This is a genomic window from Actinoplanes rectilineatus, from assembly GCF_000962825.1.
In the GTDB taxonomy this organism is placed as follows: domain Bacteria; phylum Actinomycetota; class Actinomycetes; order Mycobacteriales; family Micromonosporaceae; genus Actinoplanes; species Actinoplanes rectilineatus.
This window is the reverse complement of sequence record NZ_JZKF01000021.1, coordinates 57672-115342: the sequence shown is the minus strand read 5'-3', so window position 1 is coordinate 115342 and position 57671 is coordinate 57672. Positions and strand designations below refer to the sequence as shown.

General features: G+C 71.3%; 53 protein-coding genes and 1 pseudogene (2 of these 54 cut by a window edge). 33 read left to right on the top strand and 21 right to left on the bottom strand.

The window, feature by feature from the left end:
- The 4 genes in view from dxs to WH85_RS18210 are tightly spaced (at most 50 nt apart) and all read left to right on the top strand, a layout consistent with a single transcriptional unit that may run on beyond the window.
- On the top strand, positions 1-1292 hold the 3' portion of the coding sequence (gene dxs, locus WH85_RS18225; RefSeq protein WP_045743086.1) for a 1-deoxy-D-xylulose-5-phosphate synthase. It extends 631 nt beyond the left edge of the window; 1292 of the gene's 1923 nt are visible here — the last part of the coding sequence; its start codon lies off the left edge, out of view; the stop codon is at positions 1290-1292.
- A 47-nt stretch (positions 1293-1339) separates the two neighbouring features.
- Positions 1340-2665, top strand: coding sequence for an outer membrane protein assembly factor BamB family protein (locus WH85_RS18220; protein WP_045743085.1), 1326 nt, complete (start codon positions 1340-1342; stop codon positions 2663-2665).
- A 28-nt stretch (positions 2666-2693) separates the two neighbouring features.
- Positions 2694-4046: an outer membrane protein assembly factor BamB family protein gene (locus WH85_RS18215; RefSeq protein WP_045743084.1), complete on the top strand. Its 1353-nt coding sequence runs from the start codon at positions 2694-2696 to the stop codon at positions 4044-4046.
- A 50-nt stretch (positions 4047-4096) separates the two neighbouring features.
- The gene (locus WH85_RS18210; protein ID WP_045743083.1) at positions 4097-5383 is read left to right on the top strand and encodes an outer membrane protein assembly factor BamB family protein; all 1287 of its coding nucleotides are present in this window, start codon (positions 4097-4099) and stop codon (positions 5381-5383) included.
- 122 nt (positions 5384-5505) lie between these two features.
- Here the strand turns inward: WH85_RS18210 and WH85_RS18205 are convergent, their stop codons facing one another.
- Entirely contained in the window at positions 5506-5880 is a 375-nt protein-coding gene (locus WH85_RS18205) for a hypothetical protein (RefSeq protein ID WP_045743082.1), read from the bottom strand.
- A 295-nt stretch (positions 5881-6175) separates the two neighbouring features.
- Between WH85_RS18205 and WH85_RS18200 the strand changes: the two genes are divergently transcribed.
- Entirely contained in the window at positions 6176-6850 is a 675-nt protein-coding gene (locus tag WH85_RS18200; protein ID WP_045743081.1) for a response regulator transcription factor, read from the top strand.
- The gene (locus WH85_RS18195) at positions 6847-8064 is read left to right on the top strand and encodes a sensor histidine kinase (protein WP_083449077.1); all 1218 of its coding nucleotides are present in this window, start codon (positions 6847-6849) and stop codon (positions 8062-8064) included. Before WH85_RS18200 ends, WH85_RS18195 begins: the two co-directional genes overlap by 4 nt.
- A gap of 58 nt (positions 8065-8122) precedes the next feature.
- Here WH85_RS18195 and WH85_RS18190 read toward each other — a convergent pair whose 3' ends face one another.
- The 4 genes from WH85_RS18190 to WH85_RS18175 form a co-directional block, all read right to left on the bottom strand.
- Complete coding sequence (locus WH85_RS18190; protein WP_045743080.1) at positions 8123-9121, bottom strand: hypothetical protein; 999 nt, start codon at positions 9119-9121, stop codon at positions 8123-8125.
- 152 nt (positions 9122-9273) lie between these two features.
- On the bottom strand, positions 9274-11334 hold the full coding sequence (locus WH85_RS18185) for a 3-hydroxyacyl-CoA dehydrogenase NAD-binding domain-containing protein (protein WP_045743079.1): 2061 nt from the start codon (positions 11332-11334) through the stop codon (positions 9274-9276).
- Positions 11331-12527, bottom strand: coding sequence for a thiolase family protein (locus WH85_RS18180; RefSeq protein WP_045743078.1), 1197 nt, complete (start codon positions 12525-12527; stop codon positions 11331-11333). Before WH85_RS18180 ends, WH85_RS18185 begins: the two co-directional genes overlap by 4 nt.
- A gap of 244 nt (positions 12528-12771) precedes the next feature.
- A complete protein-coding gene (locus WH85_RS18175) occupies positions 12772-14085 on the bottom strand; it encodes an HRDC domain-containing protein (RefSeq protein ID WP_083449076.1) in 1314 nt (437 codons plus the stop codon).
- A gap of 161 nt (positions 14086-14246) precedes the next feature.
- Between WH85_RS18175 and WH85_RS18170 the strand changes: the two genes are divergently transcribed.
- Entirely contained in the window at positions 14247-15350 is a 1104-nt protein-coding gene (locus WH85_RS18170) for a S1C family serine protease (protein ID WP_045743076.1), read from the top strand.
- Positions 15351-15620: 270 nt separating this feature from the next.
- Here WH85_RS18170 and WH85_RS18165 read toward each other — a convergent pair whose 3' ends face one another.
- Positions 15621-16193 carry a DUF3000 domain-containing protein gene (locus tag WH85_RS18165; RefSeq protein ID WP_045743075.1) on the bottom strand — a complete coding sequence of 191 codons (573 nt, stop codon included), beginning with the start codon at positions 16191-16193 and terminating at the stop codon, positions 15621-15623.
- Between the two features lie 82 nt (positions 16194-16275).
- Between WH85_RS18165 and hemE the strand changes: the two genes are divergently transcribed.
- From hemE to hemQ, 3 genes are all read left to right on the top strand, one after another.
- A complete protein-coding gene (gene hemE / locus WH85_RS18160; RefSeq protein ID WP_045743074.1) occupies positions 16276-17310 on the top strand; it encodes a uroporphyrinogen decarboxylase in 1035 nt (344 codons plus the stop codon).
- Positions 17311-17403: 93 nt separating this feature from the next.
- A complete protein-coding gene (hemG, locus tag WH85_RS18155) occupies positions 17404-18795 on the top strand; it encodes a protoporphyrinogen oxidase (RefSeq protein WP_045743073.1) in 1392 nt (463 codons plus the stop codon).
- Entirely contained in the window at positions 18792-19493 is a 702-nt protein-coding gene (gene hemQ / locus WH85_RS18150) for a hydrogen peroxide-dependent heme synthase (protein ID WP_045743072.1), read from the top strand. Before hemG ends, hemQ begins: the two co-directional genes overlap by 4 nt.
- On the opposite strand, the gene WH85_RS18145 is transcribed toward hemQ, so the two are convergent.
- Positions 19477-19932: a GNAT family N-acetyltransferase gene (locus WH85_RS18145; RefSeq protein WP_045743119.1), complete on the bottom strand. Its 456-nt coding sequence runs from the start codon at positions 19930-19932 to the stop codon at positions 19477-19479. The two genes, hemQ and WH85_RS18145, sit on opposite strands and share 17 nt — an antisense overlap.
- An 85-nt stretch (positions 19933-20017) precedes the next feature.
- On the opposite strand from WH85_RS18145, the gene WH85_RS18140 reads away from it, so the two are divergent.
- The 6 genes from WH85_RS18140 to WH85_RS18115 all read left to right on the top strand — a co-directional run bounded on the left by WH85_RS18140 (position 20018) and on the right by WH85_RS18115 (position 25584).
- Positions 20018-20293, top strand: a complete 276-nt coding sequence (locus WH85_RS18140) for an isoamylase early set domain-containing protein (RefSeq protein WP_045743071.1) — start codon at positions 20018-20020, stop codon at positions 20291-20293.
- 65 nt (positions 20294-20358) lie between these two features.
- Positions 20359-20964, top strand: coding sequence for an NAD(P)H:quinone oxidoreductase (gene wrbA, locus WH85_RS18135; RefSeq protein ID WP_045743070.1), 606 nt, complete (start codon positions 20359-20361; stop codon positions 20962-20964).
- A gap of 36 nt (positions 20965-21000) precedes the next feature.
- Positions 21001-21798, top strand: coding sequence for a thymidylate synthase (locus WH85_RS18130; protein ID WP_045743069.1), 798 nt, complete (start codon positions 21001-21003; stop codon positions 21796-21798).
- Between the two features lie 8 nt (positions 21799-21806).
- Positions 21807-22289, top strand: a complete 483-nt coding sequence (locus WH85_RS18125; protein WP_245673990.1) for a dihydrofolate reductase — start codon at positions 21807-21809, stop codon at positions 22287-22289.
- Positions 22290-22348: 59 nt separating this feature from the next.
- The gene (locus WH85_RS18120; RefSeq protein ID WP_045743067.1) at positions 22349-23362 is read left to right on the top strand and encodes a glycosyltransferase family 2 protein; all 1014 of its coding nucleotides are present in this window, start codon (positions 22349-22351) and stop codon (positions 23360-23362) included.
- Positions 23359-25584, top strand: coding sequence for a hypothetical protein (locus WH85_RS18115; protein ID WP_045743066.1), 2226 nt, complete (start codon positions 23359-23361; stop codon positions 25582-25584). Before WH85_RS18120 ends, WH85_RS18115 begins: the two co-directional genes overlap by 4 nt.
- Here the strand turns inward: WH85_RS18115 and msrB are convergent.
- Complete coding sequence (msrB, locus tag WH85_RS18110; RefSeq protein WP_045743065.1) at positions 25565-25969, bottom strand: peptide-methionine (R)-S-oxide reductase MsrB; 405 nt, start codon at positions 25967-25969, stop codon at positions 25565-25567. The genes WH85_RS18115 and msrB overlap by 20 nt on opposite strands.
- A 75-nt stretch (positions 25970-26044) precedes the next feature.
- On the opposite strand from msrB, the gene WH85_RS18105 reads away from it, so the two are divergent.
- From WH85_RS18105 to ligD, 3 genes are all read left to right on the top strand, one after another.
- Positions 26045-26521 (top strand): hypothetical protein, encoded by a 477-nt coding sequence (locus tag WH85_RS18105; RefSeq protein ID WP_045743118.1) that lies wholly within the window; start codon positions 26045-26047, stop codon positions 26519-26521.
- Positions 26522-26610: 89 nt separating this feature from the next.
- Entirely contained in the window at positions 26611-27168 is a 558-nt protein-coding gene (locus tag WH85_RS47055) for a hypothetical protein (RefSeq protein WP_052720523.1), read from the top strand.
- 68 nt (positions 27169-27236) lie between these two features.
- Entirely contained in the window at positions 27237-28265 is a 1029-nt protein-coding gene (gene ligD / locus WH85_RS18095) for a non-homologous end-joining DNA ligase (protein WP_045743064.1), read from the top strand.
- Here ligD and WH85_RS18090 read toward each other — a convergent pair.
- The 3 genes from WH85_RS18090 to WH85_RS18080 form a co-directional block, all read right to left on the bottom strand.
- Entirely contained in the window at positions 28246-28719 is a 474-nt protein-coding gene (locus WH85_RS18090) for a GNAT family N-acetyltransferase (RefSeq protein WP_045743063.1), read from the bottom strand. The genes ligD and WH85_RS18090 overlap by 20 nt on opposite strands.
- A complete protein-coding gene (locus tag WH85_RS18085; RefSeq protein ID WP_045743116.1) occupies positions 28716-30281 on the bottom strand; it encodes an alpha/beta hydrolase in 1566 nt (521 codons plus the stop codon). Before WH85_RS18085 ends, WH85_RS18090 begins: the two co-directional genes overlap by 4 nt.
- A gap of 205 nt (positions 30282-30486) precedes the next feature.
- Positions 30487-31554, bottom strand: a complete 1068-nt coding sequence (locus WH85_RS18080; RefSeq protein WP_045743062.1) for an ATP-dependent DNA ligase — start codon at positions 31552-31554, stop codon at positions 30487-30489.
- A gap of 110 nt (positions 31555-31664) precedes the next feature.
- Here WH85_RS18080 and WH85_RS18075 point away from each other — a divergent pair, with 110 nt between their 5' ends.
- Together WH85_RS18075 and WH85_RS18070 are read left to right on the top strand one after the other, a co-directional pair.
- A complete protein-coding gene (locus tag WH85_RS18075) occupies positions 31665-32474 on the top strand; it encodes a MerR family transcriptional regulator (RefSeq protein ID WP_245673989.1) in 810 nt (269 codons plus the stop codon).
- Between the two features lie 5 nt (positions 32475-32479).
- On the top strand, positions 32480-33409 hold the full coding sequence (locus WH85_RS18070) for a transglutaminase-like domain-containing protein (RefSeq protein WP_045743060.1): 930 nt from the start codon (positions 32480-32482) through the stop codon (positions 33407-33409).
- Between the two features lie 316 nt (positions 33410-33725).
- Here WH85_RS18070 and WH85_RS18065 read toward each other — a convergent pair whose 3' ends face one another.
- From WH85_RS18065 to WH85_RS18055, 3 genes are all read right to left on the bottom strand, one after another.
- The gene (locus tag WH85_RS18065; protein ID WP_045743115.1) at positions 33726-34103 is read right to left on the bottom strand and encodes a DUF3037 domain-containing protein; all 378 of its coding nucleotides are present in this window, start codon (positions 34101-34103) and stop codon (positions 33726-33728) included.
- Positions 34100-34822 (bottom strand): HipA family kinase, encoded by a 723-nt coding sequence (locus WH85_RS18060; protein ID WP_045743059.1) that lies wholly within the window; start codon positions 34820-34822, stop codon positions 34100-34102. Before WH85_RS18060 ends, WH85_RS18065 begins: the two co-directional genes overlap by 4 nt.
- Before the next feature lie 223 nt (positions 34823-35045).
- Positions 35046-35597, bottom strand: a complete 552-nt coding sequence (locus WH85_RS18055; RefSeq protein WP_045743058.1) for a hypothetical protein — start codon at positions 35595-35597, stop codon at positions 35046-35048.
- 678 nt (positions 35598-36275) lie between these two features.
- Here WH85_RS18055 and WH85_RS18050 point away from each other — a divergent pair.
- A complete protein-coding gene (locus WH85_RS18050) occupies positions 36276-36623 on the top strand; it encodes a histone-like nucleoid-structuring protein Lsr2 (protein WP_045743057.1) in 348 nt (115 codons plus the stop codon).
- A gap of 594 nt (positions 36624-37217) precedes the next feature.
- Here WH85_RS18050 and WH85_RS18045 read toward each other — a convergent pair.
- Complete coding sequence (locus WH85_RS18045) at positions 37218-40235, bottom strand: putative bifunctional diguanylate cyclase/phosphodiesterase (RefSeq protein WP_045743056.1); 3018 nt, start codon at positions 40233-40235, stop codon at positions 37218-37220.
- An 83-nt stretch (positions 40236-40318) separates the two neighbouring features.
- On the opposite strand from WH85_RS18045, the gene WH85_RS18040 reads away from it, so the two are divergent.
- On the top strand, positions 40319-40954 hold the full coding sequence (locus WH85_RS18040) for a class I SAM-dependent methyltransferase (protein WP_045743114.1): 636 nt from the start codon (positions 40319-40321) through the stop codon (positions 40952-40954).
- 115 nt (positions 40955-41069) lie between these two features.
- Here the strand turns inward: WH85_RS18040 and WH85_RS18035 are convergent, their stop codons facing one another.
- From WH85_RS18035 to WH85_RS18020, 4 genes are all read right to left on the bottom strand, one after another.
- Positions 41070-41807: an HAD family hydrolase gene (locus WH85_RS18035; protein WP_045743055.1), complete on the bottom strand. Its 738-nt coding sequence runs from the start codon at positions 41805-41807 to the stop codon at positions 41070-41072.
- Positions 41807-42559, bottom strand: a complete 753-nt coding sequence (locus tag WH85_RS18030; RefSeq protein ID WP_157411070.1) for an ROK family protein — start codon at positions 42557-42559, stop codon at positions 41807-41809. The genes WH85_RS18035 and WH85_RS18030 overlap by 1 nt, the downstream gene beginning before the upstream one ends.
- A gap of 19 nt (positions 42560-42578) precedes the next feature.
- Positions 42579-43286, bottom strand: coding sequence for a dethiobiotin synthase (gene bioD, locus WH85_RS18025; protein WP_045743113.1), 708 nt, complete (start codon positions 43284-43286; stop codon positions 42579-42581).
- Positions 43287-43504: 218 nt separating this feature from the next.
- Positions 43505-44638 (bottom strand): 8-amino-7-oxononanoate synthase, encoded by a 1134-nt coding sequence (locus WH85_RS18020; RefSeq protein WP_045743053.1) that lies wholly within the window; start codon positions 44636-44638, stop codon positions 43505-43507.
- Positions 44639-44722: 84 nt separating this feature from the next.
- On the opposite strand from WH85_RS18020, the gene bioB reads away from it, so the two are divergent.
- Both bioB and bsaP read left to right on the top strand, forming a co-directional pair.
- Positions 44723-45718 carry a biotin synthase BioB gene (gene bioB / locus WH85_RS18015; protein WP_045743052.1) on the top strand — a complete coding sequence of 332 codons (996 nt, stop codon included), beginning with the start codon at positions 44723-44725 and terminating at the stop codon, positions 45716-45718.
- Positions 45649-45894: pseudogene (gene bsaP / locus WH85_RS51625) on the top strand (biotin synthase auxiliary protein BsaP); the annotation flags it as partial. The gene bioB and the pseudogene bsaP, both read left to right, overlap by 70 nt.
- Positions 45895-45919: 25 nt before the next feature.
- Here bsaP and WH85_RS18010 read toward each other — a convergent pair.
- Together WH85_RS18010 and WH85_RS18005 are read right to left on the bottom strand one after the other, a co-directional pair.
- Positions 45920-46957 carry a GNAT family N-acetyltransferase gene (locus tag WH85_RS18010; protein WP_045743051.1) on the bottom strand — a complete coding sequence of 346 codons (1038 nt, stop codon included), beginning with the start codon at positions 46955-46957 and terminating at the stop codon, positions 45920-45922.
- Between the two features lie 70 nt (positions 46958-47027).
- Positions 47028-47738: an ACT domain-containing protein gene (locus WH85_RS18005; protein ID WP_045743050.1), complete on the bottom strand. Its 711-nt coding sequence runs from the start codon at positions 47736-47738 to the stop codon at positions 47028-47030.
- Positions 47739-47977: 239 nt separating this feature from the next.
- On the opposite strand from WH85_RS18005, the gene WH85_RS18000 reads away from it, so the two are divergent.
- The 8 genes from WH85_RS18000 to WH85_RS17965 form a co-directional block, all read left to right on the top strand.
- Complete coding sequence (locus tag WH85_RS18000; protein ID WP_169792459.1) at positions 47978-48781, top strand: pyrimidine reductase family protein; 804 nt, start codon at positions 47978-47980, stop codon at positions 48779-48781.
- Between the two features lie 88 nt (positions 48782-48869).
- Positions 48870-50615, top strand: a complete 1746-nt coding sequence (locus tag WH85_RS17995; protein WP_045743049.1) for an ATP-binding protein — start codon at positions 48870-48872, stop codon at positions 50613-50615.
- Between the two features lie 21 nt (positions 50616-50636).
- Positions 50637-51788: an exonuclease SbcCD subunit D gene (locus WH85_RS17990; protein WP_045743048.1), complete on the top strand. Its 1152-nt coding sequence runs from the start codon at positions 50637-50639 to the stop codon at positions 51786-51788.
- Positions 51785-54286: an AAA family ATPase gene (locus WH85_RS17985; protein WP_045743047.1), complete on the top strand. Its 2502-nt coding sequence runs from the start codon at positions 51785-51787 to the stop codon at positions 54284-54286. The genes WH85_RS17990 and WH85_RS17985 overlap by 4 nt, the downstream gene beginning before the upstream one ends.
- Complete coding sequence (locus WH85_RS17980; RefSeq protein WP_083449074.1) at positions 54283-55254, top strand: hypothetical protein; 972 nt, start codon at positions 54283-54285, stop codon at positions 55252-55254. The genes WH85_RS17985 and WH85_RS17980 overlap by 4 nt, the downstream gene beginning before the upstream one ends.
- Positions 55255-55861: 607 nt before the next feature.
- Positions 55862-56551 carry a sigma-70 family RNA polymerase sigma factor gene (locus tag WH85_RS17975; protein ID WP_045743045.1) on the top strand — a complete coding sequence of 230 codons (690 nt, stop codon included), beginning with the start codon at positions 55862-55864 and terminating at the stop codon, positions 56549-56551.
- Positions 56548-57336, top strand: coding sequence for a zf-HC2 domain-containing protein (locus WH85_RS17970; protein WP_045743044.1), 789 nt, complete (start codon positions 56548-56550; stop codon positions 57334-57336). Before WH85_RS17975 ends, WH85_RS17970 begins: the two co-directional genes overlap by 4 nt.
- A gap of 222 nt (positions 57337-57558) precedes the next feature.
- Positions 57559-57671: the start of a hypothetical protein gene (locus tag WH85_RS17965; RefSeq protein ID WP_245673988.1), read on the top strand. Its footprint extends 571 nt past the window's final position; only the first 113 of its 684 coding nucleotides appear in the window; its start codon is at positions 57559-57561; its stop codon lies beyond the right edge, outside the window.

Sequence of the window (57671 nt, the reverse complement as noted above, 5' to 3'; positions counted from 1 at the left end):
ACCTGGTCAAGGACGCGCTGGGGCAGACGCCGGTGGTGGGCAAGCCGGTGTTCGAGGTGCTGCACGCGGTCAAGAAGGGCATCAAGGACGCGGTCAGCCCGCAGCCGATGTTCGAGGACCTGGGCCTGAAGTACATCGGTCCGGTGGACGGCCACGACCAGCAGGCGATGGAGTCCGCGCTGCGCCGGGCCAAGGGCTTCGACGCCCCGGTGATCGTGCACGCGGTGACCCGCAAGGGCTACGGCTACAGCCCCGCCGAGCAGGACGAGGCGGACCGCTGGCACAGCCCCAGCGCGTTCGACGTGGAGACCGGCAAGATGGTGGCCTCGTCCACGCTGAAGTGGACGAAGGTGTTCGCCGAGGAGCTGGTGGAGATCGCCGACGAGCGCCCGGACGTGGTCGGGATCACCGCCGCGATGGCCGAGCCGACCGGGATCGCCGCGCTGGCCAAGAAATACCCCGAGCGGACGTACGACGTGGGCATCGCCGAGCAGCACGCGGCGACGTCCGCGGCCGGCCTGGCGATGGGCGGCCTGCACCCGGTCGTGGCGGTGTACGCGACCTTCCTGAACCGGGCGTTCGACCAGGTCCTGCTGGACGTGGCGATGCACAACCTGCCGGTGACGTTCGTGCTGGACCGGGCCGGCATCACCGGTCCGGACGGCCCGAGTCACTACGGCATGTGGGACATGAGCGTCTTCGGCGTGGTGCCGGGCCTGCGGATCGCCGCGCCCCGGGACGCGGCGACGTTGCGTGAGGAGCTGCGCGAGGCGGTCGCGGTCGACGACGGCCCGACCATCGTGCGGTTCCCGACCGGCGCGGTCGCCCCGGACACCCCGGCTCTGCGCCGGGTCGGCCAGGTCGACGTGCTGCGCGAGGACGAGGGCAAGGACATCCTGCTGGTCGCGGTGGGTTCCTTCGCGGGCCTGGGGCTGGACGTCGCGGAGCGGCTCGCCGAGCAGGGGTACGGCGTGACGGTCGTCGACCCGCGCTGGGTCCGTCCGGTGCCGATCGAGCTGACCGGCCTGATCGCCCAGCACCGTCTGGTGGTGACGATCGAGGACGGTGTCCGGGCCGGCGGTGTCGGTGACGCGGTGGCGAGTGCCCTGCGGGACGCGCGTGTCGCGGTGCCGCTGCGGGACTTCGGGGTGCCGGTCGGCTTCCACCCGCACGGCACCCGGGCCGAGATCCTCACCTCGCTGGGACTGACCGCGCAGGACATCGCCCGGGACGTCACCGGTTGGGTGTCGGGTCTGGACGTCGAGGCGCCGACTGAGAAGGCGTCGATCTGACATCACGCCACTGAGCGACTTCGTTATGTAACCGTTACCTTTGATGGATGGGTGCGGACATCGCGAGCGGGCCGGTCGTCGTCATCGAACTGGGGCTGGACCGCGGCGAACCGGAGACGTACTCCCGGCCGGGGCGGCGCACCACGCCGCTCTGGCTGGGACCGGCGCTGGTCGCGCTGGCCGTCCTGTTCGGGGCGGTGGCCTCGGCGCCGCCGCCCGGCCCGCCGATCCGCGAGGTGTTCCGGGTGCCGATCGGGCCCGGCGACCCCTACGCGCTCACCGACGACGGCCGGCTGCTGCTGCAGAGTGCCGGGATGCTCACGTCGTACCGGCTGGCCGACGGCGAACCCGTCTGGCGGGTCGGCCAGAACATCCCGGTCTACCGGCTGCGGACCGGCAACGACATGCTCCTGCTGCGGCCCCGGGCCGCCAACCGCGCCGCCGAACCCGGCACCACGGCCCTCTCGCTGCGCACCGGCGCCCGGGAATGGCGGCACGACCGTGAGGTGGTCAGCTTCCCGGGCATCCCGCTGATGTTCGCGGTGGACGCGGTCCGCAGCCTCTCCAGCAGCCGCCGGGTGCAGAACACCGTCGAGGCGATCGACCCGGACGCCGGCCTGCCCCGCTGGCGGGTGGAGGTGCCGTCCACCGCGGTGCTGATCCCGGTCCCGGGCGTCTCGGACAGCCTGTCCCGGATGCTGCTGATCCGTGACGACCGGACCGCCGACCTGTACGACATGCAGTCCGGGGCGCACCTGGCCGGCCGGGCACTGCCGGCCGCCGGCTACGACCCGGAGAACCCGGTGGTGGCCGGTGGCGTGGTGCTGCTGCGACACCCCGGACCGGACGGCATGGCGGTGACCGCGTACGACCCGGTGGACATGCGGCAGATCTGGAGCAGGCCGTTCCACCGGACCCGGGCGATCCGGGTGTGCGGGGACCTGGCCTGCCTGATCGGGGTGGACGGCGTCCGGGCGGTCGAGCCGTTCACCGGGGACGAGAAGTGGTCGCAGCCGGGTTGGACCGGGGTCGAGACGTACGGCTCGCGGCTGGTCGCGTACGGGTCGCCGGGCGGGGACGACCCGATCGCGGTGGCCGACACGGCGACCGGCCGTCCGGTCGTGGACCTGGGCGGATGGCGGCCGGTCAGCGGCGATCCGGGACACGGCGAGATGCTGCTGACCCGGATGGCCGGCGACGGGACGCGTACCATGGTCGCGGTCGTGGCCCCGGGGGCCGCGCGGCCCCGCCTGGTGGCCGAGCTCCCGCAGGGGACCGGTGAGTGCCGGGCGGCGCCGAGCCGGCTGATCTGCCGGTCGATGTACGGCGAGCTCGTGGTCGGGGAGTACCTGACGACGGCGGGCGCGGGCTGATCCGCGCGTACTGATTGAGGGTTGTCGCGTGACGCTGATCGAGCTGGACCTCGACGCGACGCCCGGCCCCGCGCCGGGCCGGCAACCCCCGCCGTGGCGCTACCGCCGGACCGGTCTGCTGGTGGCGGTGGTCCTGGTGATCGCCCTGGGCGGGGCGGCACCCGCGGCCGGCATGTTCTGGCGTCTGCTCGGCGAGGTGGCCGGCGGTAACGTCGCCGAGTCGCCGGCCCAGCTGGTCGGCGGGCGGATCTACACACTCTCGGCGACCTTTCCGGACCGGGAGCTGAGCGCCTGGGACCCGGCGGACGGCCTGCGGCGGCTGTGGACCGCGCGGATCGTCGCGCCGCGGGACGCGGTCCGCGGGCTCTTCCTCTCCCGGATCACGGTGAGCGCCGCCGGTGACGTGGTGCTGGTCGGCGACCGGCTGAACACCACGGCGCTGGACGCGGCGGACGGCCACACGCGGTGGACCAGGACCAGCCCGGTCACGCCGCTGGCCGCGGGCGGCACCGGGATCGTCACCGATGTGGTGTTCCGGGCCGGCACCGAGTACGACCAGGAGTCCGGCGATCCCGGCATGCTCTATTTCTCGGCCGACGGCGCGCCGCACACCGAGCCGCCGATCCGCACCGACGTCCGCGGCGTCGACCTTGTCACCGGTCAGGTGTTGTGGACCGCGCAGGCGCCGGGTTCGGTCAACGTCGAGCCGGCCGTGGCCGGGCAGCCGTCCGTGCTGATCACCTCGGCGACCGGTCTGGAGTTGCGGGACGGGCGCAGCGGGACGGTGGTGCGGGCGGCCGCGCTGCCCAAGGTGGCCGGATCCTGGCCGAGCAACGGTGCGATCCTCGGCGACGTGGTGCTGGTCCGGTACGACCAGGCGAGCCGTCAGGTGGGCTACGACCTGCGGACCCTGGAACAGCTCTGGAGCCGCGACATCCCGGACATGCAGGCCGAGCCGGCCGACTGCGACCAGGTGCTCTGCGCCGGGGACCGGGGCGACCTGAGTGTGCTGGATCCGCGCACCGCGCGACCGGTCTGGACCGTGGTGGACGCCGTCGACCTGAGCATGCGCGCCGGTCACGTGCTGGAGACCGACGCCGAGACGGGCGCCCCGCTGCGGCTGGCGGACGCGCACACCGGCCGGATCCGGCGGGAGCTGTCCGGATGGTCCGAGGCGCTGGACGGGCCGGCGGCCGGCCCGCTGGTGCTGCGGCGGACGGCCGGGGACGGCGAGGCGGCGTTCGGGGCGGTGCCGCCGGGGCACGCCGAGGTCCGGCTGCTCGGTGCGGCCCGGGTCGGCGACGGGGACTGCCAGGCCGACGACCGCTACGTGGTGTGCCCGAACGGGCAGGATCTGCGGATCTGGGCGTACCGGTTCTGAGACCGCCGGCGGCAGAATGAGGGGGATCGCCGCCGATCGGGGGGCCCGGTGTGAGCGAGAACCGGATCGACCTCGGCGAGATGCCGCGCGGTGCCGCACGGGCCGAGACACGGGAGCCGCCGGTGCCGCGGCGCTCGCTGCTTGCCGTCGTGTCGATGCTGCTGCTCCTGACCATGTCGGCGGCGGGCGCGACGGACCGGCCGGAGCCGCCCCTGCTGCTGCCCGCGGCCCGCGGCGACACCATGACGGTCGCCGGTGACCGGCTCTTCGTGATCAGCGGGCGGGCGACCAGCCGGCGGACCGTGCAGGCGTACGCCTTGCCGTCCGGCCGCCGGTTGTTCCGCAACACGTTCGCGGTCGGCGGCGAGGTGGTGAACATCGTGGACGCCGGTGACGACCGGATGCTGGTCACCGTGCAGAACCCTCAGAGCGGCGTGTTCAGCACGATCGCGCTGCGTGGCGGGGTGCCCGAGCCGCTGTGGGAACGCCCGGCGCTGTCCCACGGGGTGTCGGTGGCCGACGGCGTCGCGGTGATCCGTCAGGAGGAGGTGGTCGGCGCCGGGCTGACCGAGTGGCACGGCGTCGACCTGGAGACCGGCGAGTCCCGCTGGACGGTGCACGAGGGCCTCGGCGACGACGTGACCCTGTCCACCTGGACCTGTGGATATCCGCAGTGGCTGTACATGATGACCCGGGACGGCCGGCTGCAGGCGCGGGACACCCGGACCGGCCGGGTGACGGCCCAGGTGGACGTGCCGGAACGCCGCAGCGGGGGTGTGGTGCTGTGGGCGGCCGGCGAACTGGTCATGATCGGTGCCGGTGACCAGGGCACCACCGGATACGACGCGAGCGCCGGGCTCGCCCCGCGGTGGCGGAGCGGCCTGAACCTGACCTGGTACAGGGGGCCGACCGGGTGCGGGGAGCTGATCTGCGCGTACCTGCCGCAACGCGGGGTCGTGGTGATCGATGCGCGGACCGGCCTGGAACGGTGGTCGTCGGACCGGTGGGAGTCGGCGGAGCCGGTGGGGGACTACCTGCTGGCCGGGGCGCCGGACACCGCCGTCCCGGCGTTGCACGTGCTCGATCCGGCCACCGGCGACGTGCTCGGTCAGGTGGGGCCGTGGCGCAGCGGTGGCCCGGGCCCGGAGCCGCGGACCGCCTGGGTGTTCCGGGCCGCCGAGGGGGAGGGCCGGATCTTCTACGGGGTCCTCGACCTGCCCCGGGCGCGGGTGCGGATGCTGGGTGCGGCGGAGGAGGCCATCGGCGACTGCCGGTTCGCCGCCGGCACGCTGGTCTGCCGCCGTTCCGACTATCGGATCGGGGTGTGGCGTTCTTAGAATGCGAGAACGGGACCGGAGGAGAATTCCGGCCCCGTTCTCATGATTCCGCGGTCGACGCCGGGAGGTAACGCCCGGCACCCCCGTCGCCGCGGAATGACCAATCAGCCGATCGTTGCCGACTAGTAGTTCCGGATGTCGATGCGGTCGTACGCGTAGGCGCTGGGCAGCCGGCCCTTGTAAGTGCCGTAGAGGCCGGTGACGGTCCTGCTGGTCGAGCCCTTGCCCTGCGCGATGATGACGCCGGTGTTCACGTCCCACACCCGCCACGGGCTGTCGCTGCCCCGGGTCGAGACGCTGATGTACAGGGTGTGTGCGCTGGTCGTGCTGATCGTTCCGGTGTTGCAGCTCCGGCCGTTGAGCGGGTTGTAGAAGGACGGCGCCGAGCAGCCGACCCCGGTCTGGGCGACCGCGGCGGAGGCCGGCGCGGTGATGCCGGCCAGGATGGCGGTGGTCGCCGCGGTGATGGCCACGGCGCGCTTGGTCGTCGGATTCATCAATTCCCCGTTTCTCGTTCCGGTGGTGACCGCGGTGACGGTAGTAGAACGTTCTTATATTTTCCAGTCGATCTATGTAATCGGACTGTAACGGGCCGTGTGACGATTCAAAATGGACACTCGGCGTCGAATTCCGTCAATTATTTGTCGCGTTCGGCAAAATTGTGACGAGTGGCTATGGGCGGCTCGGGGCATCGCGGAATCCGAAGGGGTGTCATGCCTTCGGTAGCCTGCAGCTACGTCCCTCCCGTGCCGGTCCGTGCCGGGATCGACCGGACGGCTACGGAGGTCTGCGGTGCGGGTGCTGGTGGTGGAAGACGAGCGGAACATGGCCGACGCGATCGCGCGCGGACTGCGCCGCAAGGGGATGGCGGTGGACGTCGCCTACGACGGTCTGCAAGGACACGAGATGGCGTTCGTCACGCGGTACGACGTCCTCGTCCTCGACCGCGACCTGCCCGGCATGCACGGCGACGAGATCTGTGCTGACCTGGTCGCCTCCGGCACCCTGACCCGGGTGCTGATGCTCACCGCCAGCGGCACGGTGGCCGACCGGGTCGAGGGCCTCGAGCTCGGTGCCGACGACTACCTGGCCAAGCCGTTCGCCTTCGAGGAACTGGTGGCCCGGGTGCAGGCGCTCGGCAGACGGGCCACCCCCGCGGCGCCGCCGGTGCTCGTCGTCGGCACCCTGGTGCTGGACCAGACCCGCCGGGTGGTCACCCGCGGAGGCGCGCCGGTCGAGCTCACCAACAAGGAGTTCGGCGTCCTGGAGGAACTGCTCAAGGCCCGCGGCGGCGTGGTCTCCGCGGAGGAGCTGCTGGAACGGGTCTGGGACGCCAACACCGACCCGTTCACCACGACCGTCCGGGTGACCATCAACACCCTGCGCAAGAAGATCGGCGACCCGCCGCTGATCGAGACCGTGGTCGGCGCCGGTTACCGGGTCCCCGAACCGGTCGTGGCGTCGTGACGGTCTACCCCGGCCGGAAGACCCTCTGGCAGATCTGGACGCGGCCCACCCTGCGACTGCGGCTGACCCTGCTCAACGGCATCCTGCTGATCGGCGCCGGCGCGGTCCTGGTGGTGCTCGCCTGGCTGCTGGTCAGCGAATCGCTGCACCCGGTCGACGAACTGCTCGCCGGTTCCACCGTGTCCCTCGCCGACGGCACCACCCGGGACGCGCTCGACTGGCAGGCCGACATGGAGGCGCAGTCCTCCCAGGAGCTGCTGGTCAAGGGACTCAGCGCGCTGGTCGGCATCGGCGTCCTCGGGATCGCCTGCGCGTACGTGGTGGCCGGCCGGGCGCTGCGCCCGCTGCAGGCGGTCACCCAGGCCGCCCAGCGGCTCGGTGAGGAGACGCTCGACCAGCGGATCCGGTACTCCGGGGCGGACGACGAGGTGGCCGAGCTGGCCCGAACCTTCGACGCGATGCTCGACCGGCTGACGGCGGCGTTCGAGTCGCAGAAACGGTTCGTCGCCAACGCGTCGCACGAGCTCCGGACCCCGCTGGCGGTGATGCGCACCGAGATCGACGTCACGCTCAGCGACGACGAGGCGGACGTGGCGGAGTACCGCCGGATGGCGAAGGTGGTGCGCAACGCCTCCGAACGGGCCAACGGGCTGGTCGACGCGCTGCTCGTGCTCGCCCGGTCGGAGGCGCAGTCCGGCCGCCGGCTGGTCCGCAAGGTGCCGGCGGACCTGGCGACCAGCGTCTACAACGCGCTGTCCGCGGTGAAGGCGGAGGCCGGCCGGTTGAAACTGGACATCACCACCGACCTGGAGGCGGCGCCGGTGGTCGGCGACCCGAGCCTGCTCGACCGGCTGGCCGGCAACCTGATCGAGAACGCGATCCGGTACAACCACCTGCTGGGCCGCCTGTGGGTACGCACCGAGTCGTCGGACGGCCAGGTCCGGCTGATCGTCGGCAACACCGGATACGAGGTGGAGCCGGCCGACGTGCCGGGGCTGTTCGAGCCGTTCCGGCGGGGCGGCTGGGAGCGTACCGGCTCGCGGGGGTCCGGGCTGGGCCTGTCGATCGTCCGGGCGGTCTGCGACGCGCACGGCGGGACCGTCTCCGCGGTGGCGCAGGAGGGCGGTGGCCTGGAGGTCACGGTCGTCCTGCCGGGTGCGTCGGCCACCCCGGTCGTCTCCGCCACCGCGAGCGTCCCCAAGGTCAAGGCCTGAGACGGGACCGGGCCGGCACGCTCAGCGCGCCGGCCCGGAACGTACGAGCAAGAAGGGGTCAGCTCTTCTTCTCGATCTGCGCCCGCAGCTTCGGGAACTCGGCCTTCACCTTGGCGGCCTTCTTGAAATACCACATCACCATGCCGATGCTGCCCTCGTCGGCCCAGCTGCAGACCGCCACGTCGATGCCGGACGCGTCCGCGGTGCCGCACTGCGCCGCGCCACCGAGGTCACCGGTGCTCGCGTCGCCGAGGTCGTTCACCTTGAGGCCGCCCAGACCGATGCCGGCGAAGGTCTGCGACAGGGCGAGGTCGGGGTCCGGGATCGGCGCCTCGACGGCGATCGCGATCACGATGTTCTGCTTCTCCACGTCGCCGTAGAACGCGCCGAACGAGGTGCCCGCACCCGGGTAGCCGGTGGCCAGGCCGGACTCCATCTGCTCGGTGATGCCGGCGAACTGGCCGTCGGTCAGTTTCTCCCGGCCGCCGAGCGTCTTCGGCTCGGTGATGGTGACCGACGAGGTGTTCTCGGTCTCGGTCGCCTCCGGCAGGCCGGGCGCCGCCGAGGCGGTCGGCAGGGCGTCGAACGCCTCCTTGGCGTCCTCGACGGTGTTCTTGCCGATCAGGACCACGCTGGCGATGCCGCCGATGCACAGCACCAGGAAGATGGCGACCGAGGTCAGCACGATCGGCAGGACCTTGGACTTCTTCTGCGGCGGGCCCGGCGGGTAACCCGGCGGCACGCCGAAACCGGGCTGGCCGGGCTGGCCGGGAGCCGGGTATCCGGGCTGCTGGGCGTAACCGGGCTGGTCGGCGCCGGGCGGCGGGTAACCCGGCTGGCCGTAGCCGGGCTGACCGGGCTGGCCGGAGACCGGGTGACCCGGCGGCGGGGGATAACCGGGCTGACCCGAGACGGGCTGACCCGAGACGGGCTGACCGGAGGCAGGCGGGCCGAACTCGGGCCGGCCCGGCGCCGGCCACCCGGGCGGCGGGCCCGGTTGCGGCGGCACCGAGGTCGGGTAGTCGGGGTTGGGCGGGCCGAACGGCGGCTGCGACATCAAAGCTCCATGATCTGTACTCGTCGTCCGGGGAGCCTAGCCGCAGGGTGCGACACCCGCCGTCCGCTTTTCCGGCACCTAGACTCCGGCATCCGGACAACGGAAAGCCCCGCGCCGGACGACGCGGGGCTTTCCGGGGTAAAACGCCTCGATCAGGCGGGTACGCCGGCCACACCCTGTGGCAGGAATCGCTTACCTGTCACCCGTTCGGCGGTCCCACTCCGGTCCAGGTAGGGCGTCACACCACCGAGGTGGAACGGCCAGCCGGCCCCGAGCACCATGCACAGGTCGATGTCCTGCGCCTCGGCGACCACACCCTCGTCGAGCATGATCCGGATCTCCTCGGCCAGGGCGGCGAGGGTGTTCTCGCGTACCTCGTCGGCGGTGGACGGCGCGGAACCGCCCTCCACCAGCGCGAGCACCTCGGGGTTGAGTTCGTCGTCGACGAGCAGCGGCAGACCCGCGTCCACGATCCGCTTGAGGTTGGGGCTGTCGGTGAACCGGTCCGGGAAGGCCGCGTGCAGCGTCTCGCCCACGTGGTACGCCACCGCGGGCCCGACCAGCTGCAGCAGCGCGATCGGGCGCATCGGCAGGCCCAGCGGGTCGAACGCCTCGTTCACCACCGACAGCGGCGTGCCAGCGTCGACGGCCCGGAAGACCTCGTTGGTGAACCGGGTGAGCACCCGGTTCACCACGAACGCCGGGGCGTCCTTGACCAGCACCGACGACTTGCGCAGCTGCTTGCCGACGGCGAACGCGGTGGAGAGGGTGGCGTCGTCGGTCTTCTCGCCCTTGATGATCTCCAGCAGGGGCAGGACGGCGACCGGGTTGAAGAAGTGGAAGCCGACCAGCCGCTCCGGGTGCTCCAGGTCGGCCGCCATCGCGGTGACCGAGAGCGAGCTGGTGTTGGTGGCGAGGACCGCCTCCGGCGTGACGATCTTCTCCAGCTCGGCCCAGATCTGCTTCTTGAGATCGAGGTTCTCGAAGACCGCCTCGATCACGAAGTCGGCGTCGGCGAAGACCGCCTTGTCCACCGAGCCGCTGACCAGGCCGCGCAGCTTGGCCGCGGTGCCCTCGTCCATCCGGTGCTTGCCGACCAGCTTGTCGATCTGAGCGTGGACGTAGCCGACGCCCTTGTCCACCCGCGACTGGTCCAGGTCGGTGAGCACCACCGGCACCTGCAGGCGGCGCAGGAAGAGCAGGGCGAGCTGGGAGGCCATCAGGCCGGCGCCGATGATGCCGACCTTGGTGACCTTGCGGGCCAGTCCGGCGTCCGGCACCCCGACCGGGCGCTTGGCGCGACGCTGGACCAGGTCGAACGCGTACAGGCTGGACCGGGACTCGTCGCCCATGATCAGGTCGGCGAGCACCTGGGTCTCGGCGGCGGTGCCGTCGGCGAAGGACGCCTCCCTGGCCAGTGCGAGCAGCTCGAGCGCCTTGTTCGCGGACGGGACCGCGCCGTGCAGCTTCTCGTCGAGCTGCTGCTTGGCGAAGTACAGCACGCCGTCCCACATGTCCTTGTCGACCTCGGGGCGGATCACCTCGACCTCGCCCCGGACGACACCGGCAGCCCACGCGAGCGAACTCTCCAGGAAGTCGGCCGGCTCGAACAGCACGTCCGCGACACCCAGCTCGGCGGCCTGCTTCGGCCGTAGCGTCTTCTGGGTGAGCGGGTTCTGCAGGATCACCTGGGCCGCACCCGGGATGCCGATCAGGTTGGGCAGCAGCTGACTCCCGCCCCAGCCGGGCACCAGGCCGATGGCGACCTCGGGCAGGCCGAGCGCCGCCGCCCCGCCGGAGACCGTGCGGTAGTGGCAGTGCAGGGCGACCTCGAGGCCACCGCCGAGCGCCGCGCCGTTGATGAAGGCGAAGGTCGGGATCGCACTGTCCTTCAGCCGGGCGAACACCCGGTGGCCGAGCTCGCCGAGCTCGACGGCCTGGGCGCGGTCCTGCAGGAACGGGATGCCGGTGATGTCCGCGCCGACACAGAAGATGTACGGCTTACCGGTGACGGCGATGAAGGCGGGCGCCGCCGCGGTGGCCGTGGTGATCGCCTCGTCGAGCGAGGTCAGCCCGGCCGGGCCGAAACTGTTCGGCTTCTTGTGGTCGAAACCGTTGTCCAGGGTGATCAGCGCGGCCTGCTTGTCCAGCCCCGGCACGCTGACCAGACGGACGATGGCCCTGGTCACTACCTCTTTGGGGTGAGAGATCACTTCGCCGCGCCTTCCCAGTTCGGGTTCTCCCAGATCACGGTGCCGCCCATGCCGATGCCGATGCACATGGCGGTGAGGCCGTACCGCACCTCGGGGTGCTCGGCGAAGTGCCGGGCGAGCTGGGTCATCAGGCGCACGCCGGAGGACGCCAGCGGGTGACCGATGGCGATCGCACCGCCCCACGGGTTGACCCGCGGGTCGTCGTCGGCGATGCCGTAGTGGTCGAGGAAGGCGAGGACCTGGACCGCGAACGCCTCGTTCAGCTCGAACAGGCCGATGTCGTCGATGGTCAGGCCGGCCTTGGCCAGGGCCTTCTCGGTCGACGGGATCGGGCCGTACCCCATGATCTCCGGTTCGACGCCGACGTAGCCGAAGGACACCAGCCGCATCGCCACCGGCAGGCCCAGCTCGCGGGCGGTCGCCTCGTCGGCCAGGATCGCCGCGGTCGCGCCGTCGTTGAGACCGGCCGCGTTGCCCGCGGTGATCCGGCCGTGCGGGCGGAACGGGGTCTTCAGCGTGGCGAGCTTCTCCAGCGAGGTCTCGCGGGGCGCCTCGTCCACGGTGGCCAGGCCCCAGCCCTGCTCGGCGCTGCGCAACGCCACCGGGACCAGGTCGGGCTGGAGCTTGCCGTTCGCATAGGCCTTCGCGGTCTTGATCTGCGAGTTCAGGCCGTAGGCGTCGGTGCGCTCCTTGGTGATGTGCGGGAGCCGGTCGTGCAGGTTCTCCGCGGTCGCGCCCATCACCAGGGCGGACGGGTCGACCAGTTTCTCCGCCAGGATCCGCGGGTTGGGGTCGGCGCCCTCACCCATCGGGTGCCGGCCCATGTGCTCGACGCCGCCCGCGAACGCGATGTCGTATGCCCCCATGGCGATGCCGCCGGCGACGTTGGTGACCGCGGTCATCGCACCCGCGCACATCCGGTCGACGGCGTAGCCCGGGACGGTCTTCGGCAGGCCCGACAGCAGGGCCGCGGTGCGGCCGATGGTCAGGCCCTGGTCACCGGTCTGGGTGGTGGCCGCGATGGCGACCTCGTCCACCCGGTCCAGCGGGAGCTGGGGGTTCCGCTTGATCAGCTCTCGGATGCATCGGATCACCAGGTCGTCGGCGCGGGTCTCGGCATACATGCCGCCGGCCTTGCCGAACGGGGTGCGGACGCCGTCGACGAAGACGACCTCGCGTACTTCACGGGGCACAGCAAGCCTCCTTGCGGGCGTGAACCCAAATGTGTCGGCAATGCTACTCGCCGGTAACTAGAGGGTGCCATCCCCTTGAGAATCAACATCGAGATCAGGATGTCGTAGCGGGGTGGTGGGTGCGGACCGTCGCTCCCGCCGAGGGCCCCGAAGAACTTCACTGGCCGCTGACGCGTCCAAAACGTGAAGCCCTCCGAGGCGACCTGCGTGAGTGGTGGCGCTCAACCCCGCAAAACCCGGTCGGTCAGGTGGCGGACGGGTCGGGGAGGACCTCGGCGATGCGGTCGGCGATCAGGCCGACCTGCCAGTTACGGGCGCCGAAACCGCGCAGCGTGTCACCGACCGTCTGCGGGGACACCTCGTCCGGCGGCGACCAGGCCAGCCGCCGGATGAAGTCCGGGCTGATCAGGTTCTCCGGGGGCAGGTTGTGCTTCTCGGCGGTGCCCACCACGACCTGCCGGCACCGGGCCAGCCGGGCCGCGGCCACCGGGTCACGCTCGGCCCAGCGATGCGGCGGGGGCGGACCGTCCACCGGCTGGTTCACCGGCAGCGCGTCGTCCGGCAGGGCACGGGCCTGATCCAGCGCGTCCAGCCAGATCTTGGCGAGACGGCGGACCGAGCGTCCCCCGAAGCCGGCGATGGCGAGCAGGGTGCGCTCCTCCTTCGGATCCGACTCGGCGGCGGCGACGATCGCGGTGTCGGGCAGGACCCGGCCGGGGGCGGTGTCCCGGCGGGCGGCGACACCGTCCCGGGCGTACCAGAGGGCGCGGACCCGGGACTGGGCGCGGGCGCCGCGGACCCGGTGGATGCCGGAGGTGCGGCGCCACGGGTCGGGGCGGACCCGGGGCGGCCGGTCCGCGGAGGCCACCAGCGCCTCGAACTCCTCGGCGGCCCACGCGGTCTTGCCCTGCCGCTCCAACTCGGCGGCCAGCAGGTCACGCAGGTCGGTCAGCAGCTCGACGTCCAGGGCGGCGTACGTCAGCCAGGACTCCGGCAGCGGCCGGGTCGACCAGTCCGCCGCCGAATGGTGTTTCTCCAGCGAGTAGCCGAGCAGCTGCTCGGTGAGCGCGGCCAGGCCGACCCGCTCGAACCCGGCCAGCCGCGCGGCCAGCTCGGTGTCGAACAGCCGGCGCGGGCGCATGCCGATCTCGGCGAGACAGGGCAGGTCCTGGCTCGCGGCGTGCAGCACCCACTCGGTGTCGGCCAGGGCCTCGTCCAGGGTGTGCAGGTCGTCCAGCGGCAGCGGGTCCAGCAGGACGGTCCCGGCGCCGGCGCGGCGCAGCTGTACGAGGTAGGCCCGCTGGGTGTAGCGGTAGCCGGAGGCCCGTTCGGCGTCCACGGCCACCGGGCCGGTGCCCGCGGCCATACGCGCGACGACCTCGGCCAATGCGGCCGCGGTCTCCACGGGTCTCGGGGTCCCCTCACGGGGTGCGGTCAACGGTGTTGCGGATGGCTCTTGCTCGGAACCGCCAGAACTCGGGCCGGGCGGCACTTCGTGCGGTCCGTCCCCTGCTGTGTCCGGCGAGTCCCGACGGCGCAGGGGTGCTTCGTCGGTCACTCCGTAACCCTACGGGGGACGGTGGCCCTGTCGTGCGCAGCCGGGGTCCGGCGCGTCGATTCCCGATCTTCGTCATCCGATCTTCGCCCGGAACTCATCCGTTGGGCGTTCCGGTGCGTATCACCTGTCGGCAGCACCGAGACCACGGGAAGGCCGCGCCAGTGACCTCTTTCGAGCCCTTCACGCCCGCTTCCGGCGACGACCCCCGCCGGAGGCGCGAGGAGAGCTGGGCCCGGCCGAACGACGACTGGCGCACTGATCTCTCCTGGGAGCAGCAGCAGCCCTCCTGGGCGCAGCCGTCCCAGCAGCAGCCGCAACAACCGCAGCAGCACTGGGCGCCGCAGGACCCGTGGTCCCAGCAGGATTCCTGGACGCAGCCGTCCCAGCAACAGCCCCAGTACGCGCAGCCGCAGCCCGACCCCTGGGCCCAGTACCAGCAGGCACAGCAGCCGCAACACCCCCAGCAGCCGCAGTGGAGCACGGCTCCGGAGCCGGCGTACGCGCCGGGGCCCGCGCCCCGGGCCCGCCGTGGTTTCCCGGTCAAGACGCTCGGCATGGTGCTGGTCGGCGCGTTGATCGTGGTCTCGGCGTGGCAGGCCTTCCGGGTGGAGACCCTGATCAAGAGCAGCTCGGACCTGACCGAGGCGGTCGCGAGCGGCAGCGCCGGACTGGACCAGCAGCCCGCCGCGGCCTTCGACCCGGAGGGTGTCTCCGAGGCCGTGCTGCCCAGCGTCTTCCGGGTCCGGGCCGGTGACTTCACCGGGACCGCGTTCGCGGTCGGCACCACCAACGGCGGCGCTACCAGCCTCTTCACCAACTATCACGTGGTCGAGGAGGTCTTCGAGGACGGCGACCGGGACGTACAGCTGGAGCGGGGTGACCGGCAGATCGCGGCGACCATCGTCAAGGTCGCCCCGGACCGGGACCTGGCCCTGCTGCGGACCAGCACCGAGATCGAGCCGCTCGACGTGGAGTTCACCGCGGTCAAGGCCGGTCAGCCGGTGCTCGCCGTCGGCGCGCCGCTCGGCCTGGACGACTCGGTCACCTCCGGCGTGATCAGCGCGCTGCGCGACGACGACTCGGCCGGCCCGGCCATCCAGTTCGACGCGCCGATCAACCCGGGCAACTCCGGCGGCCCGGTGGTCAACGCGAACAAGAAGGTCGTCGGGATCGCCACCGCGAAGGCCCGCGACGCCGAGGGCATCGGCCTGGCCATCCGGATCGAGCTGGCCTGCACCGAGATGGGTGCTTGCGGCGAGGGCTGACCCCCACTCCCCAACCGCGTGTGTTGACTTTCGGCGTCCAGAGCGCCCAAAGTCACCACACCCCGGCAGGTGTGTTGAATTTCGGCGCTCTGGACGCCCAAAGTCACCACACCCCGGCAGATGTGGTGACTTTTGGCGCGCAGAGCGCCCAAATTCAACACACAGCCATGGGTGTGTTGAATTTGGGCGTCCAGGCCGCCTTAACTCTCCACACCGCTGTGGGTGTGTTGAGTTCGGGCGTTCAGAGCGCCCGAAGTCAACACACCGGGGTCAGGAGGCCGGGGCGTGGTGGCGGTCGGTGAGCGACGAGACACCGGGCGGCGGCAGGCCGGCCGTCGAGGCCAACATCGCGCACCAGCCGCGCAGGTGCGCACCGAAGTCGCCGGACGTCGGCGTCCAGGACGCGCGGACCTCCAGGTCGGCGGTGGGTTCCGGGCCGGCCAGCTCGCCGAACCGGGTGGACGCGGTCTGCGTGATCGTGCCGCCGATCGCGGTGTAGGCCGCCGCGTTCTGGTCCAGCGCGTCGGTCAGCCAGGTCCAGGCCACGTCGGGCAGCAGCGGATCGGTGGCGAGATCGGACTCGAGTTCCGCGGTGACCAGGGTGACCAGACGCAGGTCACCCTGCCAGGCGTCGTGCCCGGCCGGGTCGTGCAGCAGGATGAGCCGGCCGCTCGCGACCTCGTCGCCGCCGCGGAGGACGGTGGCGCTGAGGGCGAACGCGAAAGGCGCGAGACGCTGGGGCGGGGCGATCTCCTCGAGCAGGATCTCCGTCCACGGCGAATCCGCGCGTAACCCGGCGACGGCGCGGGTGAACGCCTCGGGGGCAGCGGAGGGGGACGCCATGGTGGAAGACTATGCCGATCTACCGGATGGTCCGTGCTCGCCGCGCCGCCGGGTCGCTTCACTCACGTGTCACCATGGCTCGGTGACGGTTCTCGACGATTCCCCCTTCCTCCGCGCGTGCCGCGGCCTTCCCGGTTCGCACACGCCGGTCTGGTTCATGCGGCAGGCCGGGCGCTCGCTGCCCGAATACCGCAAGATCCGGGCGGGGATCGGCATGCTCGAGTCGTGCCGCCGCCCCGATCTGGTCACCGAGATCACCCTGCAGCCGGTGCGCCGGCACGGGGTGGACGCGGCGATCCTGTTCAGCGACATCGTGGTGCCGCTCGCGGCGGCCGGCATCGATCTCGACATCGTGGCCGGCACCGGCCCGGTGGTGGCCGAGCCGGTGCGTGCCGAGACCGATCTGGAGCGCCTGCGCCCGATCACCGCGGACGATGTGGACTTCGTCGCCGAGTCGGTGCGGCTGCTGGTCGCCGAGCTGGGCACCACCCCGCTGATCGGCTTCGCCGGTGCGCCGTTCACGCTGGCCAGCTACCTCATCGAGGGCGGTCCGTCGCGGACCTACCTGAAGACCAAGGCCATGATGTACGCGGAGCCGAAGCTCTGGCACGCCCTGCTGTCCCGGCTCGCCGACATCACGCTGACGTTCCTGCGGACGCAGGTCGAGGCCGGGGTGAGCGCGGTGCAGCTGTTCGACTCGTGGGCCGGGGCGCTCTCCGAGGCCGACTACCGCGAATACGTGATGCCGCATTCGGCCGGGGTGCTGAGCGGCCTGGCCGACGCGGGTGTGCCCCGGATCCACTTCGGTGTGGGGACCGGGATGCTGCTGAAGGCGATGGGCGAGGCGGGCGCGGACGTGGTCGGCGTCGACTGGCGTACCCCGCTGGACGTCGCCACCGGGCTGATCGGGCCGGACAAGGCGGTGCAGGGCAACCTGGACCCGGCGATCCTGTTCGCCGGCTGGGAGACCGTGCAGCGCGAGGCCCGGCGGGTCCTGCGGCAGGGCACCGCGGCGCCCGGTCACGTGTTCAACCTCGGCCACGGTGTGATGCCGGAGACCGACCCGGAGATGCTGACCCGCTTGGTCGCGCTGATCCACGAGGAAAGTGCCCGCTGACCCGGGACCTATGACCCTGTGGCGGTGGGCCGGACCGTCACAGACTCGGACCCCGGCGGGTGCCGCCGGAACAGACCTGGGAGTGTGAGGAACGTGCGCAAGCGGATCGCGGTGATCGGCGGCGGCATCGCCGGACTGGCGGCCGCCGTGCGTCTGCGGGATCTTCTCGGGCCGGACGCCGACCTGGTGGTGTACGAGCAGGGTGACGCCCTCGGCGGCAAGCTGCGCACCGGTGAGCTGGGCGGCCTGACCGTGGAGCGCGGCGCCGAGTCCTTCCTCAACAGCGGCCCGGACGGGGCCGAGTCCGCGGCGGTGGCCCTGGCCCGGCGGATCGGCCTCGGCGACGACCTGGTGCACCCGGCGGCCCGGCCCGCGGCGCTGGCGATCGGCGGGCGTCTCGCCCCGATCCCGGGCGGCACCCTGGTCGGTGTGCCGGGAGATCTGTCGACCCTGGACGGGGTGGCGCTTGCGGAGGCCGGTGCGGACCGTGACGAGGGCCGTCCGCTGCTCGCGCCCGGCCAGGACATCGCGGTCGGTGAGCTGGTCCGCGCGCGGTACGGCGCCGAGGTGGTGGACCGGCTGGTCGATCCGATGCTCGGCGGGGTGTACGCGGGACGCGCCGACCGGCTGTCGTTGCGGGTCACCATGCCGCAACTGGCCCGGACCGCGGAGACCGAGCACACCCTGCGGGACGCGGTCCGCGCGGCGCAGGCGCAGAGCCGCCGGGTTCCCGGACGGCCGGTGTTCGCGGCGGTGAACGGCGGGATGGCCCGGCTGGTCGAGCGGGCCGCGGCGGCCGGGGGCGCGCGGATCGGGCTGGGCACGGCGGTGCGTGCGGTCACGCGTACCCCGAAGGGCTGGGAATTGACGCTCGGCCCGGCGGCTGCCCCGGAGACCGAGCACGTCGATGCGGTGATCCTGGCGGTGCCGGCCAGGCCGGCGGCCCGGCTGCTGTCGGCGGTCGCTCCCGGTGCCGCAGAGGCGGTGGGCCGGCTGGAGTATGCGAGTGTGGCGCTGGCCGGCCTCGCCCTGCCGCCCGGGACGAGCCTGCCCGACCTGTCCGGATTCCTGGTGCCGCCCGGTGCGGGGTCGCTGGTCAAGGCCGCGACGTTCTTCACGCACAAGTGGCCGCATCTGGACGGCGGGGACGGTCCGGTGATCGTGCGGGCGTCGCTGGGACGCGCCGGCGAGGAGGAACGTCTGCACCTCGACGACGACGCGCTGCTCGAGGTGGCGCGCAAGGAACTCGGCGAACTGATCGGAACCGGTCTGCCGACGCCGACCGCGTCCTGGGTCCAGCGGTGGGGCGGTGGTCTTCCGCAGTACGCGCCGGGGCACGCCGACCGGATCGTGGCCGCCCGCGCGGAGCTGCCGGACGGCCTGGCGCTGGCGGGCGCGGCATTCGACGGTGTCGGCATTCCGGTGTGTATCGCCAGCGGTGAGCGTGCCGCGGAAGATGTTTGCAAGTACTTGGAGGAACAATGAGCGAGCAGACCAACGCGGCGCGGATCAATGAGCTGAACGCCACCATCCGCTACACGATGTGGTCGGTGTTCAAGGTCGCGTCGCCGTTGCCGGCGCTCCGCGACGACCTGGCCGGTGAGGTCGACACGCTCTTCGCGCAGCTGGCCGAGAAGGACGTGACCATCCGCGGCACCTACGACCTGGCCGGTCTGCGGGCCGACGCCGACGTGATGATCTGGTGGCACTCGTCGTCCTCGGACGCGCTGCAGGACGCGTACAGCAAGTTCCGCCGCACCGGTCTGGGCCGGCACCTGACCCCGGTCTGGTCGCAGATGGCGCTGCACCGCCCGGCCGAGTTCAACCGCAGTCACCTGCCGGCGTTCCTGGCCGGCGAGGAGGCCCGGCACTACATCTGCGTGTACCCGTTCGTCCGCTCTTACGAGTGGTACGTCCTGCCGGAGGAGGAGCGTCGCCAGATGCTCGCCGAGCACGGCAAGATGGCCCGGCCGTTCCCGGACGTGCGCGCCAACACGGTGGCGTCGTTCGCGCTCGGCGACTACGAGTGGATGCTGGCGTTCGAGGCCGACGAGCTGCACCGCATCGTCGACCTGATGCGGGAGCTGCGGGCCTCGCGGGCGCGGCTGCACGTCCGCGAGGAGGTCCCGTTCTACACCGGCCGTCGCCGTTCGATCACCGAGCTGGTCAACGACCTGCCGTGACCCGCTTCATGGGTACGTGGGGGATGCCGTCCTCCACGTACTCCGGGCCGGTCACCTCGAACCCGAACCGGGCGTAGAAGTCCCGTAGGTGCGCCTGGGCGTCCAGCACGCTCGGGCGGTTGCCGATCACGGCCAGCGCCTCGGTGATCAGCTTTCCGGCCAGTCCGTGACCCCGTGCGTCCGGGGCGGTCACCACCCGGCCGATCCGTTCCACCCCGTGGTCGGCGAGGATCCGCAGATAGGCGCGGATCTCGCCGTCACGCTCGAACCACAGGTGCCGGGTGCCGGGTTCGGTGTCCCGCCCGTCCGGGTCGGGATAGGCGCAGTTCTGCTCCACTACGAACACGTCCGAGCGCAGTCTCAGGATGGCGTACAGCGTCGTGGTGTCGAGGTCCCGGAATGAGGCGACACGTAGGTCATCATGCGGTGCTGGGTGCATCCGCACAGCTTAGGCGGCGTGTCCTCACGTCCCGGCGACTCCTGCCGTTATACGGATTGGGGTCCGGGTCGTTTTTGGAGGACACATGATCAAGCGCAGCAAGCTCTTCGGGAACAAGACCCGGGTGACCTTCTCGCTGCCCGCCGACGAGCCGGCCGGGACGGTCAGTGTGGTCGGCGACTTCAACGACTGGCAGCCCGGGCGGCACGAGATGCAGGTCCGGCGCAACGGTACGCGGACCGTCAGCGTCCCGTTGGACCCCGGCCACTACAAGTTCCGCTACCTGGCGACCGACGGCGTGTGGCTCGACGACGAGCAGGCCGACGTGGTCGGGCCGCATGGTAGCGAAATCCGCCTATAAGCAGTTCACCGCCCTCGCCGAGGCTATTCGCTTGATCGGTAGCCGAATCTGCAGAGGGAGCCACCGTGGCTGACGTCAAGCTCACGATCATCTACTACTCGTCGACCGGGACCGTGCACGGCATGGCCGAGCGGTTGCGCGACGCGGGGCGGAAGGCGGGTGCGGAGGTACGCCTGCGTCAGGTCCCGGAACTGGCCCCGAAGGAGGCGATCGCCTCGAACGCGGCCTGGAGTCAGCACTTCGACCGGACCAAGGACGAGCCGAAGGCGACCGCGGACGACGTGGTCTGGGCCGACGCGGTGCTGATCGGCACCCCGACCCGGTACGGCAACGTGTCGAGCCAGCTCAAGCAGTTCATCGACACGCTCGGACCGCAGTGGGGGCAGGGTCTGCTGGCGAACAAGGCGTATGCCGGGTTCACCGCCTCGATGACCGAGCACGGCGGCCAGGAGTCGACGCTGCTCGCCCTCTACAACACGATCTACCACTTCGGCGGTGTGGTGGTGGCTCCCGGGTACACCGATCCGCTGAAGTTCGCCGACGGTAACCCGTACGGTGTCTCGCACGTCACCGGCGGCGGTAACGACGCGCCTCTCGGTGACGCCCAGCTGGCGGCCCTGGATCATCTGGCGACCCGGATTGTGACGATCGCCGGGAAGCTGCGCGCCTGATCGCGGCGGTCCCCGCCGGGGCGCTAGGTTTTCGCCATGGCCGTCGACACCCAGTACGAAGACCTGCTCCGGCGGGTGCTGCAGTCCGGCACGCCGAAGGGCGACCGGACCGGCACCGGCACCCTCAGCGTGTTCGGGGAGACCCTGCGCTACGACCTCTCCCAGGGGTTCCCGCTGATCACGACGAAGCGGGTGCATTTCAAGTCGATCGCGGTGGAACTGCTGTGGTTCCTGCGTGGCGAGACGAACGTGGCGTGGATGCGCGACCAGGGCGTGACCATCTGGGACGAGTGGGCCGACGCCCAGGGCGAGTTGGGGCCGGTCTACGGCCACCAGTGGCGGTCCTGGCCGTCGTCGTCCGGCCCGGTAGACCAGATCTCCGAGGTCGTCGAGACGATCCGGACGAACCCGGACTCGCGGCGGATGATCGTCTCCGCCTGGAACGTGTCCGACATCCCGGAGATGGCGCTCGCGCCGTGTCACGCGCTGTTCCAGTTCTACGTCGCCGGCGGCAGGCTGTCCTGCCAGCTCTACCAGCGCAGTGCCGACCTGTTCCTGGGCGTGCCGTTCAACATCGCCAGTTACGCCCTGCTCACCCGGATGATCGCGGCCCAGGTGGGCCTGGAGCCGGGCGACTTCATCTGGGTCGGCGGCGACTGCCACATCTACACCAACCACCTGGACCAGGTGAACGAGCAGCTGACTCGGGAGGCGTACCCGTTTCCGGAGCTGACGATCGCGCCCCGGGCGAGCCTGTTCGAGCACGAGTTCGCCGATTTCACCGTGGTGAATTACCAGCACCACCCGCTGCTGCGGGCACCGGTCGCGGTATGACGATTCACATGATCTGGGCACAGGCCCGGAACGGGGTGATCGGCGCGAACGGTTACATTCCGTGGCGCGTCCCCGGCGAGCAGCAGATCTTCAAGGACCGGACGATGGGCGCGGCCGTGGTGATGGGCCGCGCCACCTGGGACTCGTTGCCCGAGCGTGTGCGCCCGTTGCCGGGCCGGCGCAACATCGTGCTCACCCGAGACCCGGCGTGGACCGCGGCCGGCGCCGAGGTCGTGCACTCGCCGGACGACGTCACGCTCGACGAGTTCTGGGTGATGGGCGGCGCCGAGGTCTACCGGGCATTCCTCGGACGGGCCGACCACATCGTGCGGACCACCATAGACTTCGATTCTGAGGGCGACGCGTACGCGCCGGACCTCGGACCCGGCTGGATCGTCGCGGCGAGCACCGGTCCGGTCGTCGCTCCCGACGGCCAGAAGTACTCGGTGGACGATCTGGTGCGTTCCGCTGGACAGCCGGGAGACACCTGACGGTCGTCTTCCGCGGGGTACTTCTGCGGCCGGCTGCGGAGTCTCTGGGGGACGGAATCATGCTGATCCTGTCGGTTGTCACCCCGATGTACAACGAGCGGGAGGCGGTCGACCACTTCGTCGCCCGCCTCCGCCCGGTCCTGGACGGCCTGGACGTGACCTACGAGGTGGTGGCCGTCGACGACGGCAGCCGGGACGCCACCGTGGCGCGGCTGATGGAATTGCGTGACGGCTGGCCCGCGCTGCGGGTGGTCAAGCTGCGCCGCAACGTCGGCCACCAGCCGGCCCTCGCCGCCGGCCTGCGCGCCGCCCACGGCGAGTACGTGGTCAGCATCGACGCCGACCTGCAGGACCCGCCGGAGATGATCGGCGAGATGCTGGCCAAGGCGCGGGCCGAGGACCTCGACGTGGTGTACGGCGTCCGTGACGACCGCAGCGCCGACACCGCGTTCAAACGGGGTACCGCGGGGGCGTACTACTGGTTGATGCGCCGGCTGCTCGGTCCCTGGGTCAGTGGCCAGGCCGGTGACTTCCGCCTGATGAGCCGGGCGGTCGTGGACACCCTCAACGACCTGCCCGAGCAGCAGCCGGTGTACCGGCTGGTGGTGCCGTCGCTCGGCTTCCCGGCCGGTGAGGTCGGATACACCCGGGCGCAGCGGGTGGCCGGCACCACGAAATACCCCCTGACCAGGATGGTCAAGCTGAGCGTGGACAGTGTCACCGGCTTCTCCGCCGCGCCGCTGCGGGTCGCCACCTGGCTCGGCCTGGTCACCTTCCTGCTCTGTCTGGGCCTGATGGTCAGCGGGATGGTCGCCTGGGCGTCCGGCGTGGTGGTGCCCGGCTGGACCTCGCTCTACATCGTGATGCTGCTGCTCGGCGCGGTGCAGCTGATCTGTCTCGGTCTGCTCGGCGAGTACGTCGGCCGGATCTACGCGGCCACCCAGCGGCGTCCGCGGTTCCTGGTCGCGTTCGACACCGACACCGACACCGACACGGGCACCGGCGACCGGACGGTGCTGCCGGTGGAGCCGCACGAGAACGTCAGGCCGTCGCCGGCGTCCACCCTGCGGTGAGCGTCGCCGTCCTCGCCGCCTTCACGGCGTACTCGATTCTCTGTATCACCCTGCCCGGCACCCTGATCCGGCGTGCCCTGCGGGGCGGCGCCGGTCTTCTGCCGGTCGACGCGGCTCTCGGCACCGCTGTCGGACTCGCCGTCGAACTGCCGGTCTATCTGCTCTGCCGGGCGCTGGGCGTCCCGCTCGCCGTCCTGGCCTGGCCGGTGGCCACCGTCCTGGCGTTCGCCGCGGTGCCGCGACTGCGCCGGTTCTGGCGCGGCAGCGGCCGGCGGCTCCCGCGCGGTGTCCTCGCCACGGCCGGCGGGGCGCTGACCTTCACGATGCTCACCGCGTCGATGGGGGTGTTCCGGTGGAACGCGCTCGACGAACCGGCCGCGTCCGGGATGCACGTCGACCTCCCGTTCCAGATCGCCCTGGTCGGACTGCTCAAGCACGACGTGCCGCTGGACACCCCGTGGGTGGCCGGCACCGGGCTGGACTACCACTGGTTCGTCCACGCGCACGGCGCCGCGGCGAGCTGGATCACCGGTGCCGAGCCGCAGGTGCTGGTGATGCGGCTGCTGCCGGTGCCGCTGATCGCCGCGTTCCTGCTCGCGGTCCCGGCCCTCGTGCACCGGATCACCGGTCGGTGGTGGCCGGGGAACGTGGCGGTGACGATGACGCTGATCGGCGCGGTGACCGTGCCGACGGCGTGGACCGGTAGACCCCTGGACGCCGGGGTGATCACCGACAACCTGTGGGTGAGCCCGACGCAGACGTACGCCGCGCTGCTCTTCGTGGTCCTGATGACCGTGCTGCTGGACCTGTTCCGGGGTGCGGGCGGCCGTGGGTCCTGGGTGTTGTTCGTCGCGCTGACCGGTGCGCTGGCCGGTGCCAAGGCCACCTTCCTGCCGATGCTGCTGTGCGGCCTGGTGGTCGCGCTGCTCGTGCGCCTGGTCCGCCGGGAGCCGCCGGGGCCGGAACTGCCGGCCCTGCTGGTCACCGGAGGCTGGCTGGGGTTCGCCCAGATCGTCCTCTTCGGTACGGGCTCGCAGGGCACCGAGATCCACCCGCTGCAGACGGTCAAGTTCGCCCCGCTGGGCTGGGCGGTGCTGGGGCGGCAGGGCCCGCCGGACGACTGGCCGGCGCTGCTGGTGCTGACCGGGGTCGCGCTGCTCGCGGTGATGTTCGGCTGGGCGGGCATGGTCGGTCTGCTGCGCTGGGAGTTCCGTGCCGACCCGATCGTGCACGTGATGCTGGGGTTCGCGGCGGCGGGCGTGGGCGCGATGCATCTGCTGGCACACCCGGGGCTGAGCCAGACCTACTTCGGGCGGTCCGCTACGCCGTACCTGGCGATGCTGTCCGCGATCGGGTTGTCCGCGCTGCTTCCGGCCGGCCGCCGGCCGCCGCGCCTGTTCACCGGGCTGGTGGTGGCCGGGGTGGTGGCGGTCACGGCGGCCCTGATCGGGGTACGGGCGACGGCCGGGCACGATCCGCCGGCGAGCCGGTACTTCGCCTGGACGCTGGGGGAGGCGGTCCGGCCGTACCTGGTCCTGGCCGCCGCGGTCGGCGGGATCGCGCTGCTGGTGGTCCTGGCGGCCCGGGCCGGTGGTCTGGACCGGGACCGGATCCTGGCGGCCGGGGCGATCGTGGTGGCTGCCACCGCGCTCGCCAGTGGGGTGATCGGCACCCGGCCGGTGGTGACCGGTCTGCTGAGCGCCGACCCGATGCGGGAGCGGGTTCTGCCCGGTGGCCCGCGGGCCATGCCGCCCGGGGCGATCACGGCCGCGCGCTGGCTGCGGGACCACTCCGATCCGCACGACCGGGTCGCGACCAACAGTCACTGCCGGCTCGGCGCGGGACCGTGCGACAGCCGGGACTTCTGGCTGGCGGCGTTCGCCGAGCGGCAGGTCGTGCTGGAGGGCTGGAGCTACACCGAGCCCGCCTTCGCCAGTGGCGGGCTCTACGGTCGTACCCTCTATCGCAGTGTGTTCTGGGAACCGGAACTGCTGGCGGCCAACGACGAGGTCTTCCACGCTCCCACGGCCGAGCGGGTGGACGCCTTCACCCGGGAGCACGACGTCCGGTGGCTGGTCGCGGTCGGGAACACCACGATCCCCGATCCCGGCCGCCGGGGTCTCCGCGCCGCTGACCCCGGCCTCGGCAGGTTCGCCGATCAGCGTTTCCGGGCCGGGGACGTCACGGTCTACCAGGTGCGCCCTACTTCGGGTCCAACCTGATCGACAGGCTGTTCACGCAGTGCCGGGTGTTCTTGGCGGTGAAGCCCTCGCCCCGGAAGACGTGGCCCAGGTGCGAGTCGCAGCGCGCGCAGCGGATCTCGACGCGGACCATGCCGTGGCCGCGGTCCTCGATCTCCTTGATCGCGCCCGGGATGGCGTCGTCGAACGACGGCCAGCCGCAGTGGCTGTCGAACTTGGTGTCACTCGGGTAGAGCGGTGCGCCGCAGGCCCGGCAGTCGTAGACGCCCTCGGTCTTGGTGTTCACGTACTCCCCGCTGAACGCCGCCTCGGTGCCGGCTTGCCGGAGCACCCGGAACTCGTCGGGGTTGAGGCGGATCCGCCACTCGTCCTCGGTGGTCGGCAGGGTGGTCTCATCGGTTGCCATGCCATCAACGGTACGTCGTGACCCGTGTCGCACCCGGCGTGCGGCCACGGCGCCGGCCGGTCCGTTGAGCCGTCTATGGAAGCTGCATCCCCGGCTACGTTCCGGCCGACCTGGCAGCAGGTTCTCGGCCATGCTCTGTACCTCGGCGCGCTGAGCGCGTCGGCGAGCCTCGCTACGGGGGTGATCCTCAGCATCGTCTGGCTGGAACCGGACGAGCCGCCGGGATGGGTGTGGCCGCTGCTGCTGGTGCTTCCGGGACTCCTCGGCGCGGCGCTCGGTGCGGTGTCCGGTCGCCGGGTCGGCGTCGAGGTGGGGGTGCGTGGCATCCGGACCGCCTCCGAGGAGGCGCCGTGGAGCCAGGTGGTCGATCTGCGGGCCGAGCGGCGGGGGCGGCGCAATGTCGTCTCGGTCTATCTGGACTCCGGGGAGAGTGTGCAGTTGGCGGCCCCGTACAGCGGGGGTCTGTTCGCCGCTGATCCGCTTTTCGAACTTAAAGTGTTCCGTTTGTCGCATTTGTGGCGAAGTCACCGTTTTGGTGGTGTTCCTAGTTGATGACGCGCCGGGGGATGATTTCGGATAAAACGGGCAATCATCGCTAAGCTGCCGTGCGGAACCATTCAGCCACAGAACGGATACTCCTCATGAGCATTTCGCGTCGGCTGGCCGCCGGACTTCCGGCGGTCGGCGCCACCGTCTTCGCCGCCCTGGCCCTGACCGGGGCGCCGGCCCTCGCCGCCGAGACCGCTGCTCAAGGTGCCCCGGCCGCCATGACCAGCCCCGAACCGGCGAACACCCGGGGCAACGCCGGATACGGCACGGAACAGCCGGCCGCACCCACCGGAGACGTCCGGGGCAACTCCGGATACAGCAGTGTGAGCCCGGAGACCCCGGCGCCGACCACCTCCGCGCCCGCCCCGGCGACCAGCGCGCCCGCCGTCGCGCCGGCCACCAGCTCCCCGGCGCCGAACGACCTCGGCCCCACCGGCGGCGTCGCCTCGGCCCCGGGCAGCGGCGTCGACGCGGCGACCTTCACGCCCAGCCCGGACCAGAGCGTCGGCGGCGCGGGCGTCGACTCCGGCAGCTCCGGCGGCACCCTGCCGCTCACCGGCGCCCCGCTCGGCGGGACCCTCGCCCTCGGCGGCCTGCTGGTCGCGGCCGGCGGCGCGGCGGTCTACTACACCCGGCGTCGCCGGGCCTGATCCGATCAGGAGGGAGGGGAGGCCGTCGACGGCCTCCCCTCCGGCCTTCCGGCGTCTAGGGTCGGGGCATGCCGAAAGCCGTCGCGGAAGAGATCGAGGTCGCCGGGCACACCGTGCGGCTGAGCAGCCCTGACAAGATCATGTTCCCGGAGCGCGGCTACACCAAGCGCGACGTGTTCGACTACTACCTGGCCGTCGGCGACGGCATCCTGCGCGCGCTGCGCGACCGCCCCACCACCCTGCAACGCTTCCCCGACGGACTGGCCGGCGAGACCTTCTTCCAGAAGCGGATCCCCACCCGCGGAGTCCCCGACTGGATCACCACCGCCACGATCAGCTTCCCCAGCATGCGCACGGCCGACGAACTGTGCCCGGCCGACCTGGCCCACGTGGCCTGGGCCGCGCAGATGGGCACCGTGGTGTTCCACCCCTGGCCGGTCCGCGCCGCCGCCCCCGACCACCCCGACGAACTGCGCATCGACCTAGACCCGCAACCCGGCCTCGGCTTCACCGACGTGGTGTCGACCGCCGGCGTCGTCCGCGAGGTGCTCGCCGAACTGGGCTGGACCGGCTTCCCGAAGACCTCCGGCGGCCGGGGCGTGCACGTCTACGTGCGGATCCGGCCGGACTGGTCCTTCGTCCAGGTGCGCCGGGCGGCCATCGCCCTGGCCCGCGAAGTGGAGCGGCGCAACCCGGCCGGCATCACCACCTCCTGGTGGAAGGAGGAACGCGGCGACCGGGTGTTCCTCGACTACAACCAGATGGCGCGGGACCGGACGATCGCCTGCGCGTACTCGCTGCGCGCCAACGCCCGGGCCACCGTGTCCATGCCGGTGACCTGGGACGAGCTGGACTCGGTCGCACCGGACGACTTCGACCTGCGGACCGCGCCGGCCCGGTTCGCCGCGTCGGGCGACGCCCACGCGGCGATCGACGACGTCGCGTACGACCTGACGCCGCTACTGGACTGGGTCGACCGGGACGAGAAGGCGGGCCTGGGCGACCTGCCCTACCCGCCGGACCACCCGAAGATGCCCGGCGAGCCGAAACGGGTCCAGCCGTCGAAGAACCGCGATCTCAAAGCCCTCGAAGAGTGAGCTTCATGCCCTCGTGGGACGCCTCGAACCCCAGCTTCTCGTAGAACCGGTGGGCGTCGGTGCGGCGCTTGTCCGTGGTGAGCTGCACGATCCGGCAGCCCCGCTCCCGGGCCCGGTCCACCGCCCAGCGGATCAGCTCGCCGCCCAGCCCCCGCCCGCGCAGCCGCGCATGGATCCGGACCGCCTCGATCTGCATCCGCTCGGCGCCGTCACGGCTCAGCCCGGGGATGAAGGTGAGCTGGCAGGTGCCGACCACCTCGCCGTCCTCGACCGCCACCACCAACTCGTTGCGGTCGTCCGCGTCGATCGCCTCGAACGCCGCCCACACCCCGGCGTCCACGTCCTCCCCGACGACCCCGAACCCGCGCTGCCGCGAGATGTCGTCGTCGGCGAGCAGGCCGAGGACCGCCGGGACGTCGGCGCGGGTGGCCGTGCGGAACTCCACCGACGTCACTTCGCCGGGCAGCGCAGGCCCACCTGGGGCGCACGCAGATCGATGAGGTAATCGTCCACCGCGTCGACGATGCAGGACGTCGACGGGTACGCGGTGTGCCCCTCGCCCTCCCAGGTCACCACCTGCCCCACGCCCAGCATGTCGGCCAGGTCGGCGGTGTTCTCGTACGGCGTCGCCGGGTCGCCGGTGGTGCCGACCACCAGGATCGTCGGCGCGCCCTTCGCCTCACCGGACGGGTAGGCGTCCCGCTTGCCGGGCCAGGAGACGCACGGCAGCATGCCGACCGCCAGCGGCGCACCGAACAGCGGGTACTTCGTCCGCCACTCGCTCTGCAGCCTGCGGATCTCGTCGAGACCCGGCACGTCGTCGGCGTCCGTGCAGTTCACCGCCAGGTTCGCGTCGAACATGTTGGTGTAGCTGCCGTCCCGGCCCCGCTCGGCGTAGCCGTCGGCCAACTCGATGATCCCGGCCGGGTCGTCGTCCTGCAGATCGGCGATGGCCTGAGCCAGTTCGGTCCAGCCCGACTCGGAGTACAACGAGGAGATCAGCCCGGTGAAGATCCAGCCGGCGCTGACCTCACGGCCGTCGGCCGACCGCAACGGAGACGTCTTCGCCGCGGCCAGCGCGTCGGTCACCGCACCCCGGGCGTCCGGCGCGATCGGGCAGCGGGCCGCCGCCGTCGCACACCACGCCGTGAAGTTGGTGAAAGCCCGCTCGAAGCCCTTCGCCTGCGCTTCCGACCTCTGGATGTACGTCTCCGTCGGATCGACCGCACCGTCCAGCACCAGCGCGCGGATGTTCTGCGGGAACAGTTGCGCATAGGTGGCGCCGAGCAGCGTGCCGTACGAATAGCCGAGATAGGTGGTCTTGGGGTCGCCGGTCGCCTGACGCAACGCGTCCATGTCCCGGGCGGTCTGCTCGGTGGAGAAGTACTTCAGCTGATCGCCGTACTTGGCGCCGCACGCGGCACCGATCTTCTTGTTCAGCGTGACCAGCTGATCGAACTCGGCCTGACTCGCCGGATCCGGGTTCGCCGCGAAACTCGCGTCCTGGTCGTCGTCGGGGATGCACTTGACCGGGCTGGAGCGGCTGATGCCCCGCGGGTCGAAACCGATGATGTCGAACCGGTCGGTGACCTCGGTGGGCAGACCACCGAGCGACTGGCCGAAGGAGAGGTAGACCGCGTAGTCGACACCGGAGGCGCCCGGCCCGCCCGGATTGAGCATCAGCGAACCGATCCGGTTCTTCTGCCGGTCCGAACGGATCCGGATCATCGAGATGTCGTACGTCTCGCCGCTCGCGGTGTTCTCCCAGTCGCGGGGGACGGCGACCGTGGCGCACTCGTAGGTCATCCCGGAGGCGGCACGGCCGACCAGATCGCGGGGTACGTCCGGGCAGGGCGTCCACTGGGCGAGCGCGCCCGGGGTGGAGGCGCCGCCGGAACCGGACGGGCGCACCGGGTCGTCGGCGCCGGTGGGCGCGAACGTGGGCAGGGTGCAACCCGCGGTGGCGACGATCACGGCGGTTAGGAGCCCGGTGACCAGGCGGGAGCGACGATCCACGTTCACGACCCTATCCGGTGCTTTCGTCCTTGCTCGGTGCCCGGCCTCTTCCTCGTCTCGTCTTCTCCTCGTCGACGGCTGGTCGGAACCGCCGTTGTCAACGGCTCGTTCAGGGCCGTCTCCGTCAACGGCTTGTTCAGGGCCGTCTCCGTCAACGGCTTGTTCAGGGCCGTCTCCGTGAACGGCTTGCTCAGAGCCTTCTCCGTCAACGGCTTGTCAGGACCTCGGCCAGGTCGAAGCGCACCGGGCGCTCCAACTGCTCGTAGGTGCAGGTGCGGGGATCACGGTCCGGTCGCCACCGTTCGAACTGGGCGGTGTGCCGGAACCGGACACCCTCCATGTAGTCGTAGCGCACCTCGACGACCCGCTCCGGGCGCAACGGCGTGAACGACAGGTCCTTGCCGGCGTTCCAGCGGCTCACCTCGTTCTTGCGCGGGGTGCGCTCGCCCTGCTCGTGGGCGGCCCAGTTCCACGGGTGCCCCTCGAACTCGGTGACCAGCGGCTGGAGTTCCGCGAACAGCTCCTCACGGACCTTCATCGGGAACGCGCCGATCACGCCGACACTGACCAGGACACCCCGCTCGTCGTGCAGACCGAGCAGCAGCGAGCCGATCCGGTCGTCCGCGGACTTGTGGACGCGGTAACCGGCCACCACACAGTCGGCGGTCCGCTTGTGCTTGATCTTCGACATCACCCGCTTGTCGGGCTGGTAGGTCAGGTCACGGGCCTTGGCGATCAGGCCGTCCAGTCCGGCGCCCTCGAACTCGTCGAACCAGCGCCGGGCGGTGTCGAGATCATCGGTTGCCGGCGTCACGTACACCGGCGGGGGTGAATCCTGAAAAATGCTCACCAGGCGCTCACGCCGCTCACTGAACGGCCGGTCGGTGAGATTCTCGTCGCCGATCGCCAGGAGATCGAAGGCGACGAAACTCGCCGGGGTCTGCTCGGCGAGAAGCCGGACGCGGCTGGCCGCCGGGTGGATGCGCTGCTGCAGGGCCTCGAAGTCGAGCGTGTTGCGCCCGGTGTCGGCCACGATCACCTCGCCGTCGACCACCGCCCGCTCCGGGAACGCCGCCAGCACGGCGGTGACCAGCTCGGGGAAGTACCGGGTCATCGGTTTCTCGTTGCGGCTGCCGATCTCCACCTCGTCGCCGTCGCGGAAGACGATCGACCGGAACCCGTCCCATTTGGGCTCGTAGAGCTGACCCGGCGGGATGTCGGCGACCGGCTTGGCGAGCATCGGCTTGACCGGGGGGTTCAGCGGCAGCTGCATCCGCCCAGTCTGCCGGGAAATCTTTCCGCCGGTTGTCCCTTTACTCGTCCCCTGGGGCAGGGTTCACCATCGTTCGCATGGGACAGCAACGGCCTCGTCACCTCTCCTCCATGACGATCGGGGATTTCAGCAGGCGCACCGGACTCTCGGTCAAGGCGCTGCGGATCTACGAGACCACGGGGTTGCTCGTGCCGGCTTCGGTGAGCCCGGCCAGCAACTACCGGTGGTATCACCCCGACCAACTCGTGCTGGCCCACCGGATCGGCCACCTGCGGAGGCTCGGCATGCCGCTGACCGTCATCGCCGAGATCGTCAACCGGCCGGAGCCGGAGTTCGTGGGCCGGCTGGACCGCTGGTGGGCCGGCGAGCAGGAGGCGATGGCGGCCCGGCAGCACAGCTACACCTGGTTGCGGAGCCTGCTGGCACACGGGTCCGAGCCGGAGTTCCAGCACGAGGTGCACACCCGCCTTCAGCCCCAGCGCAAGGTCGCCACCATGCGGGCCGAGACGGATCAGGACGGCCTGGTGCCCGCGATCAACACGCTGGAGTGGGCGATCCGCGACACCCTCGACGAGCAGCACGCCGTCACCACCGGCGAGCACTGGGTGATCTACCACGGGATCGTCACGCCGGAGAGCACCGGATCGATCGAGGTGTGCGTGCCGTTCACCGGACCGGTCGAGCCCACCGGCCGGGTCACCATCCGGATCGAGCCGGAGCGCCTCGTGGCATACACCGAGGTGAGCCGGGACGACACCTTCCACCCGCGCATCATGCGGGCCTACCAGGCGGTCGAGGAGCACGTTGTGGGCGCCGGGATGTTCCGGTCAGCGCCGGTCCGCGAGATCTACCTCGACTTCTGGGAGCGGCTCTCCGGCACCGACCCGTTCGTGCACGTCGCACAACCTTTCGAAGGGTGATACCGATGGACTACACGCGACAGACCGCCTACTCCGACCCCGGCCGTCACCTGGGCCGCCTGTCCGCCCTGCCGGAGGACGTCGCCGGCATCGCGGCCGCGGTGCGCAACCTGGTGGTCCACTACCGCGCCTCCGGGATCGACTTCCCACCCGATCGACTGGCCGAGATCAACAACCGCTGGGTCGAGCGGATGCTCGACTCCTGCCACCTCACCGGACCACTCGACGAACCGCTGGCGGCCACCGACCGGATCGTCGGGTGCTGCCGTGACTTCACCCTGCTCGCCGTGTCGATCCTGCGAGCCAGGGGCATCCCGGCACGCAGCCGGATCGGCTTCGCCGACTACTTGGAGGCCGGGTTCCACGGCGACCACGTCATCGCCGAATACCACGACGGCAGCCGCTGGATCGCCACGGACGCGCAGCTCGACCCCGCCGCGGGGTTCCCGGTCGACGTCGCCGACGTGCCGCTCGCCCCGGGCGGATTCCGCACCGCCGCGCAGGCCTGGCGGTCGATCCGGCGCGGCGAGGAGGACCCGGCACTGTTCGGGGTCGGCCGTGGCAGTCCGATCGGCGGTGCCCGCCTGGTCCGGCAATATGTGTTGAACGAGGTGGCGCACCGGTTCGGCGACGAGCTGCTGCTCTGGGACATCTGGGGTGATCTGGCGACGGCCGCCGACGAGCTGGGCGACCGCCCGTTCGATGCGGCGTGGGAGGACCTGCCGGCCGCGGATGCCGGGGACGTCGCCGTCATCGACGAGATCGCCGGCTTGCTGCTGGCGGCCGATGGCGGTGATCAGTCCGCGGAGGGCAAGCTCGCTTCGCTGTACGCCTCGGACGCCCGGATCCGGCCCGGTGACACGGTCAGTTGCCACTCGCCCAGTGGCTCGCGGGCCCGGGTCGATCTGCGTCGTCGCGCGGTCGACGTGTTCTGAGCGGATTCGACGTGCGTCGTCGGTCCCGAGCCGGGGCCGATCTGTTCAGGGCGTGGCTGACCTGTTCCGGGCCGATCGGTTCAAGGTAGGGCTGACCTGTCCCGGGCAGGGCTCTGCCCTGTTCCGGGCAGGGCCGAGGTGTTCCAAGCGGGGTCGACTTTGCGGGGCTGATGTTTGCGAGGAGCATCCACTGGTTTCGTGACCGATTCAGCCGTGCCGCGTTTTGTGGCTCCGGCGGGGTCGGCCACACCGCAGTCCTCACGGCTATCTATCAGACCAGCAGTTCGACTATCTATCAGGCCAGCAGTTCGACTATCTATCGGACCAGCAGTTCGACGAGCCTCTCCAACTCGGCGGCAGGGTCAGCGGCCAGACCCATGTGGACCGGACCGGCCCGCAGGATGGTGCTGCGCGGAGCGACCAGCCAGCGGAAACGCTCGCCGAGGCGCATCTCGGCGGACGCTCCACCGCCGAGGCAGGTCTTCTCCCACGAGGCCAGCGCGGTGGCGACCGCCGTGACGTCGGCGGCCGGGTCCAGGGCGCGCAGGCGGGTCTCGTCCAGGTGGGTGCCGGCCGACAGGAAATCGTGCCGCTGGGAATACAGCAGCACGCCGACGTTGATGGTCTCGCCGCGTTCGATCCGGGGGACGGCCTGGATGATCGCGTACTCGTAGGGGGTCTTCGTGGAGGTCACGGCAGCCACGCCTCCGGCTGGGCGGCGCGTTCCGAGAGATGCTTCAGATAGGCATCGCCGTCGCCGTCGTCCAGCCACTCCTCGGGCACGAGAGCGACCACCTCGGCCAGCAGCTCCGGGGTGATCCGGGCGGCCAGGCGCGGCCCCTCGGTCGCGAGCGCGGTGGCATACGGCTTGAGGACGTGATCGTCCCAGCGGTACGCGCGGTGCACCACGTTCGCCGCCCGCGGCCAGTTGTGGTGGAAGTAGAGCGTGGCGCCGTGGTCGATCAGCCACAGCTCGCCGTGCCAGATCAGCAGGTTCGGGTTGCGCCAGCTGCGGTCCACGTTCTCCACGAAGGCGTCGAACGCGAGAACCCGGCTGGCCAGCCCGGCCTCCACCGGGTGGGCGTTCGGGTCATAACCGAGGGAGCCCGGGAGGAAGTCCATGCCGAGGTTGTTTCCGGCACTGGCCTTGATCAGCTCCTGGACCTCTTCGTCCGGCTCGGCCCGCGCCACCACCGGATCCAGCTCCACCCGGGTCAGCTCCGGCACCGGCAGCTCCAGCCGCCGCGCCAGCTCCCCCGAGATCACCTCGGCGACGAGGGCTTTCGGGCCCTGACCGGCGCCGCGGAACTTCACCACATATGTCCCGAGGTCGTCGGCTTCGACGACGCCGGGCAGCGAGCCGCCTTCACGGAGAGGAGTGACGTAACGGGTGGCGGTGACCTGACGAAGCACGCTGCCCAGCCTACGGTCCCCGGCAACCACTTTCCGCCGCCGACCCTGCCGCCGGGTCCGCCGCTGACCCCGTCGGCGGGCCGCCGCTGACCCCCGCTGCCGGGCCCGCTGTCTGCCGGTCAGGGACCGAAAGCCCTCGTCGCCGAGCTGAGTGGGCCGGGCAGGCCTCAGGCTGGTGCTCCGCGGCCTGCCCGGGTGGGGTCTTGTCGGGTGGCGGGCTTTGTCAGGTGGTGGGGCCCTGGCGGCGTAGTTCGTCCACCTGGGTCATGGCGTTGCGCAGGTCGGTCAGCCAGTCCTCGGTGTGGCGGCCCACCAACTTGACGCACCAGGCGAGGGCTTCGGAGCGGGACCGGGCGACACCGGCGTCGACCAAGGTGTCGAGGACCTGTCGCTCCGGCTGGCGTAGGCGGGTCATCACGGGGGCGGCCAGGTGGGTGAAGAGTTCGGCGGTGTCACCGCAGCGCAGGCCCCAGGCGACCTTGCGCTGGTAGCGGTGCTCGACCTGGCGGGCCACCCGGATCCGGGCGTCCCGGGTGTCCTCGCGGAACTGGGCGATCCGGCCGCCCTGCCCGGCGGCCCGGTCCGCCTCGGTGGCGTCGGCTCCCAGCTCCGGCGGTGCCAGCCGGCCCCAGATGATGATCTCGTCGCGGTCGATGACGACTTCGGGCGGCTCGGTGAACCACCCGTCCGGAACGGCACCGGTGATCCAGGCCGCGGCGTCGTCGGCTTCGGGTGGTTCGGTCCGCCCGCCGGGCGGAGCTACACGGATGCGCATGTCCAACCTCCCCAGAAGTTACTTGATTACATGCTTACACCGTTGCGGGCGCCTCCGTCCCGCCCGTTCACGCTGAGCGAACGCCGAGCCGGACTGAGCCGGACCGGGCCGGACTGAGCCGGACCGGGCCGGACTGGGTTGGGCCGAGTCGGACTGGGTCGGGCCGAGCCGGACTGAGAGCCGGACTGAGTCAGGCCTTGGCTGCCGGGTCAGACCGGCTCTCAGTCGGCCCACGTCGGTCCGGAGATTGCTTCTACCTGCCGTATTCGGTGCCGGCCGGTTCGTTCCCGGTGGCGTTCTTCCGCCGAACGGCCTCGCATTCTCGGTGCGCGGCGTAGCAGGGCAGCGAAGGGCGTCCACCGAGGATTGCAGCTGGAGGGTTTTGCGGCGGTATGTCGTGGAGCGGCTCCCGAGATGCCGGGAAATCAGTATCGTCGGTGACGCTGGGAGCGCTCCCGGCGCTGATCACGTGACGCATTCACAGGTTCGAAAAGGGGCCGTGTCCGGCCGGTTCGGTAGGCCGCCGATCGCAGTGGCAATTGCGACATGCCAAGAGGGGCAATTTGCACTGGATACCGGGGGCGCGACAGAATGAATGCGACGACGACGATTCGGGGCCTAGACTCCGCGCGGGCACAGCCGTCAAACCGAATGACATCGCTGTAGGAGCGAAGACACATGGCCAAGCAGATTATTACCCTTCTGACCGACGACCTCGACGGCGGCGAGGCCGACCGCACCGTCGAATTCGGGCTCGACGGCGTCAACTACACGATCGACCTGTCCGAGAAGAACGCCGGCAAGCTGCGCAAGGCCCTCGAGCCCTACCTCACCGCGGCCACCCGTCTCGGCCGCAGCGGTGGCGTTCCCACCGCCGCCCGCCGGGTGGCGCCGGTCGCGTCGAGCCGGTCCAGCCGTGACCAGAACCAGGCCATTCGCGAGTGGGCCAACAAGAACGGGCACAACGTCTCCGAGCGGGGCCGCATCCCGAGCAACGTCGTCGAGGCCTACCACGCCAAGCGATGACCGTCGAGAAACGGCGTCGCCCGGTGGGAGCCGGTGGCGCCGTTTCTCCGGCTGACCTGCCCCTGAAATGCGGCCCGTCGCCGACGGCTCAGTGATTGCGGCCGCAGCCCGGCAACGGCTGCCGGATTGTGGCGGCAGGTCGGCGACAGCCCCTGGATTTGTGGTGGCAGGGCCGACATCGGTTGCCGGATTGGGGCCGTCGGTCGGCGACGACACCGTGATTGTGGCCACCGGGCGGCGACGGCTTCCGGATTTGTGACCGGGCGATGCGGAACGGCGACGGCCCCGGATTTGTGGCGGATCACCCCAGGGGCATCCCCGGATCACCCCCGGATCACCCCGGAACGGCTGCGGATCACGGATTTGTGGCCGGTCACCCGCAGAACGGCAACGGCTCCGTATCGTCGTTCCGGACAAGTATCGTTCTGGGGAATCCGTGCCGCGCGGAACTCGCCGTGATAGTGGGCGGCGGCCCGGACGGATTTCCACGAGCACTTTCCCGGGCCGGCGGTCACTTTCGGCGCGCCCGGGTTGGCGGTTACTTTCGGCGCGCCTGGGCGGGCGGTCACTTTCGGCGCGCGTACCCGCGGATGTTCAGACGGCCAGCGGCTCGGCGTTGCGCAGCCACGCCAGCACCTCGGTCGGCCCCAGCGGGCTCGAGAACAGGTACCCCTGCCCCAGCGGGCACCCCATGTGCCGCAGCACGTCCCGGTGCTGCTCCGTCTCGATGCCCTCCGCCACCACCGTCAGGCCCAGCGACTGGGCCAGGCTCACGATCCCGCTGACCAGCGCCAGCGGCTGCGGGCTGGTGACCATGTCGTCGATGAACGTCTTGTCTATCTTGATGACGTTGATCGGGCGCTGGCGCAGGTAGCTCAGTGACGAATAGCCGGTGCCGAAGTCGTCGATGGCGATCCGGATGCCCATGTCGCGCAGGGTGGCCAGATCGGTCCAGATCCGCTCGTCGTCCTTGACCAGCAGCGTCTCGGTGATCTCCAGCATCAGGGCCTGCGGCGGCACCGCGTACTGGGCCAGTGCACCCCGTACCTGGTCCACGAATCCGGCTTCCCGGAACTGCCGGACCGACACGTTGACGCTGACGTACGGCGCCGTCCCGGGCGGCAGGATCCGCTGCCATCCGGCGAGGGTCCGCAGCGACTCCTCGAGTACCCAGCGCCCCATCGGGATGATCAGGCCGCTCTCCTCGGCGACCTCGATGAACTGGTCCGGCGTGATGATGCCCTCGCGGGGGTGCTGCCAGCGGACCAGCGCCTCGAAGCCGACCGCCGCTCCCGAGCCGAGATCCACGATCGGCTGGTAGTGCAGCAGGAAGTGGCCCTCGTTGACGGCGTGGTCGAGTGCCGACCGCAGTTCCAGCCGGGCCACCATCTCGTTGTGCAGGTGCGCCTGGTAGCGCCGCCACTGGTTCTTCCCGGCACCCTTGGCCACGTACAGCGCCAGGTCGGCCTGGCGCAGCAGCTCGTCGGCGTCGTTGGCCTCCGGTGTCGTGGTGATGCCGATGCTCGCGACCGCGTACAGCGGTTTCGCATCGGTGACGACCGGTTCGGCGAGGGCGGCCAGGATCCGGTTGGCGGTCTCCTCGACGGCGCCCGGGTCGTTGACGTTCTCCACCAGGGCGGCGAACTCGTCGCCGCCGAGCCGGGCCGCGGTGTCGTCGGCCCGCAGCGATCCGGCGATCCGGTGGGCGACCTCGATGAGCAGCTGGTCGCCGACGGCGTGCCCCAGGGTGTCGTTCACGATCTTGAAGTCGTCCAGGTCGATGAAGAGCACGCCGACCACCGAACCGTCGCGGGCGCTGCGGGCCAGGGCGTGCTTGAGCCGGTCGGTGAAGAGCACCCGGTTCGCCAGGCCGGTCATCGCGTCGTGGAAGGCCTGGTGGGTCAGTTCGCGTTCCAGGTTCCGCTGCTTGGTGACGTCACGCATGGTGATGACCAGGCCGGACACCGTCGGTTCGGCGCGCAGGTCGCGGCAGTGCATCTCCAGCAGGGCGTCGGCGCCGTGCGCGCGGAAGTCCAGTTCCTGCATCACCTGCTCGCCCTCGCGGACGGCGGCCAGCACCTCGGCGAGGCGCCCCCGCTCGTCCGGGTGGATCACCTCGGGCAGCCGGATACCGCTCGGGTCGTTGCCGAAGACGCCGACCGCGGACGGGCTGGCGTACTGGATCCGGTCCTCCTCGTCCAGGATCGTGATCACGTCGGCGGTGTTCTGGATCAGCGTGCGGAAGTACGTCTCACTGTTGCGCCGGGCCACCTCGTGCCCGAGGGCGATCCGTTCCAGGGCCAGCGCGACCTGGCCGGCCAGCACCTCCACCGACTGTTGCAGAGCCAGCAGCGCCCAGGTCGGCGCGCCCACGTGCAGGACGCCGACCAGCGGGTCACCGGTCGGCCGGTCCTTGAGCACCAGCGGGCAGCGCAGCGTCTTGGTGAACTGGGTCAGGCGTACCGCCACCGCCCAGTCCACGTCCCGGGTGGTGACCAGGCGGGCGGCGGTGCCGGTGGCCCGGTCCACCGCGGACTGGGCCGCGCCCTCCGGGGACGGCGGCTCCACCTGGGCGATGGCGATCGCCAGCACGACACCGTGCGGGACGTCCCCGGGGAGCAACTGGGCCACCGCGGTGCGTACCGCCAGACCCACGCCCTCGTTGTCGACGGCCGAGACCAGGGCGGCGGAGGCCCCGCGCAGGGCCCGTTCGCGGGCCAGCGCCTGCCGGTGACTCGTCATGATCCCGGCCATCCGGGCCAGCACCAGCAGCAGCATCAGCATGCTGAGCGCGGCCACGCCGGTGAGGCCGCCGGCCGCGGTGTCCCGGTACATCTTGACGACCAGCACCGCCGGGGCGGCCAGCGCGGCGAGCCCGAGCAGGGCCAGCCGGGACCGGCTGTCCTCGGCGGCCGGCTCCTGCGCGGCCCGGGTCAGTTCGGCCATCGTCGGGAGCAGCGCGGCCAGGCCGGCGGTCAGGTAGACGGCGAGGTGCCCGTACAGCGGCGAACCGGCCACGTCCGAGACCAGCAGGACCAGGGTGCCGGTGCCGAGCCAGTGCCCGGGGGCGACCAGCCGGCCGGGCATGGTGGCCAGCCGGATCAGCAGGCCCAGGCAGAGCAGGTCGGCCAGTGGCATCGCCAGGTCGGCCCAGTTGAGGCCGGCGTCGACCATCCGCGGGCCGACGACGAACGTCCAGATCATCAGGGCCACGCCGGACGTGACGGTGAGCGCGTCCAGCAGACCGGCCCGGTCCCGGGCGGCGTTGGTGCGCCGGTGCACGAAGGTGGCCAGGGCCAGCGCCAGCAGCGGGTAGGAGAGCAGCAGCGCCCCACTGCCCACCGGCACCAGCCACGTCATCCGGGTGGTCAGCCAGGGCGGGGCGTCGACGGCCGCGCCGCCGGTCGCGGAGAGGGCCATCGAGCCGGCGAGCACCCACCACGGGATGCGGTCGTCGGGCCGTCCGGCGCGCATGCCGACGATCACGGCGGCGACCGCGGCGATGCCGGCGATCAGGCGTACCGCGCTCTGCCACGCCTCCTCACGCCCGAGCGTCAGGGAGAGCGCCAGCATGCCGGCGCCGAAGAGGGCAGCGGGCCACCGTGTCGGCACTCCTGCCCCCTCCCGAAGAACCCCGATGACGGGCTGATCGGCCCGCCCGGCGTGTGACTGAGCGAAACCGGCACAATCGGGAGGTGCATTTGGAGTTCGTCCACGCCCATACCGTGCCGTCACCGGTTCCCTTCGTTCCCGAGGTCACCCTCCATCAGGCCGCGGAGCCGATCGCGCTCTGGGAGGCGACCGAGGCGGGCGGCGCGTCGCAGCCGCCCCCGTTCTGGGCGTTCGCCTGGGCGGGTGGTCAGGCGCTGGCGCGGCACGTGCTCGACGATCCGGACCTGGTGGCCGGGCGCAGCGTGCTCGATCTGGCGACCGGCTCCGGTCTGGTCGCGGTCGCCGCCGCCCTCGCCGGGGCGCGGCCGGTCACCGCCAACGACATCGACCCTCTCTCGCTGGCTGCCGCTCAGGCCAATGCGCAGATCAACGGGGTACGCGTAGAAGCCGTCGAAGAGGACCTTCTGGACACGGACGAGCAGTTCGGGGTGGTGCTCGCCGGTGACGTGTTCTACAGCCGGGAGATGGCCGGACGGGTGCTGCCGTTCCTGCGCCGGGCGGCCGGGCGTGGCTCGCTGGTGCTGGTCGGCGATCCGGGGCGGGCGTACCTGCCGGAGGGCCTGATCGAGCGTGCCGTCTACGACGTGCCGGTCAACGAGGAGCTGGAGAGCGTGGCGATCCGGCGCACCACGGTCTGGCAGGTCGTCGCCGCTCGGTGACCCGGCGGGAGTGCGGGCGGGCATGAGCCGGCGGCCTGGGACGGCCGGGAGGTGACTCCTGGCCGGTCGCGTCGGGTCACGGGACTCCCGCCCCGCTCGTACGAGACAGGGGGTGTCAGGAAGTCGCCCGGAGTGCGGTGAGCAGGGTGTGGCCGTCGGTGACCTCGAGGTCGGGGGCGGGCCAGGCGGCGGGGTCCTCGGCGTCGGTGCGGGCGGAGCGCATCAGGACGGCGTGCCCGGCGTCGGCGCGGCGGGCGCAGAGGATGTCGCGGCGGCGGCTGTCGCCGACGAACCAGCAGTTCGCGGGGGAGACGCCGAGGAAGTCCGTGGCGTTCCAGATCATCTGCGGGTTGGGTTTGCGGACGCCCGCCTCGTCGCTGTAGACCTGAATGCCGAAATATCGGGACAAGCCTGCTTTGTCGAGGAAGTCGCGGTGCGCGGCACCGGCCAGCGTGTTACTGACCACGGCCATCGGAATGTCCGCGCCGGCCAGGAATTCCAGCACGTCCGGAATGCCCGGCCGCACCACCCAGTCCTGCCAGGCCCAGTCGTAGCTGAGACGGGCGATGGACGTCCGGATCCACGCCTGCGCCGGCGCAGGCCAGTCGTGGATCACGAACTGTTCCCAGACCTCCGCCTGCGGCATCTCGTCCGGATGATCCTCGTCACGCCACCGCGCGTAGGCCGCCGCGCCCTCGGCGAACGACCGCTGGATCCGGCCCGGCGCGAGCGTGCCCTTGATCAGGTTGTAGACCCGCAGGACCAGCTCCGGCGGTGCGGACCGGCCGGTCGGCGCGGCGTCGGCCAGCACGCCGCCGAAATCCAGGAGCACCGCCTCCGGACGCGCGGACATCAGCGCTGACCGAGGGTCCAGGCACGCACCCCGCCGACGATTCCCGCAGTGTTCGGCACCACCACCACATCGTCGCCCATCCGGGCCAGCTGCGCGGGCGTGATCAGGCGGGAGTTGCCACCGCCGAGGTAGACCCGGTCCCACATGAAGACCGGCCGCAGACCCTCGATCACGTTGCGGACCCGGCGTGACCAGAGCGCGTCCCCGAGCCGCCGGCGCTCGTGCTCACCGATGTAGGTGTCGTAGGACATCCCCCAGCGGATCGGCGCCTGCGACATCTCCAGGTGCGGCGCCAGCTCGCCGCCGTCGAACAACGCGCAGCCCAGCCCGGTCCCCAGGGTCAGCACCAGCTCGCAGCCGGTGCCCGCGACCACCCCCGCGCCGTGCACCTCGGCGTCGTTGAGCACCAGGGTGGGCAGGCCGAACGCGTCGGCCAGGGCGGTCCGCGCGTCGAACCCGGTCCACGCGTCCACCAGCTCCGGGTCGACCTTGGTCCGGGGTCCGCTGCGGGTCACGTAGTGCGGGGTCGCCACCACCACACCGTGCCGGATCATGCCGGGCATCCCGACCGTCACCCGGTCCGGTTTCGGCAACTGCTCGCCGAGGCCGACGAGCGTCTTCACAAAAAGCTCAGGGGGAAGCGGGTACGGCGTCGGGACCCGGATCGGATGCGCCCGCATCGTGCCGGCCTCGTCCAGCACCGAGCCCTTGATACCGCCGCCGCCGCAATCGATCGTCAGGGTGAAAGCCACGCCGCCAGTCTGCATGACCTCATCCTGCCTCCTCCGCCCAGACGCGCCAGTTGTCGAGTACGCCATGCAGCGCGGGCGTCAGCCACCCCGGAGCGGACCGCCGGAAGACCCCCGGATCCATCGACCCGGCACCCGACGGCAGGGCTCCGACCAGGTGCGGGACCAGCTCGCCGAGGTTCGCCCAGTGCACCAGCTCGGGCTCGTGCGGCCAGGCGCCGAGGATCACCTTGGCGGTCACCCCGCGCCGGTTCAGCGCCTCCAGGGTCAGGGCGGTGTGGTTCAGGGTGCCGAGACCGGCCCGCGCGACGACGAGCATGCCGGAACCCAGCGTGGTGGCCAGGTCGGCGAACGTCCACGGCTCGCCGGACGGGCGCAGGCCCATCGGGACCAGCAGGCCGCCGGCCCCCTCGACCAGGACCAGATCGTGCTTGTCGGCCTCGGCGCGAACCGCGTCGACGACGTCGAAGAGATCGAGCGGAGGGAGATCGGCGACCTTGGCGGCGGCGAGCGGGGCGAGCGGCTCGGGGTACTCGGCGAGGGTGCGCACGGTCTCCGGCCCGGCCAGCCGGGTGATCACGTCGGCATCGGTGGGCGCGCCGGTCGCCGTCCCCGTCTGACCGGGTTTGATCACGGCGACGCGAAGCCCGGCCTGCTGGGCGGCAGCCGCCACGGCGGCGGTCGCGACGGTCTTGCCGACCTCGGTGTCGGTGCCGGTGACCAGCACGATCCCATGCCATTCGCCGAGGTCCGGCCGGGCGCCGCGAGCCTGTGGCCCCGGTGCCGGAGTCGCTTGCGGCTCCTTCGGGGGTACGGGCGGAGCCTCCGTCCCCGGACTCCCGCCGTGCGACGGCAGCGGATCGGGTTCCCGGCGCTCGGCGGTGACGGTCGGCAGGCCGTGCCCACCGCTGCGGATCAACAGGGGACGGGGATGGGGGACGTCGGCGGTCACGGTGCGCACTCCACGATCACGTTCAGGGCCCGGGCGAAGTCCGCCTCGGGGACACCGGCGTTCACCGTCAGACGCAGCCGGGAGCTGCCGTCCGGTGTCGACGGTGGACGGAAACAACCGACCGCGACGCCGCGGTCCCGGCAGTCGGCGGCCCAGGACAGGGCGGCCTCCGGACCCGGCGCGGGCACCGACAGCACCCCGGCGGCCGGATCGGTGGCGGGCAGCCCGGCGTCGCGCAGCCGGGCGGCGATCCGGGCGCCGCGCTCGAACAGCAGCGCCCGCCGGTCACCGGCGTCCCGGGCCACCTCGACGGCGGCGAGCACCCCGGCCACCACGGCCGGCGCAGGGGCGGTGTCGTAGATGAAGCTGCGACCGGTGTCGACCAGATGCCGGACCAGCGCCCGCGGGCCGGCGACCACACCACCGGCGCCGCCGAGCGCCTTGGAGAGCGTGGCGGTGACCACCACGTCCGGCATTCCGGCCAGGCCGGCGGCGGCGACACCACCGGCACCGGATTCGCCGAGCAGGCCGATCGCGTGCGCGTCGTCCACGATCAGCAGGGCGCCGCGGGCCGACGTCACCCGGTGCAGCTCGGCGAGCGGGGCCAGATCGCCGTCGACCGAGAACACCGACTCGGTGACCACCGCGGCCCGCCCCGGATGCGCGTCCAGCAGGGCGGCGACCGCCTGCGGATCGTTGTGCGGCGCGACCTTCACCGGCAGTCCGGAGATCTTGCAGCCGTCGATCAGCGACGCGTGGTTGTACGCGTCCGAGACGACCAGCTCACAGAGCGGCGCGACGGCCCGGACCACGGCCAGGTTCGCCAGGTAGCCGGAGGAGAAGACCAGCGCGTCCTCGGCGCCCAGCCAGTCCCGCAACGCCGACTCCAGGGCTATGTGGACGTCGGTGGACCCGCGGACCAGCCGGGAACCGGTCGCCCCCAGACCGAAATCGTCGAGCGCCGCACGGGCCGCGCCGAGCACCCGCGGATGCGTGGCGAGCCCCAGGTAGTCGTTGCCGGCGAGGTCGACGACGGCGTCACCGGCGGCCCGCGGGCGCAGCTGACGGGTGAGCCCCGCCTTGGCCCGCTCGTGAGCCAGACGGTCCAGCGCCTCCAACCAGTCCGCCAAGACACCCCCAGAGATCATGAGAAACGGAAACTATCACCCAGCGCCGACAGGTCCACCGACCCGGGAACTCTGTAGGGTACGGGCATGCCAGACATCCTCGACCGGGCGCGGGCCCGAGTCCTGACCGACGGCGCCGGCCTCTCCGAACCGGAGATCCTCGAAGTGCTGAGGCTCCCCGACGAGGACCTTCCCGAGCTGTTGCAGCTGGCACACGACGTCCGGATGACATGGTGCGGCCCCGAGGTCGAGGTCGAGGGCATCGTCTCCCTCAAGACCGGCGGCTGCCCGGAGGACTGCCACTTCTGCTCCCAGTCGGGCCTTTTCGCGTCACCCGTACGGGCCGTGTGGCTGGACATTCCCTCTCTGGTGAAGGCGGCGCAGCAGACCGCCGCGACCGGTGCCAGCGAGTTCTGCATCGTGGCCGCCGTCCGCGGCCCGGACAAGCGGCTGATGGACCAGATGCGCGAGGGCGTGAAGGCCATCAAGGAGGCCGTCGACATCCAGGTCGCGGCCAGCCTCGGCATGCTCACCCAGGACCAGGTCGACGAGCTCGTCGCGATGGGCGTGCACCGTTACAACCACAACCTGGAGACCTGCCGCTCCTACTTCCCGAACGTGGTCACCACCCACTCGTTCGAGGAGCGCTGGGAGACGCTGACCATGGTCCGCGAGTCCGGTATGGAGGTCTGCTGCGGCGGCATCCTCGGCCTCGGCGAGACCGTCGAGCAGCGCGCCGAGTTCGCCGCGCAGCTGGCCGAGCTGGACCCGCACGAGGTCCCGCTGAACTTCCTCAACCCGCGCCCCGGCACGCCCCTGGGCGACCGCCCGGTGGTGGAGGGCAAGGACGCGTTGCGCGCCATCGCCGCGTTCCGCCTGGCCATGCCGAAGACCATCCTGCGGTATGCGGGCGGCCGCGAGATCACCCTCGGCGACCTGGGCACCCGCGAGGGCCTGCTGGGCGGCATCAACGCCGTGATCGTCGGCAACTACCTGACGACGCTGGGCCGCCCGGCGACCGCCGACCTGGAACTCCTGCAGGACCTGAAGATGCCGGTCAAGTCCCTGTCCTCGACCTTCTGATGTTCTGCGACCGCTGCGGCCTGCCCGCGACCGACGGCGACCACACGGCGTGCGCGGCGGCCCGCGAGCTGGAGCCGCCGCGTTTCTGCCCGTCGTGCCGCCGCCGGATGAAGGTCCAGGTGATCCCGACCGGCTGGACGGCCACCTGCGTGGAGCACGGCCTTCGCGAGGGCTGACCGGCGCGGTCGCCGGCCGGCCGGATCAGCGGGTGGGGGACTCGTTCGTGGCCGGGTGTGTGGCCGTCGGCAGGGTGGCGCTGATCAGCGCGCCGTCCCGCTCGATGTGGGCCGTGCCCAAGCGGCGCACCGTGTGCAGCATCGCCGTGTTGTCGGCGGTGGTGTGGGTGACCACAGCGGACAGACCCGACCGCCCGGCCCACGCGTGCAGCCGCCGCAGCAGGGCCGTGCCCAGGCCGCGGCGCTGCCAGCCGTCTTCGACCAGCAATGCCGCCTCGCCCAGGTCGCCCTCGACGGTCAGGGTCGCCATCGCGACCACCGCGCCGCCGGGTGCCGTCGCCAGCAGGGTCACGCCGCCGGAGGGTTCCAGCAGACGGCGCATCCGGGCCTCGGTGGGCAACCCGCCCAGGTAACGGCGGCCGAGAGCGGTCGGCGAGCACTCCTCGTGCAGTTCGCGGACCGCCGGCAGGTCGTCCGGGACGGCGGGGCGCAGGGTCAGCTCGGTGCCGTCCGGCAGGAGCATGCTGACGCTCTCGCGGTGCTGGCGGTGCAGCCGGCCCGCGATCTCGACCAGCGCCTGGGCCCGTGCGTACTCCGCCGGAGTGAAGCTCGGCAGCGCGCGCAACACCTCGTAGGAACCGCCGGACTCCTCGGACAGTGTCATCCGGCAGCCCTGGAAGCCGGGCAGGTCCGCGGCGTGCTGCGGGCGCCAGCGGACGTCGGTCGCGTCGAGCAGCGCGGCCAGGGTCTCGCCGAGGGAGTCGGGTTCGTGGACCAGCCGGCCGGCCAGGGCCAGCGCCCGGGTCGGCTGGTCGGCCAGACCCTGTGCTTCTGCTCTGGTCACGAACGCGTCCCGGCCGCGGCCCTTGGCGACCGCGGCCAGCAGGTCGGACTCGGTGAGGGAGTCCGGCGCGTCGACCAGGAAGTCGTCGATCGCGCCGGCCTCGGTGGTGTGCACCTGGACAGCCAGGATGTTCACCGACCGCAGAGCCAGGCTCGCGGTGAGAACGGAGAGGTAACCGGGACGGTCGTCGACCGTGGCTCTGACTCGCCACAACGCCATGCGGGGCACTCCTTTCCTCCAACCTCAAGAGTGCACCCTCGTTGTTGCACGGCGATTGCCTGAGCAGCGATTACGGCGTTACAGCGATCACACTGCCGGCGGAGTCCAGCCGGTCGCCGAGGATCTCGGCGGCGGCGCGGACGATCTGGGCGACCCGGTCGACCTCGGTGATGTGGAAGGCGGCGGCGGGCAGGTCGTCCTCGTCGGTGCGGGCGACGACCATGACCAGTCCGGCCCGGCCGAACGGGGCCACCGCGTACCGCGGTCCGCCCGGCTCGATCAGGGGACGGGCCCGCAGCGGGGTCACCTCGGGCAGGTGCAGCGGGGACGGGGCGCGCCAGCTCGCGTACACCACGCCGGGTTCGCTGCCGACGCCGTTGGCGCCGCTGCGCGCGGCCCAGTCGGCCGGGACGACCGCGGCGGCGGCCCAGTCGGCGGCCAGCAGGCCGGGCATGGCGTCGACGAGGGTGGCGAGGCCGTCGGCGGGGTTCGCGGCGACCTGGGCGAGGAGTTCGGCGTCGTGGCCGCCGTTGACCGGTGCCCCTATCGCCTTCCACACCCCGTCCACCTGGACGCCGGGTATCGCGGCGAGACCGGCGAGGAGCCGTTCCACGCGGGAGGCGCCGGGCCAGACGACGGTGAAGTCGTCGACGGCGCGTCCGCCGAGCCGTTCCAGCACCACGACCTGGACGATGTCGGCGCCGGCCACCCCGAGGGTGCGCGCGACCTGCCCCAGGGCGCCGGGACGGTCCGGCAGGGTGACTCTGACCCGCAGCAACATGTAACTCCTCCCGTCGCGGACGGCCGGTGGCGCCGTCCCCGGTGAACAGCCTCCCCAACTGCGGTTTCGGACCCGTTGCGCCGCCGTGTCCCGACAGTCAAGCAGCAGGAATTCGCCCGAATATCGCAACTCAGAGTAGGCGGCCGGAAGTCTATCGACAGGGATCCGAGTGGGTAGTGTCGAGGGATGATCTGCCAGGAATGCCGGAACCGCCGGCATGAGGAGTGCCGTGGCGGTTCGTGGTGCGACTGCCAGCACCGCAAGCCGGAGCCGACGCCGCCGGTCACCGGCCCACCCGGCCCGTGACGGCGACCCCGGAGTGGCCGGCCACGCGGGACGGGCTGATCGCGCTCTATCCGCGGATGCCGGAGCCCACCTTGCGGGTGAATTTCATCGCCGGTGTGGACGGCGCCCTGACCGTCGACGGGTTGTCGGCCGGCCTGCAGGGGCCCGGTGACAAGGAGATCTTCGACGGGTTGCGGACCGTCTGCGACGCGCTGATCGTCGGGGCGGGCACGATCCGGGCGGAGAACTACGACGCTCTGCGCCTGACGCCCGAGGCGCGGGCCTGGCGGACCGCCCACGGTCTGCCCGAGTTCCCGCTGATGGTGATCGTGTCCCGTTCGCTGAACCTTGATCCGGGGCAGCTGGTCTTCGCCGACGCGCCGGTCCCGCCGATCGTGGTGACCCGGCCCGGCGTGGACGCCGCGCACCTGAAGGGGGTCGCCGAGGTGGTCGACGACGTGGACCTGGCCGGGATGGTCACGATGTTGCGCGACCGGGGCGCCGCTCAGCTTCTCTGTGAGGGCGGCCCGTCGCTGTTCGGCGATCTGATCGCCGCCGATCTGGTCGACGAGCTCTGCCTGACCGTCTCGCCGTTGCTGGCCGGTGGCTCGGCGGGCCGGATCGCGCACGGGCCGGACGGTCCGGCGCGGCGGATGGCGCTGCGTCACGTGCTCATCCGCGAGGACATGCTTTTCCTGCGGTACGCCCGAAAGTTCCGTACTGGTCGATTTCCTGACCCGCGCGCCTCCACCTGCTGATCAAGATCTTGTGCATAACTCTGTGGATGGACCCCACAGCTTGTGGACAACCGATGCCGCGGGCATTGTGTCGTACCTCTGAGGCACCATGATCGACGTGTCTGACGAAAATTCCCCCGTCGGCCGGGTGCTCGGTACTGCCGACGCGACCCCGCTGCAGTTCTGGACGGCCGTGAACCCCGGCAGCTACCTGCAGCTCGACGACGTCGTCGTGACCCGCCGCGACCTGCCGGACCGCGAACCGGTGACGATCGCCGGCGTGGTCACCCAGGTCCGGGCCCGCCACGAGGGCGCCCAGTTCGACTCGGACGTCTTCGCCATCGCCGACGGCACCCTCCCGGCCATGGTCCAGGAGGCAGCCGAGATCACCACCACCCGGGTCGACCCGGAGCTCTACGTGCCGCCCGCCCCCGGAGCCGTCGTGCACCGCGCGACCGGCGAGGCCCGGGACGCCGCGTTGCACTTCGACCGGATGGAACGCCGGGTCCCGATGGGCACCGGCCGCGACGGCGTGCCGGTCTTCCTCAACGCCGACTTCCTGGACGGCACCCGCGGCGCGCACGTCTCCATCTCCGGCATCTCCGGCGTGGCGACCAAGACCAGTTTCGCCACGTTCCTGCTCTACTCGGTGTTCCGCTCCGGCCAGCTGGGCGCCGACGGCACCAACGCCCGTGCGCTGATCTTCAACGTGAAGGGCGAGGACCTGCTCTTCCTCGACCACCCCAACACCAAACTGAACGCCGAGACCGAGAAGGCGTACGCGCTGCTCGGCCTGCCCGCCGCGCCGTTCCCGGACGTCCGGGTCTACGCACCGCCGCGTCCCGGCGACTCGTCCGGTTCACCGGACGTGAGCAGCAGACTGACCGGGGTCGACGCCTTCTACTGGACGCTCGCCGAGTTCTGCGAGATGAAACTCCTGCCGTACGTGTTCGCCGACGCCGACGACGAGCGCCAGCAGTACACGATGATCGTGCACTCGGTGACCGCCCACCTGAACCGGTACGCGGTCCCCGCCGAGGGTGGCATCAGCATCGACGGCAAGCGTCTCGGGTCGTACCAGGACCTGGTCGACCACGTCGTCGAGCAGCTCACCGACGACGACACCCGGTCGACCTGGGCCGGCAGCGCGGTCAACATGGGCACGGTCAACGCCTTCGCCCGCCGTCTGATCGGCAGCAAGCGGGACCTGTCCCGGCTGATCCGCGGTGACCTGGCGCAGCGCCGGCCGCACCAGATCAAGACCGCGGACAGCGCCCAGGTGACCGTGGTCGACCTGCACAACCTGCCGGACCGGGCGCAGCGGTTCGTGGTCGGTGTGACGCTCAAGAGCGAGTTCGAGGAGAAGGAGAAGTCCGGCACCGGGCGCCCGCTGCTCTTCGTCGTGCTCGACGAGCTCAACAAGTACGCCCCGCGCGAGGGCTCCTCCCCGATCAAGGAGGTGCTGCTGGACATCGCCGAGCGCGGCCGGTCGCTGGGCGTGATCCTGATCGGCGCGCAGCAGACCGCCAGCGAGGTGGAACGCCGGATCGTCACCAACTCGGCGATCCGGGTGGTCGGCCGGCTCGACCCGGCCGAGGCGTCCCGCCCGGAGTACGGCTTCCTGCCACCGGCGATGCGGCAGCGCGCGTTGCTGGCCCGTCCGGGCACCATGTTCGTCAACCAGCCGGACATCCCGGTGCCGCTCTGTGTCGAGTTCCCCTTCCCGGCCTGGGCCACCCGCAAGTCGGAGTCGGGCCCGCCCCCGGCCGACACCCTGCGGTCGATCGTTCAGGGCGCCGACCCGTTCGCGGTGATCGGTGGCCGGGGCGGGGCGGACGACGACATTCCCTTCTAGGTCTCGGACTAGGGTTCAGCGATGCGCATCCTGCACACCTCCGACTGGCATGTCGGGAAGGTTCTCAAGGGCCGAAGCCGCTTCGAGGAGCACACCCGTGTCCTCGCGCAGGTGATCGAGATAGCCCAGGCGGAACGCCCGGACCTGGTGATCGTCGCGGGCGACCTCTACGACACCGCGGCCCCGACCGCGGACGCGACGCGGCTGGTCACCCGGGCTCTGTCCGCGCTACGCAAGACCGGTGCGCGGGTGGTGGCGATCGGCGGCAACCACGACAACGGCCAGGCCCTGGACGCGTTGCGCCCGTGGGCCGACGCGGCCGGCATCGAACTGCGCGGCGCGTTCCGGGAGAACCCGGAGGACCTGCTGATCGAGGGGACCACCGAGGGCGGGGAGCGCTGGCGGCTGGTGGCCCTGCCGTTCCTGTCCCAGCGGTACGCGATCCGGGCCGCCGAGATGTACGAGTTGACCGCCGCCGAGGCGAACCAGACGTACGCGGACCTGATCGCCCGCCTGATCGCCAAGTTGAGCGCGTCGTTCGCCGAGCCGGGCGCGGTCAACCTGCTCACCGCGCACCTGACCATCGTCGGGGCATCCGCCGGCGGCGGCGAGCGGGAGGCGCACACCATCATGGGGTACGCGGTCCCGGCCACCGTCTTCCCGCCGAACGCCCACTACGTCGCCCTCGGGCACCTGCACCGTTCGCAGCAGGTGATCTCGCCGGCCCCGACGCGCTACTCCGGCAGTCCGCTCGCCGTCGACTTCGGGGAGGAGGAGAACGTCAGCTCGGTCGCGATCATCGACGTCTCCACCGAGCAGGCCGCCCGGGTCCGTGACGTGCCGGTGACCTCGGCCCGGACCCTGCGGACCGTCCGCGGCACCCTGGAACAGCTGGCGACGGTGAACCTTCCGGATGCCTGGTTGCGTGTCCTGGTCCGGGAGACGCCGCGACCGGGTCTCCGCGAGGACGTGCAGGAGCTGCTGCCGAACGCGCTCGAGGTGCGCATCGATCCGGACATGCTGCCGGACCGGGCGGGCGAGCGGACGGCGCAGCGGGCCGGCCGGTCCCCGCGGGAGCTCTTCGGCGACTACCTGGACAGTCGCGGGAACGCCGAGGAGGGCGTCCGCGAGCTCTTCGACGCGCTGTACGACGAGGTGAGCAGCAACCAATGAGGCCTCTGAGGCTCGACATGGCCGGCTTCACGGTGTTCCGCGACCAGACCACCGTGGATTTCACCGATGCCGACTACTTCGCCCTGGTCGGTCCGACCGGTTCGGGCAAGTCGACCGTCCTGGACGCGATCTGTTTCGCCCTGTACGGCACGGTCCCGCGGTGGGGTGGCGCGCGGGGCATCGTCAACGCGTTGGCCCCGTCGGCCGCCGAGGCCCGGGTCCGGCTGGTCTTCGAGTCGGCCGGCGACCGTTATGTGGCGACCCGGGTGGTCCGCCGCGACGGCCGGGGCAACGTGAAGACCGCGGGTGCGGGCCTGCAGCTGATGCCGGCCGGGTTCGACGTGACGAAACTCGACACCGGCATGGACCTGGCCGACCTGGGTGAGGCACTGGCCGGCACCCCGGCCGAGATGGAACAGGCCGTGCTGGACGCGGTCGGCCTGCCCTACGAGCAGTTCACCAGTTGTGTGGTGCTGCCGCAGGGCCAGTTCGCGGACTTCCTGCACGCGAAACCGGCGACCCGGCAGCAGATCCTGGTCAACCTGCTCGGCCTGCACATCTACGAGGACGTGCAGGCGAAGGCGACCGACCGCAGCCGCGCGGCGGAGGCGAAGCTGAGCGTGGTGGAGCAGCGTCTCGAGTCGCTCTCCGACGCCACCGACGAGGCGGTCGCTGAGGCGGCCGGCCGGCTGGAGCGGATGCGGGAGCTGGCCGGCGCGGTGGAGTCCGCGGTGCCGGGGCTCCGGTCGGCGCGACAGGCCGAGTCGGAGGCCGCCGGGCACCGGAACGCGGTGGACGCCGAGCTGGCGGCGCTGTCGTCGGTGCGTACCCCGTTGGGGGTGAGTGAGGCGACCGGGGCGGTGACCGCCGCTCGGGAGGCCGCCGGCGTGGCGGCGCAGCGGGTGCACGAGGCCGAGGAGGCCGAGGAGAAGGTCCGCGGTGAGCTGGCCGCGGCCGGTGATCCCGGTGCGCTGCGGCTGGCGCTGGACCGGCGCACCGAGTTGCAGCGGCTGGTCGAGCAGGAGGAGTGGTTCGCCGGCAAGGTGCAGGTCGCCGAGGTGGAGCACCACGACGCCGCGGCCGCCGCCGAGTTCGCCCACGGCCACCACCTGGGCGCCCAGCAGTTGCTCGAGCAGGCCCGCGAGCAGTACCGGGAGGCGCAGCAGCAGGACCAGGCGGCGGCGCTGCGCGAGCACCTGGTGGCCGGCCACGACTGCCCGGTCTGTGAGCAGCGGGTCGACGAGGTGCCGCCGGTGCCGCCCGGTTCGGCGGTCGAGGTGGCCAAGGTGGCCGGCCAGGTGGCCCGCGCCGAGGCCGACACCGCGGAGAAGCGCTGGAAGGAGCGCGACGCGGTGGCCCGTAACGTCGCGCACGACCTGGAACGCAAGCGCGGCCAGTACGAGCATCACCTGTCCCGGCTGGCCGAGGTGCGGGCCGCGGTGGCGGTGCTGCCGAGCGCCGAGGCGTTGCAGCAGCGGCTGGCCGAGTTCGGCGAACTGCAGCGCAAGCTGGAGAGCGCGACCGCCGGGGTGCGGGCCGCCCGCGAGGGGCACCACCAGGCGCAGGCGGTGGTCAAGGCCGCGGAGGATCAGCAGCGTACGTCGTGGCGCACGTTCGACGAGGCCCGTGACGGGCTGGCCCGTTTCGTGCCGCCGCCGGCCGACCGGGACGACCTGGCCGGGGCCTGGGCGGCCCTGGTGGCGTGGGCGCGTGACGAGCACGGCAAACGGCTGGGCGCCCGGTCCGAGGCGGAGGCCGCGGTGGCCACCGCCCGGCAGGCGACGCAGCGGGCCCACGCCGCGATCACCGGGATGTTCACCGATGCCGGTCTGGCGGTGCCGCAGGCCGCTCCGGGCGCCGACGCGGAGTCCACGCTGATCCGTTCGGCCGCGGTCGCCGCCGAGCGGGCCGAGGCCTTCTGGCAGCGTCTCGTGGAGCGGCGCGGGCAGCACCGGCACGCGGCCGAGCAGCGGGACGGCCTGCAGCGCGAGGGCCGGGTGGCCAAGTCGCTGGCCGGGCACCTGCGGGCCAACAACTTCGAGCGCTGGCTTCTCGAGGAGGCGCTCGACCTGCTGGTCGACGGCGCGTCCGGGATCATGCGGGAGCTGACCGGCGGGCAGTACGAGTTGATGCACGACAAGGGCGAGTTCTTCGTCGTCGACCACCACGACGCGGGTCTGCGGCGCGGGGTGCGCACGCTCTCCGGCGGCGAGACGTTCCAGGCGTCGCTGGCGCTGGCCCTGGCGCTCTCCGAGCAGCTGGCCGGGATGAGCACCACGGCGGCCAGCCTGGAGTCGATCGTGCTGGACGAGGGTTTCGGCACCCTGGACGCGACCACGCTGGACGTGGTGGCGGCGACGCTGGAGAACCTGGCGGCCCGGGGCGACCGGATGGTCGGTCTGGTCACGCACGTACAGGGGCTGGCCGAACGGGTGCCGGTCCGGTTCGAGGTGCACAAGGACGCGCGGACCGCACACGTCGAAAGGGTCGGTTTGTGACCAGGATGTTCGTCGACGCATGGGATCCCTCGTACGGCTCGTCGTACGAGGGTGCTGACGGTGGGGACGGCCCGGCGGCGTCGAGCAGCGCCCAGGTGGACGTGAACGTGGAGGTGCCGGCCGCCGAGTGGGCGCCGGTCGACGTGTCCGCGTCGGCCCGGGTGCCGGATGTGGTGTTCCTGGTCGACGGGGTACGCCGTAACGACGCCGGGTTGTGGACCGACGAGGAGGACGGTTCGTCGTATGCCGGGCTGGCCGCCTCGTACGCCGCCGGTGTGGTCCGGTGCGACCTGGCGAACGGTGTCGCGGAGCTGGCCGGTGCCCGGGTGGCCCGGGGTCTGTTCACGGCGAGCCCGTCGGCGACCGACGTGCAGGCCGGATCGGTCCGCTACGAGGTGCACCGGATCACCGGTGCCGGGGAGGCCAGCAAGCTTCCGGCGGCCGTCCAGGGCCCGCTGACGGCGCTGGAGATCGACATCTCGTCGGCGGCGCGGGACGGCGGTTCGGACGGCGCGGACCTGCTGATCGTGGACGGGCCGTTGCGGAACCGGCGGCAGCTGCCCCGCACGATCGGCTACGTGAAGACGCATCAGAAGCACTACCTGCCGGCCGCGCAGGAGGCGGTGGTGCCGCGGTTGCGTCCGGGGCAGCGCACCCCGGTGTTCCAGATCGGCACGGTGTGGGGCGGCTGGTCGTGGTACCTGCGGCTGCCGGGTTCGTCCGGAGCGCCCTGGTCCGGTGTCGTCCGGGTGGAGTGTTCGCCGGATCTGACCCCGGATCAGGCGATCGAACTGGCCGAGGTGTCCGGGGTCACACTGCCCCGGTTCGCGTCCTCGGCCTACAAGGATCCGCGGGCGCCACAGAACCTGATGCCGATCGCCGGTCTGGAGCGGCGGCTGCGGAGCATGCTGGGCGACGCCCGGGTGCTGCACCGGGCTCTGGCGCTGGCCACGGTCCGCACACGCTGAGTCCGGGACGGGTGTGCACGATCCCACAACGTGGCCGCCCGTCCCAGAACTTGATCTTCACTCCCGTGTCGTGGGACACGTGCGGGACTCGTGACGAAACCTCGCATGATCATACGGAAAGTGATCAAGTGTCCGGCCGTCATCGGCGCCGGGTGCCGCACAGGAATGCACAGGTGAGCCCGTCACCTGGGTGATCAGAAATGGGAGCGCTCCCGGAAAGCCGTTCCACTAAAGGATCCGAGAGTTGAGCGAGCGTCACCCGAACGGTTCGGCGACCCGGCCCTTCACCACTAAATACGCGGTGATGTCGACGCTACGGAATCGCTCGTTCACGCTGCGAGATCATGCTCTCCCGCCTCCGGGAGAATTATTCTCCCAGCCATGTCTAGGGTCGGATGTCACTGAGTATTATTCCGGCTTACCTGGCGTCCGAATCGGCGTAGATCAATACAGAGCGTGATCCGCGACCGGTACGCCTTCACGATCACGATCGCAGCGGAGGACCGTTGAGACCGAGTGTCCCGGAAAATCTCGAGCCGGCTTTGATCCCGGCGGGACCCCCCAGCCGTACTAAGGGCGACGGGGAAAGGTCCGGGCGGAGGTATCGATGCATGCGGTGGCCGAGTATCGGCTCGCGCCGGAGAGGGTGCGTGTGATGGCACGGCAACACTCCGGTGGAAGCAGGTGGCAGGCTCTCGACGGCGGGCGTGAATCCCGCGACGAGGGCACGACGATTCCGCGGCAGAACCAGCCGCGGCACGGCGCCACTCCGCCAAAGGAAGCGAGTCACGAGGACACGCTGGTCAAGCTGCTCTACGAAGAGCACGCGGGACCGCTGCTGATGTTCGTGCTGCGACTGACCGGTGGAGACCGGCAGCGTGCCGAGGACATCGTGCAGGAGACGCTCCTCCGGGCCTGGCGCAACGCGCACCGTCTGGGAGCACAGGGCCAGCAGTCGCTGCGCCCGTGGCTGGTCACCGTGGCCCGCCGCATCGCGATCGACGAGCACCGTAGTGCCAACGCGCGGCCCGCCGAGACGTACGATCGGGAGCTGGAGAGCTTCCCCACGACGTCCGACGAGACCGACAAGGTGCTGCAGTCGATGACGGTCTCCGATGCGCTCCGACAGCTGAGCCATTCGCACCGGGAGATCCTGATCGAGACCTACTTCCGCGGCCGGACCGTCCCCGAGGCGGCCGAGGCGCTCAACCTGCCGCTCGGCACGGCGAAGTCGCGGGTCTACTACGCGCTGCGCGCTCTGCGTACGGCGCTCCAGCAGCGGGGGGTGACGGGATGACGCAGGAGGACCACTACGACGTCGCGTCGTATGCCCTCGGCATCCTGGACGACCGTGACGCGGCCCGTTTCGAGGACCATCTGATCGACTGCGCCCAGTGCGCGTACGAGCTCGAGTCCTTCGTCCAGGTCGCCGACGTGCTGTCGACGGTCGACCCGGAGGCTCTGATCGAGGCCGAGCGCTCCGAGCGTGACGGCGTCGTGCTGCACAAGATGCTGCAGGAGGTCGGCACCGAGCGGAAACACGCCAACAGCCGGCGTCTCTACTCGCTGGCCGCCGCCGTGGTCATCTTCGCGATGCTGTCGATCGGCGCGCTCTTCGTCGGCCAGCAGATGGGCGGCGACGAGAAGGCCCCGGAGACCGGCGCCGCGGGTGCCAACGGCACCAGCAGCAGCACCCTCGACCCGCTTCCCGGCGGGGAGAACGGCCCTGCCATCGGTGGCACCGCGCTGCCCGGCAAGACGTTCAGCGGCACCGACGCGCGGACCAACGTGTCCCTCGCGGTGGGCCTGGAGGAGAAGGACTGGGGCACCCAGGTGTCCTTCGCCGTCTCCGGCATCGCCGGTCCGAAGGAGTGCGGCCTGTTCGTGGTCGGCACCAACGGTGTCGCCGAGCAGATCGCCACGTGGACCATCGGCGAGAAGGGCTGGGGCACCGCGGAGAACCCGGAGGCGCTCGTCCTGCAGGGTGTCACCAAGACCCCGCGGTCGGAGATCGCGCACGTCCAGCTCCAGGAGCTCGAGGACAACGGCAGCGCCGGGGAGACCCTCGTTCGCCTTCCGTGACCGTCCGCTCACAGAAAGGCCCGATCGCCATGGCGATCGGGCCTTTTCCGTGTCGTGGGTCCTCTTAATACGGACCGGGCGTCCACAGGGTTCAACCAAAAATTCTCTAATTTGATCGAGCCGAATGTTCAACCGTCCCGAACCCGTCTCCGTACTACAGCCCGGAAATGGCGGAGCCATTAAACCCGGGAGGGGCCAGCAGTGGTACCGGAGAAGCGGAAGTTGACGGTCGTCGGCGCGGGGATTGCGGCGGTGTTCGTTCTGGGCGCCTGCGCTCCGGCCGGATACGGGTCGGACACGGGTACGGCGGACTACGGCAACGCGGCCGAGCCGGC

What these genes read in the sequence shown, in the direction of transcription:
- WH85_RS18220 (WP_045743085.1), top strand. Translation starts at nt 1,340, where the DNA reads ATGGGTGCGGACATCGCGAGCGGGCCGGTCGTCGTCATCGAACTGGGG.
- WH85_RS18205 (WP_045743082.1), bottom strand. Translation starts at nt 5,880, where the DNA reads ATGAATCCGACGACCAAGCGCGCCGTGGCCATCACCGCGGCGACCACC.
- WH85_RS18190 (WP_045743080.1), bottom strand. Translation starts at nt 9,121, where the DNA reads ATGTCGCAGCCGCCGTTCGGCCCGCCCAACCCCGACTACCCGACCTCG.
- WH85_RS18165 (WP_045743075.1), bottom strand. Translation starts at nt 16,193, where the DNA reads ATGGCGTCCCCCTCCGCTGCCCCCGAGGCGTTCACCCGCGCCGTCGCC.
- hemQ (WP_045743072.1), top strand. Translation starts at nt 18,792, where the DNA reads ATGAGCGAGCAGACCAACGCGGCGCGGATCAATGAGCTGAACGCCACC.
- WH85_RS18145 (WP_045743119.1), bottom strand. Translation starts at nt 19,932, where the DNA reads ATGCACCCAGCACCGCATGATGACCTACGTGTCGCCTCATTCCGGGAC.
- WH85_RS18140 (WP_045743071.1), top strand. Translation starts at nt 20,018, where the DNA reads ATGATCAAGCGCAGCAAGCTCTTCGGGAACAAGACCCGGGTGACCTTC.
- WH85_RS18130 (WP_045743069.1), top strand. Translation starts at nt 21,001, where the DNA reads ATGGCCGTCGACACCCAGTACGAAGACCTGCTCCGGCGGGTGCTGCAG.
- WH85_RS18125 (WP_245673990.1), top strand. Translation starts at nt 21,807, where the DNA reads ATGATCTGGGCACAGGCCCGGAACGGGGTGATCGGCGCGAACGGTTAC.
- WH85_RS18120 (WP_045743067.1), top strand. Translation starts at nt 22,349, where the DNA reads ATGCTGATCCTGTCGGTTGTCACCCCGATGTACAACGAGCGGGAGGCG.
- msrB (WP_045743065.1), bottom strand. Translation starts at nt 25,969, where the DNA reads ATGGCAACCGATGAGACCACCCTGCCGACCACCGAGGACGAGTGGCGG.
- WH85_RS18105 (WP_045743118.1), top strand. Translation starts at nt 26,045, where the DNA reads ATGGAAGCTGCATCCCCGGCTACGTTCCGGCCGACCTGGCAGCAGGTT.
- WH85_RS47055 (WP_052720523.1), top strand. Translation starts at nt 26,611, where the DNA reads ATGAGCATTTCGCGTCGGCTGGCCGCCGGACTTCCGGCGGTCGGCGCC.
- ligD (WP_045743064.1), top strand. Translation starts at nt 27,237, where the DNA reads ATGCCGAAAGCCGTCGCGGAAGAGATCGAGGTCGCCGGGCACACCGTG.
- WH85_RS18080 (WP_045743062.1), bottom strand. Translation starts at nt 31,554, where the DNA reads ATGCAGCTGCCGCTGAACCCCCCGGTCAAGCCGATGCTCGCCAAGCCG.
- WH85_RS18075 (WP_245673989.1), top strand. Translation starts at nt 31,665, where the DNA reads ATGACGATCGGGGATTTCAGCAGGCGCACCGGACTCTCGGTCAAGGCG.
- WH85_RS18070 (WP_045743060.1), top strand. Translation starts at nt 32,480, where the DNA reads ATGGACTACACGCGACAGACCGCCTACTCCGACCCCGGCCGTCACCTG.
- WH85_RS18055 (WP_045743058.1), bottom strand. Translation starts at nt 35,597, where the DNA reads ATGCGCATCCGTGTAGCTCCGCCCGGCGGGCGGACCGAACCACCCGAA.
- WH85_RS18050 (WP_045743057.1), top strand. Translation starts at nt 36,276, where the DNA reads ATGGCCAAGCAGATTATTACCCTTCTGACCGACGACCTCGACGGCGGC.
- WH85_RS18035 (WP_045743055.1), bottom strand. Translation starts at nt 41,807, where the DNA reads ATGTCCGCGCGTCCGGAGGCGGTGCTCCTGGATTTCGGCGGCGTGCTG.
- bioB (WP_045743052.1), top strand. Translation starts at nt 44,723, where the DNA reads ATGCCAGACATCCTCGACCGGGCGCGGGCCCGAGTCCTGACCGACGGC.
- WH85_RS18010 (WP_045743051.1), bottom strand. Translation starts at nt 46,957, where the DNA reads ATGGCGTTGTGGCGAGTCAGAGCCACGGTCGACGACCGTCCCGGTTAC.
- WH85_RS18005 (WP_045743050.1), bottom strand. Translation starts at nt 47,738, where the DNA reads ATGTTGCTGCGGGTCAGAGTCACCCTGCCGGACCGTCCCGGCGCCCTG.
- WH85_RS17995 (WP_045743049.1), top strand. Translation starts at nt 48,870, where the DNA reads ATGATCGACGTGTCTGACGAAAATTCCCCCGTCGGCCGGGTGCTCGGT.
- WH85_RS17990 (WP_045743048.1), top strand. Translation starts at nt 50,637, where the DNA reads ATGCGCATCCTGCACACCTCCGACTGGCATGTCGGGAAGGTTCTCAAG.
- WH85_RS17985 (WP_045743047.1), top strand. Translation starts at nt 51,785, where the DNA reads ATGAGGCCTCTGAGGCTCGACATGGCCGGCTTCACGGTGTTCCGCGAC.
- WH85_RS17975 (WP_045743045.1), top strand. Translation starts at nt 55,862, where the DNA reads ATGCATGCGGTGGCCGAGTATCGGCTCGCGCCGGAGAGGGTGCGTGTG.
- WH85_RS17970 (WP_045743044.1), top strand. Translation starts at nt 56,548, where the DNA reads ATGACGCAGGAGGACCACTACGACGTCGCGTCGTATGCCCTCGGCATC.